Origin of the sequence: Acetobacter pasteurianus subsp. pasteurianus LMG 1262 = NBRC 106471 (assembly GCF_000285275.1) — a bacterium.
In the GTDB taxonomy this organism is placed as follows: domain Bacteria; phylum Pseudomonadota; class Alphaproteobacteria; order Acetobacterales; family Acetobacteraceae; genus Acetobacter; species Acetobacter pasteurianus.
On the sequence record NZ_CADO01000139.1, the window covers coordinates 57,317 to 114,445 of the forward strand.

Consider the following 57,129-nt stretch of genomic DNA (forward strand, 5'->3'; position numbering starts at 1 on the left):
GGTAATATCCTCACCCGTTTCCGGGTTCTGGCCCAAAAGGCGCATGCCGTCTTTAAGGGCTGCATCATCACCTTCTTCCGCGCTGTCAGACGTTAAGCGGCGGGTGTACTGGCATTCCGGGTAGTTGGAGCAGCCAATAAATGCGCCATAACGGCCCAGCTTCAGCCCAAGGCGGCCTGTGCCGCAGGAGGGGCAAACCCGAGGGTCTGATCCATCAGCCCGTTCGGGGAAGAAGAATGGCCCCAGATCCTTATCGAGTGCATTGAGCACATCGGTAATGGTGAGTTCCTTGGTGCCGGATACGGCCTTGGAAAAATCGTTCCAGAATGCGGCCAGAACCTGCTTCCACTGCGCACGACCGCCGGAAATATCATCCAGCAGTTCTTCAAGGCTGGCGGTAAAGCCCGTATCCACATACCGCTCAAAGAACGAGACAAGGAAGGCCGTGACCAGCCGCCCGCGTGCTTCGGGAATAAAGCGGCGGTTTTCTAGCCGCACATAGCTGCGATCCTGCAACACGGTTAGAATGGAAGCGTAGGTAGAGGGGCGACCAATGCCCAGTTCTTCCATTTTTTTCACCAGCGATGCTTCGGAATAACGCGGCGGCGGCTGGGTGAAGTGCTGTTCGGCATCCACCTTTTCGCGCTTGAGCGGATCTTTTTCCTGCATGCTTGGCAGCATGCGGGCATCATCATCCGCTGCTTTTTCCGTATCATCGCGCCCTTCACGGTAGAGCTTGAGAAAGCCCTCAAACGTGATGATGGAGCCATTGGCACGCAGCACGGTCTGGCCGGAGGGGCCTGCAATATCTACCGCTACCTGATCCAGCGATGCGGATTCCATCTGGCTGGCAACAGCACGCTTCCATACCAGTTCGTACAACCGGCGCTGGTCATTATTCAGGAACCGGGCAACGGATTCGGGCGTGCGGGACACATCGGTGGGGCGCACGGCCTCATGCGCTTCCTGCGCGTTCTTGACCTTGGAGGTATAGATACGCGGCTTGGCAGGCACGTATTCCGTGCCAATTTTCTGGCCGATATGCTGGCGAATGGCGTTGACGGCTTCCTGCGCCATCGTCACGCCATCGGTACGCATATAGGTGATCAAACCTACGGTTTCACCACCCAGATCCATCCCTTCATAAAGCTGCTGGGCGGTGCGCATGGTGGTTTGCGCGCTCATGCCCAACTTGCGGGAGGCTTCCTGCTGCAAGGTGGAGGTGGTGAACGGCGGTTGCGGGTTACGGCGAACCTTGCGGCGTTCGATAGATTTTACAGCAAGGTTTTCAGCTTCCACCGCCTTTTTGGCGGCCTCGGCCAGTTCCGCATTGTGCAGATCAAACTGATCCAGCTTTTTGCCGTTCAGATGAGTCAGCCGTGCGGTAAAGGCGGCACCTGCGGGGGTGAGCAGCGATGCAATAACGCTCCAGTATTCCCGCGGTTTGAAAACCTCAATCTCGGCTTCGCGCTCACAAATCAGGCGCAGCGCCACAGATTGCACACGTCCCGCACTGCGAGACCCCGGCAGCTTGCGCCACAACACGGGGGAAAGCGTAAAGCCCACCAGATAATCCAGCGCCCGGCGGGCCAGATAGGCCTCAATCAGCGGGAAATCCAGATCCCGCGGGTGCTCCATGGCGTAGCGGATGGCGGATTTGGTAATTTCGTTAAACGTAACGCGCTGAACATCCACCCCTTTCAGGGCTTTACGTTCTTCCAGCATGGCGCGCACATGCCACGAAATGGCTTCACCCTCACGGTCCGGGTCAGTGGCCAGATACAGTCGGTGGGCACCCTTAAGCGCTTTGGCAATGGCGGCAACCTGCTTCATGCCCCGTTCATCAGACTGCCACTTCATGGCAAAGTCTTCATCCGGCAGCACGGAGCCATCCTTGGGTGGCAGATCGCGCACATGCCCGAAGGAGGCCAGCACCGTGTAGCCATCACCCAGATATTTGTTGATCGTTTTTGCCTTTGCGGGCGATTCGACCACAACAACGTCAGTCATACTCTCTCCGACCTGCCTGCAAGCAGCACTTACCCTGCCGTTTCTGCCTGATTATCCGCCAGACCGACCATGCCTCCAGAATAAGTGGAGACGCAGCCCGAAAGCTCAAGTTCCGTGAGCGCGACAAGCACGGCAGAAGCCGAGAACTGGCAGCGCCTAATCAGATCGTCAACCGCTATAGGCGTAAAGGAGAGGAGCGAAAGCAGGTTTTCACGCACATCTTGCGCGGTGGAAGCCGCTGAAAAATGCGGTTTTAGAGCAATTGGCTCTTTTTCATCCACATTTTGGGGAGAAGCAAAAAATGCGCGTTCAGGAGGCTCTGAAACAAAAGGCAGACCGGTTTGAGCAGGGGATACAGATTTTTTCTGGCGTGGAGCAGAAACGCTGGGGAGGGATACTGTAGAGCCAGCGGGTTGAGGGGTGACTGGGGGCAAATGCGGCAAAATATCTGCCACACTTTCTGTAAGAATAGCGCCGTTACGCAAAAGATTGTTACTGCCCCTGCAACGCGGGTCTAGCGGTGATCCGGGAACGGCAAATAATTCCCGCCCGTAATCCACCACCATGCGCGCAGTAATAAGTGTGCCGGAATGGGGTGCCGCTTCCACCACCACACACCCAAGGCCCAAGCCAGCAATAAGCCGGTTGCGGCGAGGGAAGTGGCGGGCCAAAGGGGCCGTGCCCAGTGGTGCTTCTGTGACCACCGCACCTTTTTGGGCAATTTCTGCCTGAAGGCTGGCGTTTTCTGGCGGGTAGGGGCAATCCAGCCCGCCTGCAATGGCGGCAATGGTGCAGCCTTGGCGATGCAGCGCACCTTTATGGGCAGCTTTATCAATACCGCGCGCCAAGCCAGAAATAACAGTTAGCCCGGCTTCCACCAGTTCTGTCGCAAGGCTTTCTGCCAGCCGCATACCCTGTGCCGAGGCATTACGCGCCCCCACAATGCTAACCCCCGCACGGCTGAGGCATGAAACATCGCCCAGAACGCTCAGCACCGGAGGGGCATCTGGAATCTGGCGTAAAAAGGCAGGGTAATCTGCATCAAAAAGTGTGAGAAAACAGCCGCCCATCTGCAAGGTGGCGTCTATTTCGCGCATCACCACATCCATGGGCGGTATAACCGGCTGGTTACGCCCGCGCACTGGCAGATAGGGCAGGGCTTCCAGCGCTTCTGCGGCAGAGCCGTATTTATCTACCAGTTTCCGCCATGTGTGTGGGCCAACCTGTTCGGTACGTGCCAGACGAAGGCAGGCGGGCAGGGATGTCATGCTTGGGTAATCAGGCAGCCAAATTGCAGATCACGGCTTTTTTTCGCCAATCCGCGGCTCTTTCCCGCTGAAAATGCGGACAATGTTTTCATGATGCCGCGCAATTACCAACACGCTGATAAGCACCGCAGCCAAGGGTTTGGGGGAAGCCTGAAAGGAAAAGCCATAAAGTGCCAGCAACACCACCGGCATAACGATAAAGGCCGCCAAAGCCCCAGCAGAGGAAATACGCGTGAGCTTGGCCACACCCAGCCACGTGGCGCAGCCAGCCAGCCCAGTAAGGGGAGAAAGAGCCAGCATGGCACCCAGCCCGGTTGCAACACCTTTACCGCCCCTAAACCCCAGAAATATCGGGTAGCAATGCCCCACCACAGCGGCCAGAGCGGCCACAGTTACGGTGCGGTCTGAAAAATCAGGCGGGGTCATAATCCAGGCAATGGCAACCGCCAAAAAGCCCTTGGCAGCATCTAGCAGCAGCGTTGCGGCGGCCAGATCCTTACGGCCCGTGCGCAATACATTGGTAGCCCCGATATTGCCGGAACCAATTTTGCGCAAATCTCCCGCACCAGCCAGATTGGTAAGGAGCAGGCCAAAAGGCACGCTGCCCAGCGTGTACCCCATGAACGCCATGGCAGCCACAAGCTTTAAGGCATAGGGAGGCAGAGCTTCCATTATGCCTGCCCTGCCTCATACACCCGGCGGCCAGCTTTCCATGTGCCCAGCACGCGGCCTTCCAGCGGGCGGCCATCAAAAGGTGTGTTTTGTGCACGGCCCGGCAGTTTGCCCGCTTCTACCAGCCAACTTTGTTCGGGGTCGAACAGGCACAGATCAGCCGCAGCGCCTACAGCCAGCGTGCCGCATTCTGCACCAAGCAACTGTGCAGGGCGATGGGTTAGCAGGGAAAGTGCCTGAGGCAGCGTGAGCGTACCATCATGTACGCGTGCCAGCGTAACACCCAGAAGTGTTACCAAGCCTGTGCCACCGGTTGCCGCCTGCGCAAAGGGCAGGCGCTTGTCATCCGCATCACGCGGGAGATGGTCCGAGCCAATGGCGTCTATCGTGCCATCAGCCAGCGCGGCGCAAATAGCCAGCCGATCATCCTCGCTCCGCAATGGGGGAGAGAACTTGGCGTAGGTGCGGAAATCACCAATCGTGTTTTCGTTCAGGTCAAAATACGGCGGAGCGGTATCACACGTTACGTTCAGCCCGCGTTCCTTGGCTTGCCGAATAAGGGCTACGCCTTCACCGGTGGAAACATGGGCGAAATGCAGACGTCCGCCCGTAAGTTCAGCCAGACGAATATCCCGTGCAATCATAATGGCTTCTGCCGCTGCCGGAATGCCGGGTAGGCCTAACCGTGTGGCCAAAGCCCCAGCCGTAGCGCAGCCAGACCCCGCCAGCGAGGGTTCTTCCGGGTGCTGCACAATCATGGCCCCAAAGCCGCTGGCGTAGGAAAGGGCCAGCCGCATCAGGCGTGCGGGGTCTAGCGCACGTGCGCCGTCTGTAAAGGCTACGGCACCGGCTTCGTGCAGCAGGCCAATTTCTGCCAGTTCCTTCCCTTCACACCCTTTGGTAAGGGCACCATAGGGCAGAATGGTAATGGCCCCGGTTTCTTCCCCACGGGTGCGCAGCATGCGCACAAGGGCCGGGTTATCTATGGCCGGTTTGCAGGTGGGTAGCACGGCAAGGGTGGTAATGCCCCCGGCAGAAGCGGCCCGCGCGGCGGAGGAAACGGTTTCACGGTATTCGTATCCCGGTTCACCAATTTCTACGCGCATGTCCACAAGGCCGGGGCACAGCACGGCATTTTTGCCATCAATAACGGTGGCGTTTTCTGGCGTGCCTTCGGCTCCGGCTTTATCTGTGCCTGCAATAACGCCATCGCGCACCAGCAGGCGGCCGGGTTGGTCCAGCCCGGATGCGGGGTCTATCAGGCGGACGTTTTCAAATAAAAGGGTATTCATGCGGCGGGCCTGCTGCGGGTAAGGCGGTCCAGAACGGCCATGCGCACGGCAACGCCCATTTCAACCTGTTCCTGAATGACGCTCTGGCTGGAATCAGCGACAAGACTGTCTATTTCCACCCCACGGTTCATGGGGCCGGGGTGCATGACCAGCGCATTCTTGCGGGCCAACTGCAACCGGCGCTGATCCAGCCCGAAAAAGCGGAAATATTCACGCGCGCTGGGGATAAGGCCGGAGGACATGCGCTCACGCTGCAAACGCAGCATCATTACCACGTCCACGTCCTGCAGGCCTTCTTCCATGTTGTGGAAGATTTCCACCCCGCGTTGCTTCATGGCGCCGGGCACCAGCGTTGGCGGGCCAACAAGCCGCACCGTGCTGCCCATGCCTGTCAGCAGGAAGATGTTGGAGCGCGCCACGCGGGAATGTGAAACATCCCCACAAATGGCCACTTTCAGCCCACCCAATGTGCCTAGGTGGCGGCGAATGGTCAGCGCATCCAGCAGGGCCTGTGTGGGGTGCTCGTGCATACCGTCACCCGCGTTGACTACGCTGGCTTCCACCTTTTGCGCCAGCAGGGCCGGTGCGCCGGATTGGGAATGACGCACCACCAGCAGGTCTGTCCGCATGGCGTTAAGCGTTGCGGCCGTATCCAGCAGGGTTTCACCCTTGTTCACCGAGGATTGGGCAACGGACATATTGATAACGTCCGCCCCCAAACGCTTACCCGCCAGCTCGAAAGATGTGCGGGTGCGCGTGCTGTCCTCAAAGAACAGGTTGATAAGGGTGCGCCCCCGCAGCACATCGCGCGGCACCTTGCGGGAGCGGTTAAGCAGGGCATAGCTTTCGGCCAGATCCAGCAAAGGCTCGATCTGGTCGGGCGTCATGCCTTCCAGCCCGAGCAGATGCCGGGTGTGGCGGCCGGGAAAGCTAGCCATGCAGAACGGCTCCCAAACGGGCGAGGGTTTCATCCTTGCCCAGTGCTTGCAGGGTGGCATCAATGCCGGGGGAGGTGTTGGAGCCTGTTACGGCAGCGCGCACAGGCTGGGCCACCTTGCCCAGCTTCAACTCATGCTTTTCAGCAAAGTTGCGCAGGGTGGTATCAATGGCTTCTGGCGTAAAGTCTGGCACAGCAGCCAGATCACGCGCCAGTTCACCCAGCATGGTGCGGGCTTCTGGTGTCAGCAGCTTCTGCGCTTTGTCATTGAACGCCAGCGGTACCTGACGGCCAAGGAAAGCCGCACTTTCTGCCAGCTCAACCAGCGTGCGTGCGCGTTCCTTCAGCCCCGGCATCAGGGCGGCCACGCGGGCGCGGGTGGTTTCATCCACACTTACGTCGTCCATTTTCTTGAAGCGTTCCATCACATCGTTGGTCAGGCGTTCATCATCCGCCTGCCGCAGCCATACGGCGTTGATGTGCAGCAGCTTGGCGTAATCCATGCGGGAAGGAGAGCGGCCAACGCCATCAATATCAAACAGCTTGATCTGCTCTTCACGCGAGAGGATTTCCGCATCCCCGTGGCCCCAACCCAGACGCAGCAGGTAGTTGCACAGGGCTTCGGGCAGGTAGCCCATTTCACGGAACTCAACCACAGATTGCGCACCGTGGCGTTTTGAAAGCTTTGCGCCATCCGGCCCGTGAATGAGCGGCAGATGCCCAAAGCGCGGAAGTTCCCACCCCATGGCGCGGTAGATCATGGCTTGGCGGAAGGTGTTGGTCAGATGGTCATCACCACGGATCACGTGGGTAATGGCCATATCGTGGTCATCCACCACAACGGCGTGCTGATAGGTGGGGGTGCCATCAGACCGCAGGATGATCATGTCATCCAGTTCGGCATTGGCAACGCGCACTTCACCCTGCACGAGGTCATTGATTGTGGCTTCCCCTTCACGCGGGGCTTTAATACGCACGGCAAAAGGTGCGCCAGCCGGGGCTTCGGATGGGTCACGGTCCCGCCACATGCCGTTATAGCGCGGGGGCAGGCCCTTGGCCTTGGCGTCCTCACGCATCTGGTGCAGCTCTTCAGGCGTACAGTAGCATTTATAGGCTAGGCCCTTTTCCAGCAGCTCAAGGGCGACTTCCCGGTGCCGATCCTCACGCGAGGACTGGAAAACGGGTTCTTCATCCGGTTCAATCCCCATCCAGGCCAGACCGTCAAAAATAACGTCTACAGCCTGTTGGGTGGAACGCTCACGGTCGGTATCCTCAATACGCAGGAGGAACTCGCCGCCGTGATGACGGGCAAAGAGGAAATTGAACAGGGCTGCGCGGGCGTTGCCAATATGCAGCAGGCCTGTAGGACTCGGAGCGAAGCGTGTACGGATGGTGGTCATGGGGTGGTTCCATACCATGCGCAAGCGCAAGGAGCCATATGCCACGCCTGATGTTACACCTGCATTCTTTGCTTGTTCAGGAACAAAGGCGGCTGGTGCTGTGGGCACCGGTGGGCTTGGCGCTGGGTGCGGTGCTGTATTTTGGCCTGTTGCGTACAGAACCCAGCCTGCTGGAAGGGTTTGTGCTGCCGTGCGGTATGGCTGTGCTGGCCAGCATTGCGGCGTGGCGTATGCGTTATTCGCTTTGGGGGCGTCTGCTCTGGGGCGGGTGCATAACTGTGGCCCTTGGGTTTGCCGCAGCTTGGGGTGGCACGCACAGGCATACGCCCATGCCCGATTTGCCCCGTTTTGCCACAGAAATATCGGGCACAGTGGAGGCCATAGCCCTATTACCACTAGCAGATGGCACTGATGCACTCTTTGAGCGCAGAGTAGATCTGGCGCAGGCCGTTTTTCACAACGCACTGGATGAGGGCATGCCGCCCTTAAGGCGCGTGCTTCCTATATATCTCCAACCCAATGATTCTGTTTCGTTGCAGGCGGGCGACCATCTGAATGTAAAGGCTCTTTTGCAGCCACCTCCATTTCCAGCACTTCCTGGCGCGCGAGACAGGCAGTTTGAGGCATGGTTTGCCAATCAGGCGGGGAGTGGGCGGGCCTTGGGGCATGTGCAGCTTGTTGCAATGGGGCAAACGGGGCACGGGCATAAACTGCAACTGTGGTTTGAAAACCTGCGCGAACGCATCAACACCCGTATCCATACCATTCTCCCCGGCCCGGAGGGTGGTGTGGCGGCCACTGTGCTGGTGGGAGCTTCCGAAACTGTAGAAAAACAGGTGCGGGAAGATTTTGCAGCCTCTGGCTTGGCACATCTTTTGGCCGTTGCAGGGCTGCATCTGGGCATTGTGATGGGCCTTGTTATGGCAGCAAGCCGCCTGCTTTTGGCTGCCACGGAATACACAGCCTTGCGTTGGCCCTGTAAGGCCTTGGCCGCCTTATGTGCTTGGAGTGTAGGGCTGGTTTATGTGCTGCTTACGGGGGCGCATCTGCCCGCCCAACGCAGCCTGTTCATGGGCGCAGTGGCAGTGCTGGGCATTGCAGCAGGGCGGCGCGTTGTTTCCATGCGTGGCTTGGCGGTGGCGGCCTGCGTGCTGGTGCTGTGTATGCCGCAGGTGGTGATGGGTGTTGCGTTTCAGATGTCCATGGCGGCGGTTATGGCGCTGGTGGCCGGGTATGAGGTGTTGCAGCCAAAACTTACGCGCTGGCGCGCCAGCACAACGGGGTTTGGGCACTGGCTGGCATGGCATGGTGCTGTTTTGGCATTAACCAGTGTGCTGGCAGGCTGTGCCACCTTGCCGGTGGCTATGGCGCATTTTGGCGTTATCCAGCCGTTTTTTGTGGTGGCCAACATGGTGGCCGTGCCGCTGATGGCTGTGTGGATTATGCCATTAGGCTTGCTGGCCGTGGGCTTCATGCCCTTACATATGGATGCCCCGTTTTTATGGTTGATGGGTGCAGGTATCCGCCCCGTTATATGGCTGGCGCACATAGTGGCGCACTGGCCTGCCGCGCGCGTGGCTGTGCCACACATGCCGGGGTGGGGGCTGCTGGCCGTTATGCTGGGCTTGAGCTGGATATGTTTATGGCGGCAGCATTGGCGTTGGGTAGGGTGCGCTGGTTTGGTGTTGGGCATGGCAAGCCCGTGGTTACTGGTGCAACCAGATGTGGTTATCAGCCCGGATGGCGGGCTGGTGGGGGTGCGGGATTCCGGTAAGGTTTATGTTATCGGCCAATCTCGTGCACAACGGCCTATTATGCAGGCATGGGGCCAATATTTTGCCCAACCCGTAGAGATGTTTCCGCCGGAGGGAGAAGCGCCCGATGGCGCGCTAACATGCGGGGCAGAAGATGCACCAGATACCTGCGTGGCTCTGCTGCGCGGGCAGGATGTAGTGGTACGCAGGCAGGATGCCTCGGATGGGCGCGTGCCATTGTCTGCCGATATCTGCACAGGGGCGGATGCGGTTATCAGCACAGCCCCCTTACGCGCTTCCTGCCTGAATGTGCCCATAAGGTTGGATCGGTTTTCAGCGTGGGAAAACGGGGCGGAAGCCGTGTTTGTGCATCAAAGCAAAAATGTGGTCAGAACAGATCGTGCATGGCGCGGGCAACGCCCGTGGGTGTTAAAGCCCGGTGGCCACGGTATGCCTGTTCTGCCACTGGCCCCTTCGGAATAAATAAGGGGGCTTTATTCCGGCGTATCTTCAAACGCTTCCATCACGCGGCTGGAATATACAAGTGCTGCCCCGGCATTTAGCGCCACGGCCACGCCAAGGGCTTCGGCAATTTCCTCCTTGCTGGCACCGGCTTTTTTGGCAGCGGCGGAGTGCACGGCAATGCACCCATCGCATCGGGTGGTTACGGCTACGGCCAGCGCAATCAGCTCGCGCGTTTTGTCATCCAGATGCTTTTTTTCTGGCAGGGGTGTTTCCAGCGTTTGCAGCCCTTTAAGAGTATTGGGTGTTAGGGACGCCAGCGTTTTGACATTCTGTGCCATGTTTGCACGGTAAGCATTCCAGTCTGTCATGATCGCCTCTCTGAATTATGTGGTCTAAACCGATCACAACTGCATCAGATGTGGCGCTTTTTGTCACGACACGGTTAGGAGAGGCTTGTACGCTTGCGGAATGTGCGGTGGAGCCGTTATCGGGCAGGATTATGACACAGACAGACATGAACGGGGCATCAGCCGCAACACGGCTGGGGCCATTGGCAGTTTACCAGCAGCGTATTGCCGCGGGGGAACTCAAGAGTGATCCAGACCAGCTGCGTGTAATAACGCGGCTGAACACCTTGTGGCAGGAACTGGCAAGCATGCCAGCTTTGGCTGCGCCATCACCCGCGCAGGGGATGGAAGGCAAGGCCAAAGGCTTGCTGGCCGGGCTGGCCCGCAGGTTGCGCCCGCAGGCAGATACATCTGCCACCCGCCCGGTGCGCCCGCGTGGGCTGTATATTGTGGGCCGTGTAGGGCGCGGCAAAACCATGGTGATGGATCTGTTCTACGCCTGCGCGCCCGTGCAGAAAAAGGAGCGCATCCACTTTTTGCGCTTCATGCAGGATGTGCACCGTGATCTGCATGATCTTAAAGCCGCCAACCCCAATATGGCAGACCCCATTCCGCCGCTAGCCAAAACCATTGCCAGCAAGGCGCAGCTTTTGTGCTTTGATGAGTTTCAGGTGAACGACATTGCCGATGCCATGATTCTGGGCCGGCTGTTTGAGGCCCTGTTTGCAAATGGGGTGGTGATTGTTGCCACCTCCAACACAGAACCTTCGCAGCTGTTCCAGAACCGCCCCGGCGCAGATGCGTTTAAACCGTTTATTGCCGTTATCCAGCGTGAACTGGATACGATTGAGCTGGATTCGCCGCGTGATTACCGCCGCGGGCGTGAGCAAGACCGTGAAACATGGCTTGTGCCTGCGGATTCTCAGGCCAAAAGCAGGCTGGACAGAATTTTTGCCCGCTATGCGGGGGATGAAAAGGCTGGCCCGGTGGACCTGAAGTTCAGCGGGCGGGTGTTTGAAGTGGATCAGGCGGCAGGTCCGGTGTGCCGGTTTGATTTCAACTCTTTGTGTGGCAAGCCGCGTGGGCCGAATGATTATCTGGCGCTGGCCAAACGCTTTCCGGTGGTCATTGTCGATAACATTCCAAGCATGGGGCAGGATGATGCCAATCTGGCCCGGCGCTTTATCACGCTCATAGATGCCTTGTACGACAACGGAAATCTGCTGTTTGCCTCGGCTGATGCGCAGCCCGACCAGCTGTTTACAGATGGGGATGGTGCAGATGCGTTTGCACGCACGGCATCACGTCTCGCTGAGATGGGAAGTGAAAGCTGGCTGGAGCATGGAGCGCAGGCTGCGCAACAGGCCCACAGCCTCTCTAGAGCGTGACATCCCACGCCCTTGTTCCCGCCACATACGCGGTCTAGCTCTTTGATACAGAACAAGCCGGAAGCGGGATGGCTTTCCGGCAAAAAGGACACAGGGGACGCTCCGCGCTATGGGGCGGAGTGAAGAAAAAATGGTCCGGTTTACGGTGGAGAACGACGCAATATCTGGCCAACGGCGCGTATGTGCCCCGTGGCAAGGAGGAATGTGAGATGGCGGTTTCGGACGTACTGGCAACCGCTCTTAACGGTGCCAATATCGCTTACCTTGCGGATCTGTATGCCCAGTGGGCGAAGGATCCCAAAAGTGTGGATCCGTCCTTCGATATTCTGTTCAGCTCACTGGGCGATGATGAAGCCGCAGTGCTGAAGGATGCCGTTGGAGCCTCTTGGGCACCACGCCCTTCCATTATCACGGGGGATGAACCCGCACCTGCTCCGAAAGGAAAAGGTGGCCCGGCTGGTGGGTTGGCCGCGCAGGATAGTCTGGCTATTGCCCGGCTGATCCGTGCGTATCGTGAATACGGCCATCTGGAAGCCTCACTTGATCCGCTGGGCCTGAAGGTGCCTCATAAAACCGAGGAACTGGACCCCGCCACATACGGTTTTGGTGAAAAAGACCTGAACCGCGAAGTGTTCATTGGGTCACTGCTTGATCCGCTGCTCAAGGGCAAGAACACGGCCAAGGTTTCCGAGGTTATTGCGGCACTCCGCTCTGTGTATTGCGAAAGCATTGGCGCGGAATACATGTATGCCCGTAACCACGAACAGCGCGAATGGCTGCGCAAGCGGCTGGAAGGCGATAACTGGCGCGCCCACGTAACGGTGGAAGAGCAGAAGGTTATCTTGGCCAACCTGACAGAAGCCGAAGGTTTTGAGGCTTTCTGCCAGAAGCGCTACGTGGGCGCGAAGCGTTTTGGTCTGGAAGGGGGCGAAATCTCCATTCCTTCCCTGCACGCCATTATTGATTCCTGTGCCAGCCAGGGGGTGACATCTGTTGCCATCGGCATGGCGCATCGTGGCCGCTTGAACACGCTGGTTAACGTGGTGCGCAAGCCTTACGTGGCCATCTTTAACGAATTTGCTGGTGGTTCCTTCAAACCAGACAATGTTGAAGGTTCTGGCGACGTTAAATACCACCTTGGCTCCTCCACAGATGTGGATGTGGCAGGCAAGGCGGTGCATATCTCGCTCCAGCCCAACCCTTCTCATCTGGAAGCGGTGGATCCGGTTGTGTGCGGCAAGGTGCGCGCCATTCAGGATGATGCGGGCGATACGGAAAAACGCCTGTCCAGCCTTGGCGTTATCATCCACGGTGATGCCGCGTTTGCCGGGCAGGGCATTGTTTACGAAACCTTCGCCATGTCCCAACTGCCGGGCTACCGCACGGGTGGCACCATCCATATGGTGGTGAACAACCAGATTGGCTTTACCACCAATCCGGAATGTGGGCATTCGGGCATTTATGGCACCGATGTTGCAAAATCCATTGAAGCCCCTGTGCTGCATGTAAACGGTGATGACGCCGAGGCGGTGATTTACGTCTCTCGCCTTGCTGCGGATTACCGTCAGGCTTTTGCAAGTGACATTGTGCTGGATATCGTTTGCTACCGTCGCCACGGGCATAACGAAACGGATGAGCCAGTTTTCACTCAGCCCGTCATGTATAAAGCCATTGCCGCGCATGATACGCCGCACACGCTTTATGCAAAACGCCTTGTAAAAGCAGGCGTTGTGACGGATGACGAAGTGAAGGCCCAGTGGGATGCCTTCCACGCCAAGCTGGATGAAGATTACAAGGCTGCCCAGTCTTACAAGGTGAACAAGGCAGACTGGCTGGAAGGTGGCTGGAAAGGCCTGGTGGCTGCCGGGCATGATCCGGAACGCGCCTTCCCCGAAACCGGTGTTGCACTGGATGCGCTGCGCAAGATTGGCGAAGCTATTACAAAAGTTCCAGAAGGCTTCAACCTGAATTCCAAAATTGCCCGCCAGCTCAAGGCCAAGGCAAACATGTTCAGCACGGGGGAAGGGTTTGACTGGGCAACCGGTGAGGCTCTGGGCTTTGGCTCCCTGTTGCTGGATGGCCACCGTGTGCGTCTTTCCGGCGAAGATTGCCAGCGTGGCACGTTCAGCCAGCGTCATGCCGTATGGACGGATCAGGTTAACCAGACACCGTTTACGCCGCTGAACCATATTCAGGACAAGCAGGCGAAAATCGAAATCTGGAACTCGCTTCTTTCAGAATACGGCGTGGTTGGGTTTGAATACGGATATTCCGTGCGCAACCCGCAAACGCTGGTGCTGTGGGAAGCCCAGTTTGGTGATTTTGCCAACTGTGCGCAGGTAATTATCGATCAGTTCATTGCCTCGGGTGAAACCAAGTGGCTGCGTATGTCCGGTTTGGTCATGCTGCTGCCGCATGGTTACGAAGGGCAGGGGCCGGAACATTCTTCTGCCCGTCTGGAACGTTATCTTCAGCTTTGTGCTGAAAATAACATGTTTGTTTGCAACATCACCACGCCCGCAAACTACTTCCACGCCCTGCGCCGCCAGCTCAAGCTGGATTACCGCAAGCCTATGATCCTGATGGAGCCTAAGTCTCTGCTGCGGCACAAACTTGCGGTTTCCGCTCTGGCAGATTTTGGTCCGGGCACACGATTCAAACCCGTGATTGGCGAAATTGATGATCTGGGCGCCGATAACAAGGTGCGCCGCGTGGTGATCTGCTCTGGTAAGGTCTATTACGATCTGCTGGCCGAACGCCGGGAAAAAGGCATCAAGGATGTTGCCATCCTGCGTCTGGAACAACTCTACCCCTTCCCGGAAGCAGCCCTTGCCGCCGAACTTAAGCGCTATCCTGAAGCAGACATTGTCTGGTGTCAGGAAGAAACGGAAAACGGCGGTGCATGGCATTTTGCAGACAGGCGGATTGAAGCAGCCCTTGCTGCCGCAGGCCATAAGGCAGGCCGCCCGCAATATGTGGGCCGCGCCGCAGCAGCCAGCCCGGCCACCGGCCTTGCCCGTATTCATGCGGCAGAGCAGGCGGATCTGGTTGAACGCGCATTGGGGCTGAAAAAGTCTGGCTGAACCGGATTAGGCTGAATTGAAGAAAATAGCCCGCAAATACGGGCGCACCCCGGTGCCACTGCCAAAAGTTTAAAGTGGCACCGGGGATTTAAAAGAAGATGGGGAACAGGATGTCTGTCGAGATCAAGGTGCCGACACTGGGTGAAAGCGTAACCACAGCAACCGTGGCCAAGTGGCTGAAGCAGCCGGGCGAAGCGGTGCAGGCAGATGAACCGATTGTTGAGCTGGAAACCGATAAGGTGAGCGTAGAAGTTTCTGCGCCGCAGGCTGGTATTCTGGGCCCACAGGCTGCCAAGGAAGACCAGGAAGTAGAAGTTGGCGCACTGCTGACCACGCTGGAACCTGCCAAGGCTGGCGCTGCACCAGCCGCCAAAGCCGCTGTCCCGGAAAAGAAAGCAGAACCCGTAGCGGCTGCTGCTCCGGCAAAAGCAGCTGCACCAGCACCTAAGGCCGCAGCCCCTGCTCCGGCAGTAGATGCCGGTGCTGCTCTGCCCGCAGCCCGCAAGATGATGGCTGAAAACGGCCTGAGCGCACAGCAGCTTGCAGGCACCGGCCTTGGTGGCCGTATTACCAAAGGGGATGTGCTGGGCTTTTTGGCCAACCCGCAGGCTGCAACACCAGCCGCAGCCCCTAAGCCGCCGCGTAATGATGACCCGCGTGAAGAACGCGTGAAGATGACGCGCCTGCGCCGCACCATTGCCCGCCGCCTGAAGGAAGCACAGAACACGGCGGCCATGCTGACAACGTTTAATGAAATCGACATGTCCGGCGCCATGGCGCTGCGTGCCGAATATCAGGACTCGTTTGTTAAAAAGCACGGTGTCAAGCTGGGCTATATGTCCATCTTCTCCCGCGCTGTTGTGGCAGCCCTGAAAGAATTCCCGGCCATTAACGCAGAAATTGACGGTGATGATGTCATCTACCGTGATTTCGTAAACCTCGGCATTGCCGTGGGTGGGCCAAACGGGCTGGTGGTGCCGGTTATCCGTGATGCCGACAAGATGAGCTATGCCGAAATTGAAAAAACCATTGCAGGTTTTGGCAAGGCAGCGCGTGAAGGCACGTTGAAGCTGGATCAGCTTTCTGGCGGCACCTTCTCCATCACCAATGGCGGTATTTACGGCTCTCTGCTGTCCACCCCCATCCTGAATGCACCGCAGTCCGGTATTCTGGGCATGCACTCCATTCAGGAACGCCCGGTGGCAGTGAACGGGCAGGTGGTGATCCGCCCGATGATGTATATTGCCCTTTCTTATGATCACCGCATTGTAGATGGCAAGGAAGCCGTCAGCTTCCTTGTGCGGGTGAAGCAGAACGTAGAAGACCCGCGCCGCCTTCTGATTGAAGTCTGATAGCGCGGTTGCCGAAGGGGTGAATACGTGCCCCTTCGGCCAATTTTTCTGCATATCCCTACGTGAGCGAGACGAGACCCATGCCTATTGAAATTAAAGTTCCCACACTTGGAGAAAGCGTTACGACCGCCACGGTGGGGAAGTGGCTGAAGCAGCCGGGTGAAGCTGTAAAAGTAGATGAACCAGTTGTTGAGCTGGAAACAGATAAAGTCAGCGTGGAAGTGCCTGCTCCGGCATCTGGCCGGCTTGAAAATCATGCCGTTAAAGAAGGTGATGAAGTAGAAGTTGGCGCTGTGCTGGCTACGCTGGAAGCCGGTGCTGCTGGTTCTGCCCCCGCTGCAAAAGCTGCACCTGCTGCCAAGGCAGAAGAAGCCAAACCAGCCGCCGCACCAGCACAGCAGGCTCCGGCAGAAACAGATTACGATGTGGTGGTGATTGGTGCTGGCCCCGGTGGGTATGTGTGCGCCATTCGTGCTGCACAGCTTGGCTTTAAAGTGGCATGTGTTGAACAGCGTGCAACGCTTGGTGGCACCTGCCTGAATGTGGGTTGTATTCCGTCCAAGGCGCTGCTTCAGTCTTCCGAAAACTATCATGCAGCCGGGCACGATTTTGCCGCGCATGGTGTGGTGATTGATAGCGTAAAGCTGGATCTGGCCCGTATGCAGGCCCGTAAGGCAGATATTGTGGGCGCCAACGTGAAGGGCGTGGAATATCTGTTCAAGAAGAATGGCATCACCTGGCTGAAAGGCCACGGTAAGGTGGAAGGCACAGGCCGCCTGAGCGTGGATGGCAAGCCGGTAACTGCCAAGCACATTGTTATTGCCAGCGGCAGCAACAGTGCCAACCTGCCGGGCATTGAAATAGATGAAAAAGTTATTGTCACCTCTACCGGTGCGCTGGAACTTTCCGAAGTGCCCAAGCGCCTTGTGGTGATTGGTGGCGGCGTAATTGGTCTGGAACTTGGCAGCGTATGGGGCCGTCTGGGTGCCGACGTAACCGTTGTTGAATTCCTCGATCGTCTGGTGCCGGGTACGGATAACGAAGTGGCCTCGCAGTTCCAGAAACTGCTGGTGAAGCAGGGCTTCAAGATGAAGCTGGGCCATAAGGTCACCAAAGCCGAAAAAACCAAAAAAGGCGTGGTGCTGACGGTTGAACCTTCAGCCGGTGGTGCTGCCGAAACGCTTGAGGCCGATGTGGTTCTGGTTGCTGTAGGCCGCACGGCTGCCAGCAAGAACATGGGTCTGGAAGAAGCCGGTATTGCGCTGGATAAGCGTGGCCGTGTTGAGGTGGATGCCCATTACACCACCAGCGTGCCGGGCATTTACGCCATTGGCGATGTGATTGCAGGCCCCATGCTGGCCCACAAGGCAGAAGAAGAAGGCGTGGCCTTGGCAGAACTGCTGGCTGGTCAGGCTGGGCATGTGAATTACGATGCCATTCCGGGTGTGATTTACACATGGCCGGAAGTTGCTTCCGTTGGCTTTACGGAAGAGCAGCTTAAAGACAAGGGCGTGGCTTACAAAATCGGCAAGTTCCCCTTCATGGCCAATGGTCGTGCCCGCGCTTTGGGCATGACGGATGGCTTTGTAAAGGTGCTGGCAGATAAGCAGACAGACCGCGTTCTGGGTGTGCACATTATTGGTCCATGTGCTGGCGAACTGATTGCTGAAGCCACAATGGCCATTGAATTTGGGGCCTCTGCCGAAGATATCGGCCGCGTGTGCCACGCACATCCAACCCTGAGTGAAGCCGTGAAGGAAGCCGCGCTGGGTGCTGACAACCGCGCGATCAACATCTGAAAGTTTCCTTCTAACTGAAAGTGGTGCCATACTCTCTCCTATTCAGAAGATGGGAGAGAGGTGGCATGTTCGTGCCAAGGCATCCAACTGTATGGGCAATGGCTGGTAGCCTGCTTTTGGCACCGGGCGGGCTTGCTGCGGCCCAAACGCCTGCGCCAGATGCGGCCTCTCAAACCGAAGAATCCCGGCCAGAAAAATCATCCATACAGGGTGATGGCGCGCAAACACCGGCCCCCACGCAGGAAGCGCCGGATGGCCATGTGCCTTACACACCACCGCCAGAGGAAGCCGCGCAGCTTCCCCCAATGCCTGTGGTGGATAATGAAGAAGCCCGTAAGGAAGCTGATGGCCTTACGCGGGATTTCCGGCATGAAGTGCCCGTAGCCCTTAAAGTTTCAACCGCACGTAAAACCGCATGGATTGCACTGGCCCGCCAGCAGTTGGAGCAGGCCGGATACGTTATTGATCGACCTCAAGTGCTAGTGGTGGTGGATCGTAACCCTTCGGTGCAGCGCCTGTGTCTGATTCTGGCCTTGCCGAATGATCCAGACTGGCAGGTTATTGGCAGTACCAAGGTTTCTACAGGCACTACGGGGCGCAAGTATTATTACATTACGCCCACCGGGGTGTTCACCAACACGGCTGATCGGCTTGGCTACCGCGCACTTGGTACCAAAAATGAAAATGGTATTCGCGGTAACGGTATCAAGGGCATGCGGGTGTGGGATTTTGGCTGGCAGTGGGCTGAAAAAGGCTGGCTACCCAGCCGGGAAAAAGGCCAGATCCGGCTGGAAATGCATGCAACAGATCCCGTTTATCTGGAACAACGGCTCGGCCATACGGCATCTGAAGGCTGCATTCGTATTCCGGCATCGTTAAACGTGTTTATTGATAAGCACGGCCTGATAGATGCGGAATATGAGCAATGGGCTGCCGTGGATATGCGCTTTAAAGCCCTGTTGCGGCCAGATAGAAAACCCACAGCTATTTCTGGCGTCGCCGTAGTGGTGGTGGATTCGGCAGATTATCACCCGGATTCAGATAAAACCGCAGCACTTAAGGAAAATGCAGGCCCATCCAAATTAGCTGCGCGTGGGTAATTAAAGGGCGGGCAGGGCGTAATGTTTAGCGGCTGAAACCAAACGCCGCCTGTGCCTGCCTTATGCCGCAACAAAAAGGCGTGCCGCCCGTAAGCAGCACGCCTTTTGTTTTAACCGGTAAAACTGGTTTTTCTTACCAGATATTACAGGCCAGCAGGCACTTTGCCGCCGTTTTCGGCCAGTTTCTGGCGCACTTCTTTAATCAGCCATACGTTCATGGTGGCGCTGTCGTTCGTGTCACCCGTATAGCCCAGTTCGCCAGCCAGTTTCTTGCGGGCATCCAGGGAGCTGTCGAGGCCCAGAAGCTTCAGCAGATCCACAATGGATTCCTGCCAGTTCAGGTTCTGGCCATTTTTTGCAGCCATATCGGCCAGCACGGCATCAACATTTACCGGTGTGCCAGCAGGCGGAATGGTACCCGGAGCAGCAGCGGCAGCAGCAGAAGGCTGTGCACCAGCATTAGCAGGGGATGTGGTGTCTGGCGTGGCAGCCTTGGCATGATGGAAAATGGCGGAGAGAATGGAGCCAAAAATGCTCATGTTCAGAAATCCTTTCGCAAGAGCCAGCATGACTTTTACAATACAAGAAGCAGAATGCTTAAAGGCAAGCCATGCAATACCCCTAAGCATACAGCAGCATTGCTTGTTGCATAGAGCGCTTAATGCTTTCTGAATATTAAGTTTTTTTACAAGACATGGCCGGAAAAAGGCAGCCTTTGCCGCACAGGCAAAGCAGGCAGAACATAAAAAAAGGGGTATGGGCCAACTGGCAGCCCATACCCCTTTTTGTGCACCGATTTAAAAAATCAGTAGCGGTAGTCGTGGTGCTTGAACGGGCCGTTAACGTGCACGCCAATATATTCAGCCTGCTCTTTGTTCAGCTTGCTCAGATGTGCGCCAACCTTGGCCAGATGCAGGGCAGCAACCTTTTCATCCAGTTTTTTGGGCAGGGTGTACACTTTGGCTTCGTATTTACCTTCCGGAGCTGTCCACAGTTCAATCTGGGCCAGTGTCTGGTTGGTGAAGGAAGCGGACATCACAAAGGAGGGGTGGCCCGTGGCGTTGCCAAGGTTCACCAAACGGCCTTCGGACAGAACAATCAGGCGCTTGCCATCGGGGAACACAACTTCGTCCACCTGCGGCTTGATGTTGTCCCACGTGAAGTTACGCAGCGCGTTGATCTGGATTTCAGAATCAAAGTGCCCGATGTTGCACACAATGGCGCGGTTTTTCATGGCGCGCATGTGGTCAAGTGTAATCACGTCCACGTTGCCGGTGGCGGTTACAAAAATGTCACCACGGGGTGCACCTTCTTCCATCGTCACCACTTCGTAGCCTTCCATGGCGGCCTGAAGGGCGCAGATGGGGTCTACTTCCGTAACCAGAACGCGGCAGCCTGCATTGCGCAGGGAAGCAGCAGAACCTTTACCCACATCACCATAACCGGCAACAACGGCAACCTTGCCAGCCATCATCACGTCTGTGCCACGGCGGATTGCGTCCACCAGGCTTTCACGGCAGCCATACAGGTTATCGAATTTGGATTTGGTAACGCTGTCGTTCACGTTAATGGCCGGAACCTTCAGCGTGCCTTTTTTCTGCATTTCCCACAGGCGGTGTACACCTGTTGTGGTTTCTTCAGAAAGGCCTTTCACGTTGGCCAGCAGTTCGGGGTATTTGTCGTGCATCAGCACGGTCAGATCACCGCCGTCATCCAGAATCATGTTCGGGGTCCAGCCATCGGGGCCCTTCACTGTCTGTTCAATGCACCACCAGAATTCTTCTTCCGACAGGCCTTTCCATGCAAATACGGGAATGCCCGCAGCCGCAATGGCGGCCGCAGCGTGGTCCTGCGTAGAGAAGATGTTGCAAGATGACCAACGCACCGTGGCGCCAAGGGCCACCAGTGTTTCAATCAGCACGGCGGTCTGGATGGTCATGTGCAGGCAGCCGGCAATGCGTGCGCCTTTCAGCGGCTTGCTCTGGCCGTATTCCTCGCGCAGGGCCATCAGGCCGGGCATTTCGCCTTCGGCAATGGAAATTTCCTTGCGGCCCCACTCAGCGAGAGAGAGATCCTTAACCTTGTAATCGCTCATGTTATCCTGTCTTCCTGTGCAGATCGGGCTTTTCTATACAGCGTGGGGCAGGTGGATGCCAGCCGAAACCGGCATGGCAGATGCAGCCCCTGCATGCTTGCCGCTTGCATATGGGCTTTTTTTCTGGTGTCCAGATGCAACATGTCCTGAATGATCTTTGAGGCTACGCCGGGTTTTTTGAATGTCTGTGCTTCGTTCCGTTCTGTTTAATGTTCTGGCTTTTCTGCTTACGCTGCTTATGGGCGTTGGGGCTTTTCCCATCCGCTGGTTTGCGCATGGGCTGGCGCTGCCTTATGCAAAATTGTGGTCTCGGCTTGTTCTGGCGCTGTTTCGCAGTATTTGCGGCGTAAAGGTGGAAATTACGGGGCTGGAGCATCTGCCTGCCAATGGTCCGGCACTTATTGCCTCTCAACATCAATCCGCTTTTGATACGCTGGTATGGATGTTGCTGCTGCCGCGCCCTTGTTATGTCATGAAGGGTGAATTGCGGCGTATTCCCTTGCTTGGCCCCATGCTGGTTTTAACTGGTATGATGCCCATTGAGCGTGCAGCAGGGGCCAAGGCCATGCGTATGTTGTTGCAGGAAACAGACAGAGCGCTGAAGGCAAACCGGCAGATTATTATTTTTCCTGAAGGCACACGCACGGCACCGGGTGAGCACGTGGCGCTTAAGCCGGGCATTGCCGCTATGGCAAACCACGCCAAGCTGCCGGTTATTCCGGTTGCCACCAATTCTGGCCTGTTCTGGGGGCGCAATGCGTTTTTCAAGCGTTCTGGCGTTTTGCACATTGCCATTGGCCCAGCCGTAGGTCCAGCCAAGCGCGCCGCCCTGCTGGCGGATATTGAAGCAGGATGGCGCGAACAGGAAAAAACATTCCAGCCCATAGTCTGATGACGGGGGATAAACCCCCAAAGCATGTGGATAACTTTGTGGAATTTCTTTTGCCCATATGCGCGATCACATCAGTAATCGGGGCGGTTTTTCTGTAAACATCTGTTAAATGCAAAACGAATACTTTGTAAATTTTTTGTGAAAGACAAAACTGTCGTGTTTTTGTCTTTCATATCAAGGGTTTTTTAGGGGGAAGGTGTTTCCCCGTAAAAAACAGCATCAGGTTTTCCCTCCAAATTTGTGTGAATGTGACACAATAAGGGCGAAGCACCCTTGCCTGTGGATAAAAGGCGGGACTCTGTAGAAAACTGCCATGAATGTTCAGGAAAAGGGTGTGAATGAAAAAAAAGCTTCTTAGTGTTGCAGTGGGGGCTAGCGGCTGCTTTCTGGTTTTAAGTGGCTATTGGTGGGCAAGTGCGCAGTATCTGCAAAAGCAGGCAGATAACATGCCATCGGGGTGTCAGGCACATTACTCATCCCGCGCGGTAAATGGATGGCCTTGGTATGCGCAGTTGGATACGCAAAATATGCGCATGGTGTGCACGCCGTTATTAGCTGCGCGGTCTTCTGCTTTTCAGATCATTTATGCTGCGGCCCGCGTTGCGGCAGATACCGCGTTCTGGCGGCCCTTTTTCGTGCATGTGCGGCTGATTAGCCCAATGGTGATGGAAACCCTCCATAATGAGCAGGAAGGAGAAGATGCTCCCGTTGTGCTGCGTATGGAGGGAGACCCCATAGAGCTTGATCTTCCGTTAAGCAGAAAGGCGGCAGGCCATGCCGTTTTTCAGGCACCTTTCCTGCATGTGCTGTTTCCTGCCGGTGCCAGCCATATGGGCGATATGGTTTTGCAAAATGTGCGTGGCAAAGCCTTCTGGAACATGCGGGCTACGCAGGAACAAAGCACGGCTGCTGTTTTTGTTAAGGCTCAACGGTGGGGCATAACGGGGTGGCAAACAGTGCTGGAGCATGTGCAGGCTGCTATTGCCATACCGGGGCCAACCACCAATGTGCGCGAAAGCATTTTTCCATCCAGTGGTGCGGCCGCATGGCCTGATGTGTTGGTGCAGCGTTTTACAGCCCACTGGCGAGACCTTAACCTGAACATGACAGGACAGGTGCGCGGTGGAGAACTTTTACACCCTACGGGTGATTTCTGGCTGAGCGTTGCAAACTGGCAGCCCTTTTTAGAAAATTTGCGGCGTGAAGGCACACTCTCTGCGCAGGAGGCCACAGGCATGGCCACTATGTTGGCGCGTGTTACGCGGGAGCAGCCGGGCAACCTGCAAATGCCGCTTATGTTGCGTAACGGCACCATGCAGTTGGGAACGCTGCCTGTTTCTGCTTTGCAACCTGTTTTTCAGGCGGCGCGCCATGCCGCGCAGGAAACCGCAGCACAAGCTGGGCGCGCCCCTGCAAACTGAAGTGGTCAGAACGTATCTTTTTCGCGGCGCAGTTGGGCAAAGGCTTGCACGTTCTGCGCGCGTAAAAAGGGGTTGGTGGCGCGTTCCATTTCCAATGTGGAAGGCACGGTGGGTTTGTTTTCTGCCTGCAGGCGGCGCACTTCGGCCACACGTTCCTTCAGGGCCGCATTATGTGGCTCTGCATGCAGGGCAAAGGCGCTGTTGCCCAACGTATATTCGTGTCCGCAATATACACGCGTTGCATCTGGCAGCGTATCCAGCTTGTGCAGGCTTTCAAACATCTGTTCGGCAGTGCCCTCAAACAGTCGGCCACAGCCAAGGCTGAAAAGCGTATCTCCACAAAATAGAGAGGGCGGGTTGGGGAAGTCATAGCAAATATGCCCCAGCGTGTGGCCCGGCACAGCAATAACAGTGCCTATGCATGCCCCTACGGCAATGCTGTCTTGGTCATGCAGTGCAATATCCAGTGGTGGCATACGCTGTTGTTCGGCGGCTGGGCCAGCCACACGGGCATGATAGCGCTGGCGCAGCGCTTCTGCGCCGCCGGTGTGGTCATGGTGATGGTGTGTGAGCAAAATCAGATCCAGCCGCCCGCCTTCCTTTTCAATAAAGTCGGCAACGGGTGTGGCCTCTCCGGGGTCTACTACTGCGGTTGTGCCTGTTTCCGTATCACGCAGAAACCACGCGTAATTGTCGGATAGAACGGGAATGGCCTGAACATCCAAAGGCATGGGGAAAAACTCCTGCTGTGAAAGTTTGGGAATAGGGAAGGCAAATCATGACGGGGTCACAAGCCGTATGATAGACATGCAGAATGCTCGATGTCATGCCGCCGGAAAGCAGTTTTTACACAACAGCAAGAGGCCAGTGTTTTCTGGCTCTGGTTGGTGAACGCCTGCGCTGGTTCTGGCCAGATCTGGGGCAGCAGCACGCCGTGCTGGGTTTGGGGCATGCCGCTGCGTATCTGGAAAAGCTGGAGAGCGGTAAAAACACACCAGCCTGTTTGGTTGCAGCCAATGCGCCGCAATGGGGCGCGGCACCTCCTTTAGGCAGAAGCTGTGTGGTGGATATGCACAGCCTGCCGTTTCAGCCCGAGCAGTTTGACCGCGTGCTGATGGTGCACGCACTGGATGATCGCAAACAATCAGTGTCTGTTCTGCGGGCTGCCGGGCAGGTGATGAAGCCCGATGGCAGGTTGCTGTTAATTGTGCCTAGCCGTTTTGGTGGTCGGGCACGGTTGCAGGGCACGCCATTTAGGCACGATGCGGCTTTTTCGCGCCGATGTCTCAGGCAAATGCTGGCTGCGGCCATGCTCAAGCCAGAACAGTGGGATGAAGCCTTTTTTCTGCCCACGGGTGCCATGCGCTGGATGCGCCATAACGGGCGAAAAATGGATATTGCGGGCAAGGTGCTATGCCCCGGCGCCGGTAGCTTGATACTGGTGGAAGCGGTGCGGGATGAGTATTCAGCACTCTCTCTCCCAGTAAGGCTGCGGCAGCGTTGGCTTTCCCGTTCCCTGTTGCCGGTAAGGGGCACCGCAAAGGCGATACAGGACAGAAAATACGTTTCACGCATTTCGCGGCGCTGAATAGATTGTCATTAATCGGCTGTCATGGTGTTATCCGCCGGATTTCATAGCAGGTTGGGGCCGGGTTCCATTTTCACCTCCTTTGTTCTTTGCAGTTTGCTGGCAATATTTGCTGCGCTGGGCGTTTTTGCAGTGCTGCCAGACAGGCTTCTGCGCGGCGCTGCGGTTTGGCGGGCAGAAATTATGGGTGGCCTGTGGGCGCTTTCTGGCGTGCTGGCCATTGTGGGGGCTGCGTGCAAGCTGGAGGGGGAGCTTAGCTGGTTTCCGGTTTTTGGGCTGGATGGCCCGGCCTTGCCCATGCTTGTTTTGCTGGCGTTTGCCGGTGGCGTAGCCGGTAGTGGTGCTGCGGCACTGGCCTGCGTGTTTGTGGGTGTGGGCTTTCTGGCCCTTTCGCCTCTTGTTTTCGGGTTGCTTACTGGCACGGCATTGGTGCTTCTGGCCGCAGGTGGGTGGCGCAGTGTGTGCCTGCCATTTGCCGTGCTGCCAGCCTGTATTCCCGCAGATAGCCCGTTTTGTGTGCCGCTTTTGTGCCTGACAGTGCTGCTGATGGGCTGGGCGGTTTCTGTGCAAAAAGGGCCTACGGCTGTGCTGCCCGGCATGGTGGGGCTGTTTTTGCTGGGGCGTCTGTTGGCAGAGGTGGGTGAACTTTCCGTGCTGCCGCAGGTCATGCTGGTGGCAAGCGGCTGTTTGGTGGCGGCAACAGGCACTCTGCAAGCCATGCGGGATAAGGGGCTGGCACGTATTGCATCCGGCCTGTGTGCTGCGTGGTATGGCATATTGGTGGTGGCTGTTGCGCTGGCTCTGGTTTCCAGCTTTGGCGGTATGGAAACATTCCGTATGGCCATTATTCTGGGTATGGGCGCGCCCATGCTGGCCCTTATTGGTTTGCTATGGCTGGCCCAATGGCAGCAGGCAGAACCCAAGCGCCGCATTGCCTCTCTTTCCGGGCATGTGCTGGTTGCGGGTTTGTTAATGCTGTTTTCCATTATGCCGCCATTTGGCGGGTTTGCTGTTTTATGGAGCCTGCTTGTTGGCGCGTATGATGCCATTGCCGTGGCGCAACCCGTGGGCGCATTAACCATAATGCTGCTGCTTACGCTGCTGGGCAGCATTATGGTGCTTATGGGGGCAGGGTTGCTGCGGGCTGGTGCTGCACTGCTGTTTCCTTCCACCGTTTTTCAGCCGCATCAGGCCCCTGTGGCGGCTGAGTTTGTGTGGCCAAGCTGGATATGTGCCGGAGCGGCCCTGTTGCTTGTGTTGTTGCCGGGGGTATGGCTTTCGCTGGCAGATCATCTGGTGGTCGGGCCTGTTGTGCCGCCGCTCAAGTGGAACCGCATTGCCACAATCTGGCTGGAAGGCGGAGGAGCCAGCTTTACGCCTGTTTTTACACTGTTGGCATTGGGCGCGGCTTTGGCCGCTGCCGCCCTGTTGGTGCGGCTGCTGGGCTTTCTGCCTTTTGGGCGTGTTATCAAGCCAGTGCCAGTGTGGCGCCAAGGTGCTCCTATCATCCAGCCTGCTGAAGGCCATACGGTTTCTTACGAAGGTGCTGCCCCTTTATGGCCCGCCTGCATGGCGCTTTTTGGGCTTGCAACAGAAACCCGAAAGGACAGAAGGCTGGCCCGCCGTGGCCGCGTGACCCTGCGCTATGGCAGGCGCTGGTTGTTCCGAGGGGCCGAATGGTGTGAAACACAGGGCCTTGTGCTGATTCTGCTGCTTTTGGGTGGTGGCCTGCTTGTGGGGCTGTTTGTAGGAAAATGAAGCAGGATTTGACATGGGGCTGGGCGTTTGGCTGCGTTGCGGCTCTGGCTATTCAGGCGGCCCTTATGGTGCTGGTGGCGCCGTGGTTTGCTGGGTGGGTGCATCGTCTTGCCGGCCGATTGGTAGGTGAACCGCGCTTTCCCGCAGGGGGGAGATGGCAGGAAATCTGGCATCAGTTTCGCCGTCCTTCACTATACGGGCGGCAAGATGGGCTGAATGGCGTTTTTTGTGCCTTGGCGTTGGTGCTGGCGGTGTTAGCCTGTGGGCTGGTGCCTGTATTTACACTCACTATGCCGGGCTTTCCTGCGCCGGGTATGCTGCTTGTGTGCACCATTCTGGTGGCCGTAGGTGTTTTGCTGGATCTGCCTCAGGCTGTGCAGGAGGCCTCTGCCGCACAACAAGGGTGCGCGGCCATTGTAGCAGATGCGTTGCTATTGCCCGTATTAACCCCCGTGCTGTTGCTAACCGGAGCGCATGATCTGGTGGCCTTTCTGGGCAGGCTGCATGTGCTTTCTCCCATTACAGAAGGTGCGCCTTATGTTCTGGCAGGTGTGGCGCTGTTTTTGGCAACGGCCTTGGCAAGGCGGGATGAGCAAACAGCCTCTGCCACACTTTCTGGCCCGGATAGAGCCATGTGGCTTTTGGCCGCAGATTGCATGCAGATGTGCTGGGTTACGCTGGCGGCAGATGTGGCATGGGCAGGCAGCTTGGCCATGCCGGGAGAAAGCGGGGCGGAAAACTGGCTGACCCAATGTGTGGAAGGCTTGGGCCTGTGGATGTTCAAGCTGCTTGTGGCATCCCTTATGCTGGCGGTGTTGCGTATGGCGTTGCTGCCAGCCGGGCGCAGGGCACGGGTGCGGCTGGGAGCCATTTTTCTGCTGGGCGTTCTGGCATGGCAGGTCACGTCTTCTCACGTTGCTGCTCCACCCGCGGAGCCGGAAAACCACAACGTGGAGGATGAAAACACCCAAGGCTATTCCACAGAGCCAGCGCCAGAAGGAGAACCTTCATGACACTGGCTGCCATTCTTATGCCCTTGCTGGCACTGTGCGTTGTGGCGCGCGGTATCGGGTTTTTGCCTTTGTTGGGCTTGGTTGCAGCCGCCGCCATGTTGGTGGATGGGCATACGCCTTTGCAACAGGCCGGGGCAGCTATGGCCGTGGTGTTTGCCATCGGGCCGGTTTTGTTTTTGCTACGCTATCAGCATGATGCCGCGCGGGAACGTACGGGAAGTGCCATACCGTTTTTTGCACTGGGGCTGATGGTGTTGCTGCTTTTGGCCTGCACGCGCGCAGGTGTTGCGGTGTTTCCTGCCAGTTTATGCGTGGTTGTGGCAGGTCTGGTTTCTGTTATCTGCCGGCAAAGCATGGTGTGGCAGTGGGCCGGCTTGCTCACCTGCGTTGAAGGTGTGCTGCTGTGCGGCGTGCAGGCGTTTCAGCCCTCTGTGGTGGGTGTGGCTGGGCTGGCCGGTGCAGTTGTGGCCGTACTTGGGGGCATGTGTATTCACCGTATTATGCCGCGCGTGGTGCCGTTGCGCCCACCTTCTGCACGTAAAAAATCTTCTCCCGACTCTCCAGAAAAGAACGGAGATGCAGCATGACAGGCACAGCAGGGGCAGGCATGTTTCTGGCGGCACTGGCATTTGTGTGGCCCTTTTTGGGGGCAGCAGCCGTATGTGCGGTGCCTGTGGCGCGCAGCCGTGAGCTGGCAATATGGATGTCCGCCATAGGCTGCGTTCTGGCGCTGGCAGTTTTTGTGTTTCCCGCATCGGGCGCAGTGGCCGCTGGGTGGGATGATGACCCCGTACAGCGTGCCGGGCGTGTGATGCTGGCTTTTGGCCTGCTATTGATGGTGCTTGAAAACGGCATCCTGCATGACAGGCTGGTGCGTAGCCTGCCGCATGTTTCCACTGCTTTGGCGGGGCTTGCCTGTATTGCGCCAGACCCTGCTGTGGGTTTGGGTATTCTGGAAGCGGCTCTGGCGTGGGGTGTGTTTGTTTTTACCCGCCCAGCCGGGCAGGCCAGAATGGGGTGGGGGCTTATTCGCAATGGCTCGGTTGGCACATTTTTGGTGCTTTCCGGCCTGCTATTGCCAGCTAACACCGTTGTTTCTGGCTTGCTGATGGCCTGTGGTTTGGTTGTGCTTACCGGACTTTCTCCGTTTGGGCAGTTCTGGCAGGATGAAAACGATACCTTCCTGTTTCTGCCTTTTGCCGGGGCGGCTTTGCTGCTGGCCATGCGCCTGCGCACGCATGGGGGCGAGGCGTTTGAAACAGCTCTTGTGCTGTGTGGCCTGCTTTCTGTGTGGCTTACCGCCTGTGCTGGGCGCTTTCCAGACAGGCAAAGGCTGTTCCGCACCTTTCCATCCGCACTGGCGCTAATAGCCGTTGGTATTCAGGCCGATGTGGCGGCTTTGCTGTTTTTATGCGGCTGGTGCCTTGCTGGTGGTGGGCGTGCGGGCCGTGGCTGGGCTGTTAACACCTTGGCGTGTTTTCCACCCGGCGCACCGTTTGTGGGGTGCCTGCTTCTGCTTTCCATGATGAGCGATTGGTCATGGCCGTTGGCGCTGCTGACGGTTGCGGGCATTTTGGCAGCGGTTACGCGGGCTGTGCCTGCGCGGGATATTACGCATCACTTCTGGCCGCAGGATGCTGCCGGGCGTGTGGCCTGTTCCGTGCTGACAGCAACGGGCCTGCTGGTGCCACTGGCCATGATGCTGGGAGCTTTCTGATATGAATGCAGCTTCTCATATCTGGGCGGGTGAAGAAACGGAAACCCCGTGGCGCTTTAGGCTGCAGGAAATGGCATGGCGTGATCTGGTAGATGCGCTCAAGCATGATGATCTGCCATTTGTAGGCCTGTGGTGCGATGGCACAGATGTGCATGCGCTGTTTCTGCCTGATGGCCAGCCATTGGCGGCCACGTTGGCGCTGGAAGATGGCCGATACCCCGCACTGTCCCCCGCAAGAGATATTTCCTGCCTGTATGAACGCCGCATTTATGATCTGTATGGCGCAGAAGGCATGTGGGCGACCGATGTAAGGCCCTTGCTGGACCATGATGTATGGTCATCCTCAACACCTTTGGCGGAGCATCCGGGTGCAGGGGGGGGGCAAAAAGGACTTATCCATTTCCAGCCCGCCGAGCATATGCCCCAAGAGGGTGATATGGCAGATGGCTGGGGCCCAGCCACAGGCGGTATGGAACCCCCCTTGCATGTGGCGCTGGCCATGCAAGAAGGGCGTATTCGCGCAGCGGAAACCGTAACCGGTTATGCGCACAGAGGCATGGAACTGCGCTGGCGCAATAGCCGTGTGGAAGATGCCTGCAAACTTAGTGCACGTGTGGCGGCTGGGCAATCTGTAGCGCATCAGGTGGCGTTTTGCTTGGCTGTGGAAGATGCATGCAAGGAGCAGGTAGGCCCGGAAATCCGTCTGCTACGTGTTGCGTTGTTGGAACTGGAACGTATTTGCCATCATCTTTTTCTGCTGGCGGATATGGCGCGTCTGGCCGGGGCACGGTTGGTTGCTTCTGGCTGCATGGGGTTACGTGAAAAGCTGTTACAGGAAGCCGCACCTATTACCGGTTCACGCCTGTTGATGGATGTCTGCGTGCCCGGTGGCCTCTCCCTGCGTCATGCGACGCAAATGGGCGATATGTGCGGTCGCCTGTGTGAAGTGGCAGAGCGTGACTATCCGGCCTTGCTAGCCTTGTGGCAGGAATATCCGGGCCTTTCCATGCAGTTGGCAGGCATAGGTAAGGTTACAGCAGATTTGCTGGAGCGTGTGGGGCTGGATGGCCCCACAGCACGTGCCGCCGGGTGGGATTGTGATGGCCGCCGCATGATGCCGGGTTATGAAGGCATATGGCGCTTTACCTCTGGCAGGCAGGACGGCACGGCGGAAGACCGCGCCATGCTTTTGCTGGAAGAAGTGGGCGAAAGCCTGCGTATGCTGGATGAAGTGGCATCTCGCATCGGGCTGACAGCAGGCGGCAGTGTGCAGCTTTCCATGCAGGATAGTGAAGGCACAGGCATGGTGGAAGGCCCGTGGGGCGGTATTCTGTACTGGGTGCGTCTAAAAGAGGGGCGGGTGGAACAGGTGTTTGCCCGCAATCCATCTTCTGCTGCTTTGTTAACGTTTGAGGCCATATTGCCGGGGCATCAGCCAGATGATGTTGCCTTGCTTGCACGATCATTGGATATCAACGCAGCCGCGCTGGATCAGTAAGCAGTGCAGGCGGGCGGAATGAAAGGCAAAAACACATGGGGCTGATACGCGCGGTATTTGATGCAGCCTTCAAGCAGGACATGCGGCGCATGAAGCCCGTAGGCCCACGCTGGCCGCTGCTTCTGTTCCATGTTGATACAGGCGGCTGTGGCGGCTGCGGAATGGAACTTCAGGCCCTGCGATATGCGCCATACGATATGGAAGGCGCAGGTTTTGGCTTTGTAACATCGCCCCGCAATGCCGATGTGTTGCTGATAACGGGTGCGCTTACTCGTGCCATGGCCCCGGTGCTGGAAGCCGCATGGCAGGCCATGCCAACCCCCAAAGGGCTGATTGCCGTAGGAAGCTGCGCCTTGGATGGCGGCATGTTTCCTGAAAATTATACGGTATTGGGTGGGCTGGAGCGCCGGGTTTCCATAGATTTGAAAATACCCGGCTGCCCGCCTGCGCCTCAGGATGTTTTAAACGGCCTGTGTTCCCTGTTTGGCAAACAGGCCGTTCCCCCAAAGGAAGCTGAAACCTCAGCCGTGTGAAGGTGCTGGGGTTTCTTCTATGTCGTCTTCATCGGTTTGTAGGTCTTCTGCCGCTTTTTTAAGCCGTAGAAAGCTCAGGCGGCTAAGGGGCAGAAGAAAAACGTAAATCACGCCCGCAGCGGCCAAAGCGGCCCACGGGTCTGCCACCAGCACTACAGCATACAGCCCCGTGCCCAGCATAAGGGGCAGAACATACTGGGCAGGCACCTTGAAGTTTTTGAACGACCAGACCGGCAAAGTAGAAACCAGCAGCAGCCCTGTACTTGCCAAGGTGAGCGTGGGAATCCACGGTAGGCGTGTTAGCCGATAAAGCCAGTCTATCCCCAGCTTTTGTGCTTCCAGCCCCAAAAAGAGAGGGAAAAGAGCCAGCCCGGCACCTGCAGGTGCGGGCACACCGGTAAAGAAGTTGCTGGCATATTTGGGCTGATGATGTTCACCATCCAGATTGGCGTTAAAGCGTGCCAGCCGGAGCGCCATGCACACGGTAAACATAATGCACGGCAAAAAGGCATACCGCCCGCCATCCTTCAATGCCCAGAAATACAGCAGAAAGGAAGGCGCTACCCCAAAGCACAAAAAGTCCGACAGGCTGTCAAACTCAGCGCCAAAGCGGGTGGAACCGCGTAGCAGCCGGGCGATACGGCCATCCAGCCCATCAATAAAAGCGGAAATCAGCAAGGCCACGGCAGCGGCCTGAAAACGCCCGTCCACCGCAAAACGCATGCCCATAAGGCCACCGCAAAGCCCCAACATGGTGAGAATATTGGGAATGAGCCGGTTAAAGGATGGCCCACGTATTTTGCTGCGGACCCGCCGCCGCAAACGGCGACGACGGCGCGGTGTTTCGGAAGTCTGCTGCGCAGGAGCAGAAGGAGATGAGGAAGGTTGTGTCACGATTGCTCTGTTTTACAACCGCGCCATGACGGTTTCACCGCCTACCATTGTCTGCCCGACAGAAACCAGAGGTTCCACACCCGGCGGCAGATACAGATCAGTGCGGGAGCCAAAGCGGATAATGCCAAAGCGTTCACCAGCTTCCACCTTGTCGCCTTCCTTTACGGAGCAGACAATGCGGCGTGCCACCAGCCCGGCAATCTGCACCACAGCCATCATGCGGCCATCGGGCAGGGTAAGGCTGAGGGCATTGCGTTCATTCTGTTCGGAAGCCTTGTCCAAGCTGGCGTTCAGGAACAGGCCGGGGTGATAGGCCACCCGCGTAACTGTGCCAGCGGCAGGCATGCGGTTAACATGCACATCCAGCACGGAAAGGAAGGTGGCAATGCGCCATACCGGTGCTGTGCCCATATCCAGTTCTGCTGGCGGGGCTACCTTTTCGATAGAAACAATGTGTCCATCAGCCGGGGCCACAGCCACATCGTTACGGGCGGGGGTGACGCGTTCCGGATCACGGAAGAAATACAGGCAGAAGCCAAAAAAGCCTGCGCTGGCATGGCCCACATTGCGCAATACCGGGCAGCGCAGTTTACGGCCAGCCCAGTAGGCCAAAGCAGCCGTGGCACCAGATGCCAGAAGGAAAGGGCGCGCTTCCCGGTGCGGGCGCGCAACAACAAGTTTTAGCGAAGCAAGTAGCGACATGGAGTAATCCTTACGCGAAAGCCAACATGAAGGAAAGAAAACGGGAAGGCACCAAGGAGTTCCTTCCCGTCTGGCCGATGTTTCAGGCCATGGTCTTCAGGGCTTCACGCACGGCGGCAAAAGCGGCATCGGCCGCCTGAGCATCCGGGCCGCCAGCCTGGGCCATATCGCGCCGCCCGCCACCACCTTTGCCACCCATGGCAGCACTGGCAGCACGCACAAGGGCTACGGCATCTACTTTTTCCACCATTTCCGGGCCAACGGCGGCCACAACGCTGCCTTTGCCATCTGCGGTGGAAATCAGCACCACCACATCGGCATTGCCCTGCTTGAGAATGGTTTCGGCCAGCCCTTTGAGTTCACGCGGGGGCGTTTCACCCACATTGCGGGTGGCCAGACGCGCTGCACCAATTTTGTCCACACCAGCAGCAGCCACGTTGCCGGTGGCCAGTTGGCGCTGCAGATGGGCAATCTGTTTTTCCATCTGGCGGCGTTCTTCCAGCACGGCGGCCAGACGTTCTGGGGCATCGGCCACAGAAACCTTCATCATGGCGGCCATCTGGGTCAGGCGCTGTTCGTTAGAAACAGTCAGATCCTGCGCAGCTTTACCAGCCACGGCCTCAATACGCCGCACGCCAGCGGAAACACCACTTTCTGAAACAATGCGGAACTGCCCGATATCCCCCGTGCGGTTTACATGCGTGCCGCCACAAAGCTCCATAGACCACGGGCTTTTGTTGTCGGCCCCAGCACCCATGGAAACCACGCGCACTTCATCACCGTATTTTTCACCAAACAGGGCGGTAGCCCCTTCGGCAATGGCTTCATCCGGTGTCATGGAACGTGTGACAACCTGCGAGTTATCGCGGATACGGTTGTTTACTTCGGCTTCAATGGCTGCCAGTTCCTCATCCGTAATCGGGCGGGGCTGGCTTACGTCAAAGCGCAGGCGTTCGGCGGTGTTCAGGCTACCTTTCTGGGCCACGTGCGCACCCAAGTGGCGGCGCAGGGCTTCGTGCAGCAGGTGGGTAGCGGAGTGATGGGCACGAATGGCGCTGCGGCGGTCATGGTCCACCGTGGCAGTTACAGCCATGCCGGGGCGCAATGTGCCTTCCGTAACCGTGCCGTAATGCACGATCAGATCCCCAGCTTTTTTCTGCGTATCCGTAATGGCAACTTTAACGCCAGAGGCCGTCAGGAAGCCGGTATCACCAGCCTGACCACCGCTTTCACCATAGAACGGTGTCTGGTTCAGCAGCACGGCCACTTCAGAACCCACCGGGGCTTCTTTCAGGAATTCATTGCCAGCAATAACGGCCTGAACTTCACCATCCGCCTGTTCCGTGCTGTAGCCCAGAAATTCGGAAGCCCCGAACTTGTCACGCGCTTCAAACCAGATGGTTTCCACGGCTGTATCACCAGAGCCTGTCCATGCTGCGCGGGCGCGTTGGCGCTGCACAGCCATGGCTTCTTCAAAGCCCTTAACGTCCACATCGTGGCCGGAACCACGCAGGGCATCCTGCGTTAGATCAAGCGGGAAGCCGAACGTATCATACAGGCGGAAGGCCACATCACCCGGCAGGGATGCGCCACTGGCCAGATGAGATTTTTCTTCTTCTAGCAGGTGCAGGCCACGATCCAGCATGGCTTTAAAGCGTTCTTCCTCACCGCGCATGGTTTCACGGATCAGGGCTTCACCGTGCACCAGTTCAGGATACGCACCGCCCATCTGCTGGATAAGAGCAGGCAGGAGCTTATAGAACGTGGGTTCTGTGGTGCCCATCATGTGCAGATGGCGCATGGCGCGGCGCATGATACGGCGCAGCACATAGCCTCGGCCATCCTTTGAAGGCAGCACGCCATCGGCAATCAGGAAGGCAGTAGAACGCAGATGGTCGGCCACAACGCGGTGGCTGGCCTTGAATGGGCCATCAACTGCCTGATGTGTGAGATCTGCCGAAGCCTGAATAAGGGCTACAAACGTATCTGTATCGTAGTTATCGCGCTTGCCCTGCATGATGGCGGCAAAGCGTTCCAGCCCCAGCCCTGTATCAATAGAGGGACGCGGCAGCGGAGAGCGTGTGCCCGGTGGGTCTTCGAAATACTGCATGAACACGAGGTTCCAGATTTCGACAAACCGATCCCCGTCTTCATCGGGGGAGCCGGGTGGGCCACCGGGAACATCCGGGCCGTGATCGAAAAAGATTTCCGAGCAAGGGCCGCAAGGGCCGGTATCGCCCATACGCCAGAAGTTATCTGATGTGGGAATGCGGATAATGCGGCTGTCATCCAGCCCGGCAATGGAGCGCCACAGGCCTGCGGCGTCTTCATCTTCTGCAAATACAGTGACCAGAAGCTTGTCTTTGGGCAGGTTGAAGCCCTTGGTGACCAGATTCCACGCAAATTCAATCGCTTCGGGTTTGAAGTAATCACCGAAGGAGAAATTGCCCATCATTTCAAAAAACGTGTGGTGCCGTGCTGTATAGCCCACATTGTCCAGATCGTTATGCTTGCCGCCGGCGCGCACAACCTTCTGCGCAGTGGTTGCGCGAGAATAGGGGCGCGTTTCCTGGCCGGTAAACACGTTCTTGAACTGCACCATACCCGCGTTGGTAAACAGCAGGGTGGGGTCGTTCTTGGGAACCAGAGACGATGAAGGTACAATCTGGTGACCGTTGCTGGCAAAATACTCCAGAAAAGCGGTGCGAATTTCGTTTGTTGTCAGCATGGCGTGAGGCAGACGATCCTGAAACTGGTTGGGCACGTGATGCTTCCACACTTGCGGAAAGGGGCCTCACGGCCAGATGAAAACGGCAAGGTTCTCTTAACCTGTGTTCCTGATGTAGCGCACACTGCGCTGATCTGAAAGAGGGCAGAGAATGGCCGGTGATATGGCCAAATTATGTATCGGATGTTTGATGTGGGGTTGGGGGTGAAATTTCAACTGACATTTCAGCCAATTCCAGCGCAGAAGCTGGCGGTTTTTCCCGAAAGACAATTTTCTGGCTCATACTGAAATTGGCCAGCATACCGGCCCCGGCCCCTGCGGCTAGCGCAATAATGGGATGCTGCATGCAAAACGGGAAAATATAGAAAAGCAGGTAAACAGTGCCGCGGTTGAGGAAAAAACCAAGGCTGTTGGCGCTTAGGAATCTGAGCCACTGCAACACAGGGTGCTCATGATGGCCTGCGCCTTTGAACGTCCAGATTCGGTTAAAAACCCAGTTAAGCGTGGCTGCCACAAAATAGGCTACCAACGTTGCAGCCGTAAGCCCAATGAGCGGACGCAATGCGTAAACGGTGCCGGAATCCCACAAAAAACCAAGGCTGCCCACCATGCCAAACTTTATCAGGCGGATAAGCTTGGTTGTGGCGGCAGAAGGAGAGGGGGATGCATTGCTCATGGCATAAAGCTTTAAACTGGAATGCAGAAAAAGCAGACATAAAAAAAAGAGGTGCCCGAAGGCACCCCTTTCTTTTTTCCGAAAACCGGAAGCAGGCCGATTAGTGGAGGATGATTTCCACGCGACGGTTCTGCGGTTCGCGAGTGTTCGGGCCGGTCGGAACCAGCGGGTGAGCTTCACCGTAACCGTGCACGTCAATGGCGGAAGCCGGAACGCCGTCACGGATCAGTTCTGCCTTCACGCTGTCAGCACGACGCAGGGACAGACCCAGGTTGTACTTTTCACCGCGCGGGCCGGGGTGAGCAGCGGAGTTATCGGTGTAACCGTTAACTTCGATGCGGGTTGTCTGAACGTGGGTGGAAGCCTGAGCAGCTTCTGCCACGATCTGGCGAGCGCGAGCGGTCAGGACAGACTTATCCCAATCGAAGAACACCAGGTAGGAGCGAGCCGGCAGCGGAGCCGGAGCAGCAACAACCGGAGCCGGCGGCGGCGGCGGCGGAGCCGTATCGAACGCATAACGCAGGCCCAGAATGAACTGGTGGTTGAAGCGGTGATCGAAGTTCACGTTACCGCCGGTGCCCTTGGAACCGGAGTAGTGGAACGCACCGTCCATGAAGGAGCCCGGCTGACCGATCATGCGGTATTCCGTGGTCACCTGGAAGCCCGGGATGCCCGTGTCATAAGCGGCACCGACGATACCCTGGTAAGCGAAGCCACCGTTCGTGCCACCGATGCGGGTGTGGGAACCGTTAGCATAGTGGGTGTCGATCGGGTTGTAGTGCTGCCACAGGTAACCGGCACCAACACCAACAAACGGGGTTACAGGTGCATCAATACCGAACTGCTTCAGGTCGATATCATACAGCACGTTCACGAAACCGCCGTAGGACTGGTCGGAACCACGGGTATGGCCAGGAACGGATGTGCCCGGACGGTGGTCAATGTTGGAGTAGTTGTAAACGCCTTCAACTTCAGCGCGCAGGCCGTTGCCGAAGCCCCAACCGAACGCACCAAAACCGGTGAAGCCGGTGTTGTGGCGCAGCTGAGAGGAGGTCCCACCCGGAGGGGCACCAGCAGCGTTTGCACCGTTGAGGTGAGCGTGCTGATTCTGAACCAGGTTATAACCACCGGCCACGTTTACATACGGGCCTGTAATCGTGGTGGCAGATGCGGCCGCCGGAGCCGCTGCCATCAGTGTCGTTGCAAGTAACGCCGTGCGGAGACGCATTTTTTGGTCCTCAATATTTCATCTGTTCGACTAACCCACCAACCATTTCAGCGGGCAGGTCCAGCTAGATGCCTAAAGCTGTATAAAACGATCAGTTCCAAAATAGGAACCCGAAGCTTCATACTCTTAGTGATTACAAGCCATAACCGTGTTGTATTTGCAACAGTTCATTTCGTGGGACGAATATGTTTCTGACGCAAAAGTATTTCCACGGTTTCTGGCCCTTTCCATAACATGTTGCAAAAGCATGTATCTCGCCCTCATTCTCGTCTGATTAAGGCGGAATTGCGGCAAGGTGACACATTTACAACCCGATAACTTACAGCGGTGTGGTGTAGCTGCTTTTAAGCCACGCTTCCGTCTGCTTCCAGCACCTCTTTTACGGCTGTTGCAGGCACATCCCGCGTGGTGAATGCCTGACCGATTCCGTGCGCCAGCACAAAGGATAGGCGCCCATCCTGCATCTTCTTGTCACGCTGCATATGGGCCATCAGATCCTGCGTGCGGAAGGTGTGGGGCAGGTCCCGGATATGTGCGGGCATACCCAAGGCTTCCAGATGGCGATTCACACGCTCCATGTCTGCACGTGGGCACAGGCCCAGACGGACGGAAAGCGCAAAGGCCAGATTCAGGCCGATAGAAACAGCCTCGCCATGCAAAAGGCGGCCATCATAACCCAGTTCGGCTTCCAGAGCATGGCCAAATGTGTGGCCCAGATTGAGCAGGGCGCGGCCATTGCTTTTCTGCTGCTCGCGTTCATCGGCTGCCACAACGCGGGCCTTGAAGGCACAAGCCTGCTGTACAGCCATTGCCAGCGCTTCCGGGTCCTGATCCAGCACGGCTGCGCCGTTTTCTTCACACCATGTAAACAGGGCTTCATCGCCAATTAAGCCGGACTTCACGATTTCGGCATAACCGGCTACCAGCTCACGGCGCGGCAAGGTAGCAAGGGTGGAAACATCTGCCAGCACGCAAAGTGGCTGATGGAATGCCCCTAACAGATTCTTGCCCCAACGGGTGTTGATGCCCGTTTTGCCGCCCACGGAAGAATCGACCTGAGAAAGCAATGTGGTGGGAATCTGCACAAAGGGCAGCCCACGCAATGTGGTGGCGGCCACGAATCCGGCCAGATCCCCCACCACGCCGCCGCCCAGTGCAATAATGCTGGTGCGGCGTTCTATGCCGTGCTCCAGAATGTTGTCTGTCAGCTTCTGGTACATCTCCAGACACTTGGTCTGTTCCCCCGGCGGCACGCGCAGGCTGCGAGATGTAATACCGGTTTCCGCCAAAGCGGTTTCAAGCTGATGCAGGTAGCGCGGGGCCACGTTTTCATCCGTAATGATGACCACGTTTTTCTGGGGCAGCACCGGGGCCAGCAAGGCACCTGCGCGGCTGATCAGATTCGTGCCGATCACGACATCATAAGATGTATGCGCCAAGGTGACAGGTAACCTTAGCGGACGGCGCGAAAGGGCAAGGGCTTCCATAACGCGCGTGGTTGTGTGCTCCACGTTGTTGTCTCCACAATCAACAATAATATCCGCTTCGGCATAAACCGGATGGCGGATGGCCATAAGGTTTTCCAGCACTTCACGCGGGGATGTCGTGTTCAGCAGCGGGCGGTGCGTGCGCCCGCTTACGCGGCGCACCAGCACGGGTAGGGGGCAACGCAGCCAGATGGAAACTGCACGCTCACGCACCAGGGCGCGGGTGGTGGAATCCATAAACGCACCGCCGCCAGTGGCCAGCACCATAGGTGGGCCTTCCAGCAACCTGCGAATCACCCGCCGCTCTCCATCACGAAAGGCGGCTTCACCATACAGGCGAAAAACATCTGCAATGGAACAGCCCGCTGCGCGTTCTATTTCTACATCGGCATCAACAAATGGCAGCCCCAGCCGGGTGGCAAGGGGGCGGCCAATGGTGGTTTTTCCTGCCCCCATAAGGCCCACAAGCACAATGCTGCGGCCAAAGGGAATGATGCCAGAGCCGTGGCTACGGCTGACCCGTTCCAGATCAAGCGGAATGGGTGGTGGGTCCGTTGTTTCGGAGTGGGGAGAAGAGATACGTGATGACATGGAACACAGCTTAACATACAGCAGACAGAACACACCTATATCAGTTAAGGGAGCCAAGCTGCATGAACCGCACGGTTCTGATTGTTGCCGCCGCAGTGTTTGCGGTTGTTCTGGGCGGTTTTGCCGCGCTGGGCCTAAGCGCACATCCACCCGTCCCCCAGCCAGTGCATCGTGATCTGCCACTGGCTGCCCCGGCTACATCTGCCGCTGCGCCAAGCGTGGCGGTGCCGGCTGCCCCTCCGGCTCCGGTGGTTTCTACGGTTGTGCCTGCGGCTCCGGCACAGCCCACCATTACGCCTGCCGCGCCTCCGGCCCCGCCAGCGGCTGTTGCGCCACCAGCACCCGTGGCCCCTCCGCCGCCGGTTGCAGCTCCGGCTCCGGCAGCACCTGCGCATCCGTAAGCCATGCTAAGCGGGGGTGTTGATCTTTTTCTGGAGATGCTGGCTGCCGAGCGCGCAGCCGCCCCCAATACGCTGGCTGCGTATGAAGCAGACCTGACCTCCTGCGCTGAAAGTCTGGCGCGGGAGGGGCAAACCCTGCAAACGGCCACAACCGAGGGTTTGCAAAACTGGATGGCTGCCTTGGTAGGCAGCGGGCAGGCGCGGCGCACGGTGGCGCGGCGCTTGTCCTGCATCCGGCAGTTTTACCTGTTCTTGCTACGTGAAGGGATGCGTGCGGATAACCCGGCAGCGCATCTGGATAGCCCCAAACCCCGCACACCCTTGCCGCGTTTTTTATCCGAATCGGAAGTGCTTGCGCTGCTGAATGCCTGTGCAGAACCCGCAGGAGCATCCTTGGCCAAAAAACGACGCGGCATTTTGGCCAAGGCAGCGTTGGAACTGCTGTATGCCTCTGGCCTGCGTATTTCCGAATTATTGGCGCTCCCACGCAAAGCCATAGCCGGTGACCAACGCATGATTATGGTGCGTGGCAAAGGCGGGCGGGAACGTTTGGTGCCACTTTCAGACAGTGCGCGGGAAGCGGCGCAGGCTTTGCTGGAAGTGGATGCGCATTTGGAAAGTCCATTCCTTTTTCCCGGCCGTGACCCAGCAAAACCCATGACACGGCAGGCGTTTGACCGGATTCTGCACACAGTGGCCATACGGGCGGAAATTGATCCGGCGCGTCTTTCCCCCCACGTGCTGCGCCATTCCTTTGCTACGCATTTGCTGGCGCATGGGGCAGATTTGCGGGCCTTGCAGATGTTGCTGGGGCATGCAGACATCGCCACCACCCAGATTTACACCCATGTACAGACAGAACGCCTGCAAAAGGCCGTGCAGGCGCATCACCCTCTGGCGGCGGATTCTGCCCACACCAAGTGAAAAATCGACATTCAGATATGTTTGGTTGCATGAAGTGACTTGGTTTTACACGTCATTGTGCTATCGGCTTCTGCATGCGTCAGTTCCTGGATTTCGAAAAGCCCGTCGCCGAACTTGAAAACAAGATCGACGAGCTGCGGCAAATGACTGACCCCAACGGGGTCAACATAGAAGAAGAAACGGCCCGTCTTTCTGAAAAGGCGGAAAAGCACCTGCGTGCCATCTATGCCAAGCTTACGCCGTGGCAGAAGGTGCAGGTAGCCCGCCATGCGCAGCGTCCGCACACGCAGGACTATGTGAATGCGCTGATAACAGATTTTACGCCGCTGGCGGGGGATCGTCTGTTTGCAGATGATAAAGCTGTTATTGGTGGCATGGGCCGTTTTGACGGTACACCGGTTATGGTGATCGGGACTGAACGCGGTTCAGACCTTGAAACCCGGCTCCAGCATAATTTTGGCATGGCGCGGCCAGAAGGCTACCGCAAGGCGCAACGGCTGATGCGCATGGCCGGGCACTTTAACATGCCGATTCTGACATTTATTGATACCGCAGGCGCATGGCCCGGTATTGATGCCGAACAGCGCGGGCAGGCCGAAGCCATTGCCCGTTCTATTGCCACCTGTTTTGAAGTGCCTGTGCCGCTTGTTGCCACTGTAATTGGTGAAGGTGGTTCTGGTGGCGCTGTAGCGCTGGGTGCTGGTGACCGGGTGATGATGCTGGAAAACGCCATCTACTCCGTTATCTCGCCCGAAGCCTGCGCCTCTATTTTGTGGCGTGATCCCAAGCAGGCCAGCACGACAGCAGAAACGCTGCGGCTGACGGCGCAGGATTTGCAGAAGCTGGGCCTGATTGATCGGATTATTCCCGAACCCGTAGGCGGCGCACAGCGTGAGCCAACTGTGGCGATCGAATCTGTCCGCACTGCGTTGACAGAAGAACTTAAAACACTTCTGCCAATTGCTCCGGCACGCCTGAAAGAACTGCGGCGTGAAAAGTTTCTGGCAATGGGGCGCGAAGCCCTAAGCTAACATACGCAGTGTTACCTCCCCGCTGGCGCAAAACCGACGGGGAGGTGCGTAAAGCGTTAGACAGGCGGCTCTCCTTCTATGGGGATGCCGCCTTTTGTTTTGATAAGATCATGGATAGCGCTGGCCGCTTCTTCTACCTCGGCCCGGTTCTGCCCTTTGGCAACAAGGGCTACGCCACGGCGGCCATCTTCACGATGGAAAGGGTAGGAGCCGATATCCAGATCCGGAAAGCGATTCTGAATATCCTCCAATCCGTCAGCCAATGTGCCTTCAAAAAGCGATGTGGTGTGCCATGTGCGAGAAAAAACAGGCGCGCCCTTTTGCAGGCTGGGGGCAAGGCTATCAAACATGCCGCGCATAATGCGGGGCACACCGGCCATAACGTGCACATTGCCAATGCTAAAGCCCGGAGCCAGTGAAACCGGGTTTACAATAGGTGTGGCACCTTGCGGCAGCTTGGCCATGCGCTGGCGGGCGGCGTTAAATTCTTCCGGCCCAAAATAGGTTTCCAGCAGTTTGAAGGTGGGTGGATGAATCTCCCACGGTACACCAAAAGCTTCGGCAACACAGGGGGCTGTGATGTCATCATGCGTGGGGCCAATGCCGCCGGTGGTAAAGACCTCATCATACTTCGCGCGCATTTCTGTCACGGTGTTGATGATGGTTTCCCGAATGTCCGGAATCACACGGATTTCGCGCAGAGGAATCCCCAGTTCACCTAAGCGGAGGGCTAGAAACTGGATGTTTTCATCTTTTGTGCGGCCGGAAAGGATTTCGTTGCCAATAAGAATAAGGGCGGAGGTGCGGCGCATGGGTTGGGCCTGTCCTTTGCTGAAGCCTTCTTGATTTAAGTATAAAGCATGAAACGCAGGGGTGCTAACGTCAATGATTGGTAAAATTTGCCTCTATCCATCCTGTGCTGCGCGTTTTTGGATTGACCGCAGCGTGTCCAGTTCATAGCTTCCCGCCATGTCAGAAAGCCGATCCGCTCCCGTTTCCGATCTTCCACGTGCCTGGCCTTTTGAGGAGGCGCGTAAACTAGCCGATCATGTTGGTGTGCGCAGCACCGCCAACGGTGAGGGCGATGCACGCCCGGCGCTGCTGGAAACGGGCTATGGTCCTTCCGGCCTGCCGCATATTGGCACGTTTGGTGAGGTTGCCCGCACATCTTGGGTGCGGCAGGCCTATACAGCCCTGACAGGCCGCCCCTCGCGCCTGCTGGCTTTTTCCGATGATATGGATGCCCTGCGCAAGGTGCCCGATAATGTGCCCCAGCGCGACATGCTGGAAAAATATATCGGTCAGCCTCTTTCTCGCGTGCCAGACCCGTTCGGCACGCACGAATCGTTTGCCGCACATAACAACGCCCGCCTGTGCGCATTTCTGGACAGCTTCGGTTTTGAATACGAATTTGCGTCTTCCACCCAGTATTACACCTCTGGCCGGTTTGATGCCGCACTCCGCCGCGTGCTGGAAGTGCATGATGAGATTCTAAAGGTTATCCTGCCCACCTTAGGGGCAGACCGGCGCGCCACTTATTCCCCCGTTCTGCCGCTCCACCCCCGTACGGGTGAGGTGATGCAGGTCAAGATGGACGCCATAGATGCTGCAGCCGGCACTGTGCGCTGGACAGACCCTTCCAACGGTGAGGTGTTTGAAACACCCGTAACCGGTGGTCACGCCAAAATGCAGTGGAAGGCCGACTGGGCCATGCGCTGGTATGCGCTGGGCGTTGATTATGAAATGTCTGGTAAGGACCTGATAGACAGCGTGCGGCTTTCTGGCCGTATCTGCAAGATTTTGGGCGGTACCCCGCCAGCCGGGCTGACATATGAGCTGTTTCTGGATGAAAAAGGCCAGAAGATTTCCAAATCCAAGGGCAACGGGCTTTCTGTTGAAGAATGGCTGCGTTACGCCCCGCCGGAAAGCCTTGGGCAGTTTATGTTCAACCAGCCGCAGCGCGCTAAGCGGTTGTATTTTGATGTCATCCCCAAAACGGCGGATGAATATCTGACACATGTTGATAAAGCCAAGGTGTTGCAGGCCGAAAACCCTAAGGGGAATGACCTGCGCGCCAACCCGGCATGGTTTATCCATAAGGGCCATATCCCCGAAGATGCAGGCAGCCCGGTGCCGTTTAGCATGCTGCTGAACCTTGCCAGCGTGGCCAATGCAGAAACGCCAGAAGTGCTGTGGGGCTTTATCCGCCGGTATGATGCCGCCGTTTCACCCGAAACGCACCCCATGCTGGCATGCTTGGTGAAACATGCTGTGGCGTATTACGCAGATTTTGTGCGCCCGGCCAAAACCTTCCGCGCGCCAACCGAGCAGGAACGCGCTGCGCTGAGTGATCTGGCAGAATGCCTGCGAGGGTATGAAGGTGAAGCCGCAGATGCCGCCACCTTGCAGAATCTGGTGTTCGAAGTAGGCAAGCGCCACGCGTTTGAACCGCTGCGTAGCTGGTTTACCTGTTTGTATGAAGTTCTGCTGGGCCAGAAGGAAGGGCCGCGCTTTGGTGGCTTTGTTGCGCTGTATGGCGTGGCAGAAACTGTGGCCCTGATAGATACCGCCCTCCTGCGTGAGACGCAGGTTTAAAACATAGCGCCGCAAGTTACATGACGCAGACCCCACCCCCACCAGCTCCCCCTTCTTCGCTTCCGGGCGGAGGGGGATGGAAAAAGTGGCTCAAGCATTTGCCGCATATTCTTGGCCTGCTGCTTATGGTGGCCGCCATTGTGGTGGTGCAGCATGAACTGCGGCACCTGCGTATTTCAGACATCCGCCACGCCATGGAGGCCATTCCGGCCCGGCAGATGTGGATGGCGGTTGGCTGCACGCTGCTGTCTTACTTTATCCTGTCCTTTTATGATCGGCTGGCCGTCATTCAGGTGGGGTATAGTAAGCTGCCTTTTCGACGGGCGGCTTTTGCGGCATTCTGTTCCTACGTGCTTTCGCATAATCTGGGGTTTTCTGCCGTGTCTGGCGCGGCGGTGCGGTATCGGCTTTACCGCAACTGGGGCGTTAATTCCTTTGCCATAGCCCAGATTATTGCCTTCTGTTCTGCCACCTATCTGTTGGGTGCTGCGGTGCTGATAGGTGCCGTGCTGATCTGGGAACCCACGGTGTTGCCGGGCATTGGCCACCGTGTGCCTGCATCTGTACTGGCGGTTATTGGCGCATTGATGTGGTGCGGTGTGGCCGCTTACATCGGGCTGGCGTTTAAGGTGCGGGAATTCCGTTTCCGCAAATGGGTGGTGGAACTGCCATCCCCCCGTATGGCCATTATGCAGACACTGGTGGCCACGGCAGAAGTTGCGGCTACGGCCAGTATTGCTTTTGTGCTGCTTCCCCCCAGTGCCGGGGTAGATTTTGGCTCGTTTCTGGCCATTTACATTGCGTCTTATACAGCCGGGTTGGTGGCCAGTGTGCCGGGTGGCCTTGGTGTGTTTGATGGCGCCATGCTGCTGGCTTTAGGCCCCTATATGCCAGCACCGCAGATTTTGGGCATGGTGCTGATTTTCCGGCTTTTCTATTACATCATTCCGCTGTTTCTGGCGGGGATCATGTTTGCCGGGCACGAGCTGTTTTTGCGTGGTGATGCCGCTCTGGCAGAAAAGAAAAACCGCAAGATACAAAATAACCCGGATGCCGCCACAGCCCCTGCACCCGCGCAGCGCAGGCCCAGCCAAGTGGTACGGGAAAGTGAAGCTGCTTTTTCTGTGGCCGTGGCAACGGGCACGGTTTCACTGTGCGGGGTTATGCTGATCTGTCTGGTGATGCTGGACCCTGTGCCCAAATTTGCCATGGTGCCAGAAAGCCTTCTGACAATGGCGCGTGTGGGCGGCAACTATGTGCTTTCCCTTATGGGTGTGGTGCTTATCAGCTTGGCTATTGGGCTTTCCCAGCGGGTTACGCTGGCATGGCGTGGCGCGCTGTATCTGCTGCTTACCGCTACCGTGCTGACGTTTTTGCGTGGCAATACGTTTTTTGTGCCGGTTATGCTGGGGCTTTCTGCGCTGTTTATTGCGCCGTTCCGCTCCTGCTATTACCGGCATGCGCGGCTTTTGAGCGAACCCCTTTCTACCGGAACCCTCCTTTCTTTGCTGCTGCTGTTTGGCTGTGTGATCGCACTGGCCACACGGCATGATACGTCTGGCAGTTGGTGGCAGATGATGCTGGCCACGCACGCTCGTGGCTCGGTGCGGTGGACAATCGCGCTTTCTGTGGGCTTGGCGCTGTTTGTGGTGGCGCGGCTGATGTGGCCAGGGCGTATTGCCGTGCGGGAGTGGGATGAAGATGCCTACACCCACTACAAAAATCTGGATCACGCCCTGCCAGATATTCAGGCATTTCAGCCCTATGGCTATGTGACAGGTGAAGCCGGTGAGGCCATGTTGCCGCTGCATCGGCGTGATGCCTATCTGGTGGCATTTGGAGACCCGGCAGGGGAGGAAGCAGATAGTATTTCTGCCATCTGGAAAATGCGGGATCTGGCCTTGCAGGAAGGGCTAAAACCCGTGTTTTGGCATGTGGGGGATGACTTCGTGCGTATTTACGATGATATCGGGCTGAGTGTATGGGCACTTAATGATGGCAGTGGATTTAATTTCTGCTATCCAGCGGACGATATTGCGCAGGCCTCACGCTTTGTTAAAACGTACAAGGGTGGTGTGGGCAATTTGGTGCCATCAGATTTTTCGTGATTAAACGGTGTTTCCTCGGGTAGAGGGCGGATGCCTCGGACAGAACGGTGAGGGGTTATGTCAGCTCATTTTCCCGCAATGCTGTTAACGGCAACAGCATTTACATCTTCCATTTCCTCGTTTCTGCTGGCGTTTCCTGCGCTGTTTTCCATTGTAAACCCGTTTGGGGCTGCGCTTATTTTTGCGCAGGCAACAGCAGGCCGCTCGCAAACTGAAATTATGGCACTGGCGCGGCTGGTGTCTTTTTACTCTCTCTGCCTCATCATGGCCTCGCTTTGGCTGGGCAGTATGGTGCTGGCGTTTTTCGGTATCACCGTAAATGCGCTGCGCGTTGCTGGTGGGCTGGTTGTGGCTGTGCGTGCGTGGGATTTGCTGCAAAGCCCGGAAACGGTTGAAGCGCAGAAGGAAAAGCAGGCTCTGCAAGGTGGCCGTACGGTTATGGCTCCTAACTGGGCCGATGCCGCGTTTTTCCCGCTTGCCATGCCGTTTACAGTGGGGCCGGGCACAATTGCCGTGGCTATTGCTCTTGGTTCTGGCTGCCCGGCAGATGAACCTTTCTGGGCGTACACCATTGGCACCACGCTGGCTGGTGTGTGCGTTGTGGCTATTGTATGGGCGGCCTATTCCGGCGCAGATAAGCTGGTATCCATGCTGGGTGTTACCGGCACGCGTATCGTCAGCCGTATGGCAGCGCTGGTGCTGCTGTGCATTGGCGTGCAGATTTTGGCCGCAGGCGTGCAGGGCTTTGCCACGGATATGTGGCGGCACTTGCTTGCCATAAAACTACACGCATAACGCCGGTAAGGGCGTTATTCCTCTACAAGCTGGGTGACGCAGCTTTCATGCGCGCCCAGCACGTGTTGCAGCCGTTCAAGCTGTGCGCATGCCTTTTCTGCAAAGCCAAAGGGCGGGCGGATAACAAGCAAACCTGCGCCGTTAAGCTGATCTGGGTTGTGTGGCGGGCGCATGAGTAGTTCTGCCACGCAGATATTGCGGATACCGGTGCCCATAAGCGTTTCATGAAAAATCCGAACCGGCGTGCGGTGCTTGATGGGGTACCAAATGGCAATAATTGCATTGGCAAAGCGGGCCTGAATGGTTTGCACCGCTTGCGCAAGCCGGTCGAATTCTCCCGGTTCTTCAAATGGCGGATCAATCAGAATCAGCCCGCGCTTGGCGGTTTTGGGGGGCAGCAGGGCACGCAGGGCCTCGTAAGCATCGCGCTCATGCACCGTGACATTGGGAGTGTTGGTAAAGAGCCGGTAGAGGCTGCGTTTATCTTCGGGGTGTTTTTCGCAGCAGATTAACGCATCCTGCGCCCGCAGCATCTGCGCAATAATCAGTGGAGAACCGGGGTAAAATTCCGGACCGCCTGCTTTTTTGACTTGTTCCAGCCAATCTGCCAGCGGGCTGGCGGCATCTTCATTCCACAGTTTGCCAATGCCATCTCGCCATTCCTGCGTTTTTTCGGCTTCAGGGCTGTGCAGATCATACCGGCCGATACCGGCATGTGTGTCCAGCACCATAAAAGGCGCGGGTTTGCGCAAAAAACTTTGCAGCAGGGTAACAAGCAGGGCGTGCTTCATGCAGTCGGCAAAGTTGCCGGCGTGGTAGGCGTGGCGATAGTTCATGCGGAGGGTATTTCTGCTTCAAAACGGCTGGCCATATCTTCCAGTGGCCAGCGTGGGCGAGGGCGTAAGGCGTTATCGTTTATGGGGGGCAGATTGCGCTCTGCGGCTTCCCGCCATGTTTCCAAGGCTGCCCACCCCACCATAACGGCGTTATCCGTGCACAGGCGCAAAGGGGGGGCTGCAAAGCGCAGGCCACGTTGTGCGGCTGTTTTTTCTAACGCGGCGCGCAAAACCGTATTTGCAGCCACGCCACCAGCGGCCACCAGAAGTTTGGCTTCGGGCATCATATCCAGTGCGTGTTCAATACGGTTAGTGACCACATCGGCCACAGCCTGCTGGAAGGAGGCAGCCAGATCTGCCGCAAACTGGCGGGGCAGAGGTTCTTTGCCAAAAGGTACAAGCTTTTGGGAGATGGCGGTTTTTAGCCCGGAAAACGAAAAATCGCAGCCTTCACGTCGCCAAAGTGGGCGGGGCAGAGAGATGGCCTTGGGGTTGCCCTCACGCGCCAGTTTTTCCAGCTCCGGCCCACCAGGCCAGCCAAGGCCCAGCATTTTGGCAACCTTATCAAAGGCTTCACCTGCGGCATCATCAATTGTGCCACCCAGTTTGCGGTAATGGCCTACGCCTTCTACGGCAATGCACTGGCAATGGCCGCCAGAAACCAGCAGCAGCAGATAGGGGAAGGGCGCGCCATTGGGCACAATGCCGGGCAGGCGAGCCGTGAGGGCATGGGCCTCTACGTGGTTGACCGCCACAAACGGAATGCCCAGTGCCAATGCCAACCCCTTGGCAAAACCACTGCCCACAATCAGCCCGCCAATCAGCCCCGGCCCGGTGCTGGCAGCAATGAAAGATAGAGTCGCCGGGGCGATGTTGGCATCCTGCAAAGTGGCCTTAACCAGATTCGGCAGCAGGGCCAAATGGGCGCGGGCGGCAATTTCGGGCACCACGCCACCAAAATCTGCATGCCCGTCCTGAGAAATAACACGCTGTGCCAGCACGGTGCCATTGGGGGCCAGAATGGCGCATGCGGTTTCATCGCAGGAAGATTCAATGGCCAGTATTGGGCCATCTGGCCTGCGGTTTTGTGCGGTTTCGTTCATGGACGCATCATGCAAAACGGCGTATCCTTACGGCAACGCAATAGATGGACGGGGGCGGAATGTTTTTTCGGTCGCGCAAGTTTTTCAGACCAGCCGGGCATCATCACTTCTTGTCCTTTCTCTACTCCCGGTAATAGACACTCTTATGGATTCAGCCTACCCTTCCTCATCCGCCCCTTCTCCTGCGTTGCAGGAACTTGCGGCGGAAGCGGCGGCCCGCCAGAAAAAGGCAAGTGGCCATTCTGGGCGCCGCACCCTGCCTTTGCGTGTTGGCACGCGGGGTTCGCCCCTCGCGCTGGTGCAGACGCGCGCCTTCCTTACCACACTGACACGCTTCTGCCCCGTTTTGCGGGATATGGGCGCGTTTCAGGAACACCAGATTAACACCACGGGTGATCAGGTGCAAAATCGGCGTCTGGCCGAAATTGGTGGTAAAGGCCTGTTTGCAAAGGAAATTCATGAAGCCCTTGCCGATGGGCGGATTGATTTTGCCGTGCACAGCCTCAAGGATCTGGAAACCACGCTGCCCCCCGGCCTTGTGCTGGCCTGCACGCTCAAGCGGGAAGACGCGCGTGATGCCCTGATCCTCAGTCCCGGCCTTGCGCAGTCCGACCCGGATGATCCGTATTCTGCGCTGCCAGAAGGTGCGCTTATTGGCTGCGCATCCGTACGCCGTCAGGCGCAGATGCTGCATGTGCGCCCAGACCTGAAATTTGGCCTGCTGCGCGGCAACGTACAGACCCGACTCGATAAACTCGCGGCCCATCAGTGTCAGGCCACGCTGTTGGCTCTTGCCGGGCTTAAGCGCCTTGGCATGGCAGAACGTGCCAGCATTGTGCTGGACCCCACAGTTATGGTGCCAGCAGCAGGGCAGGGCATTGTGGGCGTAACCGTGCGCGAAGATGATATTGAACTGCGCGAACTGCTCTCTGCGATTGAAGATTATGAGGCCCGTGCCGTCGCCACGGCAGAACGCTCTCTGTTGGCAGAGCTGGATGGCTCCTGCCGCACGCCTATTGGTGGCTACGCACAGCTTATTCCCATCGTGGCGGGGGAAGACCCCAAACTGCACCTTACGGGCCTTGTTGCGCGTGAAGATGGGTCCTTCCTGTTAAAGCGCAGCATTACTGGCTTGCCAGAAGATGCAGCAAGGCTGGGTAAGGAGCTTGGTGAAAGCCTGCGTAAAGACAGCCCGTCTGATATTTTTGAGGAAAACTGAGGTAAGGCCATGCATCCGCGCGGCGTGATTGTCACGCGCCCGGAACCGGGGCTGAGTGAAACAATGGCAGCCGTTGCAGATGCAGGCTGGCTGCCATTGGCCTCACCCGCACTGGTTGTGCAGCGGCGTATGCTGCGCTTACCGCAAAAATTACCCGCAGCTATACTACTTACTAGTGGGCAGGCTGTTTCTGCTGCGGTTGCAGCGGCACAGCAGGTCAAATCGCTGGATATACCGGTTTATGCGGTAGGGGATCGCACAGCCCAACGGGCGCGAGATGCCGGGTTTACGCACGTTAAAAGTGCGGATGGTGATGCCCGTGCGCTTGTTGCGCTTTTACAAACTCACCAACAGCCAGAATGTGGCAGCCTGTTGCTATGCTCTGGGGCAGGGCAGGGCGTAGAGCTTGCGGCTTGGTGCAGGCAGGCGGGGTTTAAGGTTGTGCGCCGGGTTGTTTATGCAGCCAAACCGATCCAGCATATAAACGCTCAAACATGTACAGCCATTCAGGCTGCCAAGGTGGCGGTGGTTCTGTTTTTTTCAGCAGAGAGTGCGGCTGGCTGGTTGGCTGCTTTGCCTGAGGCAAAACAGAAGCTGTTAGCCGCGCAGGCAAGTGCGGTGGTGATATCTGGCCGTGTAGCCGGTGTGCTGCGTGCCGCCGGTTGGCAGAACATACGTGTTGCAGACCATGTATCCGCCGCAGCGGTTATGGATGCTTTGGGGACGTATCCCGCATAAAAAAACCTCCGCACCCGTAAGTGCGAAGGCTTTTTGTAACCCTTACAACAAGGACAACGCGATTATGCGTGGCCTGCTGCTTCGGGGAATTCTGCGCGGCGTGCCTGCCACAGAGCCACAAAGTCGATCGGCTGCAGCACGATGGGCGGGAAGCCACCATCACGTGTCACATCGCTGATGATGTTACGTGCGTAGGGGAAGATCAGACGCGGCACTTCAACCAGCAGGATCGGTTCGATCAGTTCCTGCGGCGGGTTGGTCAGGGTGACCACAGCGGCATAAACCAGCTCGGTCAGGAATACGGTGCGGCCAGCAGGGCCACCTTCCTTTTCCGGGGCTTCCTTGGCTTCTGCCTTAATGGACAGAACAACCTCGTAAACCATCTGGTCGTCCTGCAGGCGGTTGGCCTGCACATCAATGTTCACGCCAATCTGGGGCTGGCTGCGCAGGGTGGCAAAAATTTCTGCACCAACCGGCACTTCAAACGACAGATCGCGGGTGTACTGCAGGTTAACGGCAAGCGGCAGTGCGGGTGGGGCACTCTGTTCTGTTTCAGACATCGGTTCTGCTTTCGTCAGCTTCAACTTTGGATACCCTTCGCGGTAGCATGCCCGCAGGCATCCGCCAACCGCAAGCGGCACGTTTGGCAGGGTATCTGGGCTGTGCGCACGCCTTTTTATGCGTGCTCAGGGTGAAAAGTGCTGCCAGTCTCCATTTTCAAAACTCTCTCCGGTCAGGCTCAGCAAAAACCACCAGTGGGAAACCACAAGCGTTTCGGATGCTCTGGCATCCTGCGCCATGATCTGGCGGAACTGTTGTGCCCGGCTTTCCAGGCTTGCACTGCTTTCTGGCAACGGAGACCACCAGTGCTCATCTATGTGGGCAAAATCCAGATGCGGCCATGCAGATGCCAGAACAGAGGCAGGTGTACCTTTATCGCATGAATACATGCCGCGTTCGCGCACAAGAGGCATAATTTGCGGGGTAATGCCCAAGCGTTGCGCCAGAGGTGTGGCGGTTTGCAGCGCACGGGTGAACGGAGAAACCAGTATGCGCCGGATTCCCCTATCTGCCAGTTTCAGGGCCAGATCCTGCGCGTGGGCCTTGCCCTCAGCAGAAAGATGCGGGTCTTCCAACCCGGGGTCTCCCCCATGAAGGTTGTAATGGCGGTTGAATTCGCTTTCGCAGTGTCGCAGGATGATCATGATACCCGCAAGGTAGGAAGCATAATGCCCCTTTAGCAAGAGGGCAGGTGATTGTATCCCCCCATGCGCGTGACTATGTGATAAGTAACACGCGATTCTCCGGTTCTGTTTCATGTGCTGTGGCAGAACAGGCGCAAGGTTTTTGGTGGACGTAAGACAGATGGATTTTTCTCTCGGCCATTTCCCGGTCGATCTGGTGCTTCTGGCTCTGGTTGCAGCATTTCTGGTGCTGCGGTTGCGTAGCGTGCTGGGCAAGCGCGTGGGTATTCAGCCGGTACAGGTAAAGCTTCAGGTTCGGCCGGATGCAGCGCCCAGAGTAGTGGAAGGCAAGCCAGAGCAGGCTGAAACCGCGGCGGAATTTGATATTCCTGCTCCGGGCACGCGCGTGGGCTCATTGCTGGCAGATATTCGGCAGAAAGATCCTTCCTTTACACCCCAGCAGTTTTTGAACGGTGCGCAAATTGCATTCGCGCAGGTGGTGGTTGCCTATGCGCAAGGCAATGTGGATGTATTAAAAACGTATCTGACCCCCGCAGTGCTGGCTGCGTTTGAGGCCGGTATTACGGCCCGTGCCAATGCGGAAGAAACACAGCGCACAGATGTAAAAGCCATTCGGTCTCTGGCCATTGAGGACGTGCGCATTTCCCCTATGGAAGCAGGCACGGCAGCAGCCATTGATGTGCGCATTGTTTCTGACCAGATCAGCCTTGTGCTGAACAAGGAAGGTCAGCCGGTAACAGGCACGGATGCCGTTACAGAGTTTTCTGATCTGTGGACTTTTGAGCGCCTGCTGGATGTTAACGGCAGCACATGGCGCCTTGCGGCGGCGCGTAGTGCGTGAAAGCTGCCAAAGGTAACGGGGCATCCCGCGCCAACACCACATCCGCCAAAGCGCCTCGCGCCCGCCGTTATAAAATTGGGCAGCAGGAAATTGTGATGGGTGACTGCCTGCGTGCGCTTAAGCGCGTGCCGGCAGAATCGGTTGATGTGGTTGTTACGTCTCCCCCCTATAATATCGGCCTGTCTTACCGCAGTTATCCAGACAGGCGGGAGGAAGAGGATTATCTGGACTGGATGCTGGAGGTTGCGCAGCAGTTGCAGCGCATCCTTAAGGATGATGGTTCGTTCTTCCTGAATATTTCCGGTTCATCCGCACAGCCTTGGCTACCGTTTGAACTAGCGGTGCGGCTGCGTGATCTGTTTGTGCTGCAAAATCATATCTCGTGGGTAAAATCCATTTCTGTGGGGGAAGACAGCTTCGGGCACTTCAAACCCATGAACAGCCAGCGGTTTTTGCACCGCGGGCACGAGCATGTTTTCCACTTCACACTGCATGGAGATGTGCGGCTTGATCGGCTACGTGCCGGGGTACCGTATAAGGATAAATCCAATATCGCCCGCCGTGGCCACAGGCAGGATAGGCGCTGCCGGGGTGATACATGGTTTATTCCGTATGAAACCGTGCGGGGGCGAGCGGAAAAGTTTGATCACCCCGGCACATTTCCCGTAGCGCTGCCTGAACAGTGCATTCTGCTGCATGGGCGTGAGGGCGCACGCGTGCTTGACCCATTTATGGGTACGGGTACCACACTGCTGGCTGCCCAAAGGCTCGGCTGTTACGGGCTGGGGATGGAACTGGACCCCGAATACGTGGCCATTGCCCGCGCCCGTTTGAAAGATGATCTGGCGTCCTGAACGCCTGATCATCGAAAATTTCAATTATTAAAATAAAAACAATCGTTTGGACATATTGATATGTATCAAACACAATGCAGGTAACAGCGCATAAAAGCTATTCAATCAAGGCGTAGAAATCAGGAGACCGGGTTTTGAAACGATTAATCGTGTCAGCAGTGGGTGCAGCTCTGCTGGCTTATGGTGGAACAGTCGCTTACCTGCAGCATTTTGACCATATTACAGCACCAGAATTACCAGCATCTTCCCCCACGCTGAAAGATCCTGTGGCACTGGCAGCGTTTAATGCCCTGCGTGAGGCACGGTGTGATTACTGCCATGCCGAACAGCGTGATCTGCCGTTTTACTTCCGCGTGCCGGTTGCAAAAACGCTTATGGAAAAAGACCGCGCCAACGGGCTGCGTCATTTCCGTGTAGAGCCGGTGCTGGATGCGTTTGAACAGGGCACAGCCCCTACGGAAGAGCAGCTTTCCCGCATTGAGGAAGTGATTACGCAAAACCGTATGCCGCCAAACCTGTATCTGATGATGCACTGGCACGCCCATCTGTCTAACGCAGAGCGCGAAGCCGTGTTGAAATGGGTGCAGGATACGCGCCGCAAAAACTACAATAACACCGGTGCGGCAGAGCAGTTTGCAGCAGAGCCTATTCGCCCTGTGCCAGAAAGCGTGGAAGCCGATCCGGCTAAATGGACGCTGGGGCGCAAGCTGTTCTTTGACAAGAGCCTGTCGGGCGATAACACGCTCAACTGCGCAAGCTGTCACGGGCTGGATACCGGCGGGGTGGATAATCTGGTTACAGCCACTGGTATTGGTGGGCAGAAAGGCCCCATCAACACGCCTACAGTGTATGATGCCTACTTCAAGATGGCGCAGTTTTGGAACGCCCGTGCCACCACGCTGGCAGAACAGGCCGCTGGCCCTGTGATGAACCCGGTGGAAATGGGTTCTCATAACTGGGAGGAAGTGGCCAACAAGCTGAATGCAACCCGGAATACGCACCGCTGTTCCAGGCTGCATTTGGCCCAGATGCCAAGGTTGATGAAAAAACCATCACCACGGCTATTGGCGAGTTTGAAAAAACGCTGGCTACGCCAAATGGCGCTTTTGATGAATACCTCAAAGGCAAGCCGGATGCCATTAGTGAGCAGGCCAAACGCGGGTATGAACGCTTTAAGGCCATTGGTTGCTCAGGTTGCCATACCGGCATTGGTGTGGGTGGACGCGGCATGGAAATCATGGGTCTTGAAGGTGATTACTTCAAAGACCGTGGTGGCAAGCTGACGGACGCTGATGAAGGCCGTTATGCGGTAACGCATGAAGCGAGTGACATGAACCGCTTTGTGGTGCCCAACCTGCGTAATATTGAGCTGACAGGCCCATACTTCCATGATGGCAGCGTAAAAACGCTGGATGAGGCTGTGCGCAAAATGGCCCGTTACCAAACCCCGGATCAGAACATCTCTGATCAGGATGTGGCGGACATTGTGGCCTTCCTGAAAACGCTGACAGGGCGTTACGATGGCAAGTTGCTAACCAACAGCAATCCGGCCGCCAAATAGTAAATCTGGTGTGAGAAAAGCAGCCTTCCAAATGGGGGCTGTTTTTTTCTTTTCTTGAAAGATGGCCCGCAGGCAGGTGATAACCAAGCCTGACGGGCCATTTTTGGTTTTAGGGCATGAAACGTAGAGGGTGATGTGAACAGGCGTCGGCGGCACTTGCAGGAGGGGGAAAAGGCGCTATGGGCGCTGGTTGTGCGGGATGTTGCCCCCCTGCATGTGGCCGAACTGGTGCCCCCCGCAGCGCAGAATGAGCCAGAGCCACAGGCTATTCCACGCGCGCAGGCCAAGGCAGGCAAAAAGTCTCAGGCCAGTGGGCTTATGGCGTCTTCATCCGGTGGTGAAAGCGGTATGGCCGCAGCCAATTATGGTTTTATGGCCCCGCGTGCCCCTGCTGCGGGCCTGCGTGTGCAGCAGGCACCGCGCCCGATAGAAACCATAGGCAAACGCCAACCCGGTGTGGATGATTACAGCTGGCGGCGCTTTACCCAAGGCAGCTTTAAGGTAGAGCGGCGGTTGGATCTGCACGGTATGGTGGCGCAGGAAGCCTTCCATCGGCTGATGGAGTTTATGGATGTGGCTACCCATCGGGGCCTACGCTGTGTGGAAATTATTACCGGCCTGGGCACAGGTGAGGAAGGCGGCATTTTGCGGCGCGAACTGCCCCATTGGCTGGAAAGGCCAGAAATTCGCCGCCGTATTCTGGGGCTTACGTACCCTCATGCAGGGAACAGAGGGTCCGTTCGCGTATTACTCCGTCGGCGGCGTTGAAAGCAGAGCCGGGGGCGTGGCATCGCGCCAGCGGGGCAGGCTTTGGGCAAACCAGCGGCGCAGTGCCATCAACACATGCGGTTCAGGCATGAGCGTTTCATAAAACGGAGTGCCTGCCGTGCCTGCCAGAATGGTCTGATTTTCTGCCGCAGCAGCCTGTTGAATGGCCGGACGGTTTGCGCATATTTCAGCCGCGTGGCGCCAGCGGGCAATGCTATCGGGCTGCGTAAGGGCAGGCAGCACAAGCCCTGCATGCAAGCTGCATGCTGCGGCAATAGCGCCCCAAGCTGGTAGCAGAAACGCAGGTTGGGAATATTTGTGTTCCTGCTGCAGTACAGCCAGCAGATCGGGTGGCAGGTTGGGTTGATGAACCTGCATATCCGGCCGCGCATTATTGACAAACAAGGGTGCAAAACCCGCAGCCTGTAATGTGGCAATGCGGCTGGGGTAGCTGGCATCCAG

48 protein-coding genes and 1 pseudogene (2 of these 49 only partly in view) are annotated in these 57,129 nt (G+C 57.2%); 27 read left to right on the forward strand and 22 right to left on the reverse strand.

All coding sequences use genetic code 11. The features are described from left to right. The 6 genes in view from topA to gltX are tightly spaced (at most 30 nt apart) and all read right to left on the reverse strand, a layout consistent with a single transcriptional unit that may run on beyond the window. Positions 1 to 2,010: the 5' portion of a type I DNA topoisomerase gene (topA, locus tag APA10_RS12210; protein ID WP_003628391.1), read on the reverse strand. It extends 684 nt beyond the left edge of the window; the window shows 2,010 of its 2,694 coding nt (coding positions 1-2,010); it begins with the start codon at positions 2,008 to 2,010; the stop codon falls past the left edge of the window. 29 nt (positions 2,011 to 2,039) lie between these two features. After that, a complete protein-coding gene (gene dprA, locus APA10_RS12215) occupies positions 2,040 to 3,278 on the reverse strand; it encodes a DNA-processing protein DprA (RefSeq protein ID WP_003628390.1) in 1,239 nt (412 codons plus the stop codon). 30 nt (positions 3,279 to 3,308) lie between these two features. Beyond that, positions 3,309 to 3,950: a glycerol-3-phosphate 1-O-acyltransferase PlsY gene (gene plsY, locus APA10_RS12220; protein ID WP_003628389.1), complete on the reverse strand. Its 642-nt coding sequence runs from the start codon at positions 3,948 to 3,950 to the stop codon at positions 3,309 to 3,311. Continuing rightward, entirely contained in the window at positions 3,950 to 5,242 is a 1,293-nt protein-coding gene (locus tag APA10_RS12225; protein ID WP_003628387.1) for a dihydroorotase, read from the reverse strand. Before APA10_RS12225 ends, plsY begins: the two co-directional genes overlap by 1 nt. Then, positions 5,239 to 6,180, reverse strand: coding sequence for an aspartate carbamoyltransferase catalytic subunit (locus tag APA10_RS12230; protein WP_003628385.1), 942 nt, complete (start codon positions 6,178 to 6,180; stop codon positions 5,239 to 5,241). The genes APA10_RS12225 and APA10_RS12230 overlap by 4 nt, the downstream gene beginning before the upstream one ends. After that, positions 6,173 to 7,579 carry a glutamate--tRNA ligase gene (gene gltX, locus APA10_RS12235; RefSeq protein ID WP_035365479.1) on the reverse strand — a complete coding sequence of 469 codons (1,407 nt, stop codon included), beginning with the start codon at positions 7,577 to 7,579 and terminating at the stop codon, positions 6,173 to 6,175. Before gltX ends, APA10_RS12230 begins: the two co-directional genes overlap by 8 nt. 38 nt (positions 7,580 to 7,617) lie before the next feature. Between gltX and APA10_RS12240 the strand changes: the two genes are divergently transcribed. Then, positions 7,618 to 9,816: a ComEC/Rec2 family competence protein gene (locus tag APA10_RS12240; RefSeq protein WP_035365464.1), complete on the forward strand. Its 2,199-nt coding sequence runs from the start codon at positions 7,618 to 7,620 to the stop codon at positions 9,814 to 9,816. Between the two features lie 11 nt (positions 9,817 to 9,827). Here the strand turns inward: APA10_RS12240 and APA10_RS12245 are convergent, their stop codons facing one another. After that, positions 9,828 to 10,166 carry a carboxymuconolactone decarboxylase family protein gene (locus tag APA10_RS12245; RefSeq protein WP_003628378.1) on the reverse strand — a complete coding sequence of 113 codons (339 nt, stop codon included), beginning with the start codon at positions 10,164 to 10,166 and terminating at the stop codon, positions 9,828 to 9,830. Positions 10,167 to 10,183: 17 nt separating this feature from the next. On the opposite strand from APA10_RS12245, the gene zapE reads away from it, so the two are divergent. The 5 genes from zapE (at position 10,184) to APA10_RS12270 (ending at position 18,867) form a co-directional block, all read left to right on the forward strand. Further along, entirely contained in the window at positions 10,184 to 11,533 is a 1,350-nt protein-coding gene (gene zapE, locus APA10_RS12250) for a cell division protein ZapE (RefSeq protein ID WP_012812673.1), read from the forward strand. A 209-nt stretch (positions 11,534 to 11,742) separates the two neighbouring features. After that, on the forward strand, positions 11,743 to 14,616 hold the full coding sequence (locus APA10_RS12255; protein ID WP_003628374.1) for a 2-oxoglutarate dehydrogenase E1 component: 2,874 nt from the start codon (positions 11,743 to 11,745) through the stop codon (positions 14,614 to 14,616). Positions 14,617 to 14,726: 110 nt separating this feature from the next. Further along, positions 14,727 to 15,968, forward strand: a complete 1,242-nt coding sequence (gene odhB / locus APA10_RS12260) for a 2-oxoglutarate dehydrogenase complex dihydrolipoyllysine-residue succinyltransferase (RefSeq protein WP_003628372.1) — start codon at positions 14,727 to 14,729, stop codon at positions 15,966 to 15,968. Between the two features lie 80 nt (positions 15,969 to 16,048). Then, entirely contained in the window at positions 16,049 to 17,767 is a 1,719-nt protein-coding gene (gene lpdA / locus APA10_RS12265; protein ID WP_003628371.1) for a dihydrolipoyl dehydrogenase, read from the forward strand. A gap of 65 nt (positions 17,768 to 17,832) precedes the next feature. Then, a complete protein-coding gene (locus tag APA10_RS12270; RefSeq protein WP_020944630.1) occupies positions 17,833 to 18,867 on the forward strand; it encodes a L,D-transpeptidase in 1,035 nt (344 codons plus the stop codon). Between the two features lie 143 nt (positions 18,868 to 19,010). Here APA10_RS12270 and APA10_RS12275 read toward each other — a convergent pair whose 3' ends face one another. Then, positions 19,011 to 19,496 carry a DUF3597 domain-containing protein gene (locus APA10_RS12275; protein WP_003628367.1) on the reverse strand — a complete coding sequence of 162 codons (486 nt, stop codon included), beginning with the start codon at positions 19,494 to 19,496 and terminating at the stop codon, positions 19,011 to 19,013. A 176-nt stretch (positions 19,497 to 19,672) separates the two neighbouring features. Next, positions 19,673 to 20,962, reverse strand: coding sequence for an adenosylhomocysteinase (gene ahcY / locus APA10_RS12280; RefSeq protein ID WP_003628366.1), 1,290 nt, complete (start codon positions 20,960 to 20,962; stop codon positions 19,673 to 19,675). A gap of 181 nt (positions 20,963 to 21,143) precedes the next feature. Here ahcY and APA10_RS12285 point away from each other — a divergent pair, with 181 nt between their 5' ends. Continuing rightward, entirely contained in the window at positions 21,144 to 21,854 is a 711-nt protein-coding gene (locus APA10_RS12285) for a lysophospholipid acyltransferase family protein (RefSeq protein WP_003628361.1), read from the forward strand. 338 nt (positions 21,855 to 22,192) lie between these two features. Then, complete coding sequence (locus APA10_RS12290; protein WP_003628359.1) at positions 22,193 to 23,275, forward strand: DUF2125 domain-containing protein; 1,083 nt, start codon at positions 22,193 to 22,195, stop codon at positions 23,273 to 23,275. A 5-nt stretch (positions 23,276 to 23,280) separates the two neighbouring features. Here APA10_RS12290 and gloB read toward each other — a convergent pair whose 3' ends face one another. Next, complete coding sequence (gloB, locus tag APA10_RS12295) at positions 23,281 to 24,006, reverse strand: hydroxyacylglutathione hydrolase (RefSeq protein ID WP_003628358.1); 726 nt, start codon at positions 24,004 to 24,006, stop codon at positions 23,281 to 23,283. Positions 24,007 to 24,089: 83 nt separating this feature from the next. Here gloB and APA10_RS12300 point away from each other — a divergent pair, with 83 nt between their 5' ends. From APA10_RS12300 to APA10_RS12330, 7 genes are read left to right on the forward strand one after another with little or no spacing between them, the layout of a single operon-like run. Then, positions 24,090 to 24,863, forward strand: a complete 774-nt coding sequence (locus tag APA10_RS12300; RefSeq protein WP_003628357.1) for a methyltransferase domain-containing protein — start codon at positions 24,090 to 24,092, stop codon at positions 24,861 to 24,863. Positions 24,864 to 24,887: 24 nt separating this feature from the next. Continuing rightward, entirely contained in the window at positions 24,888 to 26,621 is a 1,734-nt protein-coding gene (locus tag APA10_RS12305; protein WP_003628356.1) for a hypothetical protein, read from the forward strand. Then, positions 26,618 to 27,634: a hypothetical protein gene (locus APA10_RS12310; RefSeq protein ID WP_003628355.1), complete on the forward strand. Its 1,017-nt coding sequence runs from the start codon at positions 26,618 to 26,620 to the stop codon at positions 27,632 to 27,634. The genes APA10_RS12305 and APA10_RS12310 overlap by 4 nt, the downstream gene beginning before the upstream one ends. Continuing rightward, positions 27,631 to 28,221 (forward strand): hypothetical protein, encoded by a 591-nt coding sequence (locus APA10_RS12315; protein WP_003628354.1) that lies wholly within the window; start codon positions 27,631 to 27,633, stop codon positions 28,219 to 28,221. The genes APA10_RS12310 and APA10_RS12315 overlap by 4 nt, the downstream gene beginning before the upstream one ends. Continuing rightward, positions 28,218 to 29,351 (forward strand): hypothetical protein, encoded by a 1,134-nt coding sequence (locus tag APA10_RS12320; RefSeq protein WP_003628353.1) that lies wholly within the window; start codon positions 28,218 to 28,220, stop codon positions 29,349 to 29,351. The genes APA10_RS12315 and APA10_RS12320 overlap by 4 nt, the downstream gene beginning before the upstream one ends. A gap of 1 nt (position 29,352) precedes the next feature. Continuing rightward, positions 29,353 to 30,849, forward strand: coding sequence for an NADH-quinone oxidoreductase subunit D (locus tag APA10_RS12325; RefSeq protein ID WP_003628352.1), 1,497 nt, complete (start codon positions 29,353 to 29,355; stop codon positions 30,847 to 30,849). A gap of 35 nt (positions 30,850 to 30,884) precedes the next feature. Beyond that, entirely contained in the window at positions 30,885 to 31,382 is a 498-nt protein-coding gene (locus tag APA10_RS12330) for an NADH-quinone oxidoreductase subunit B family protein (protein ID WP_003628350.1), read from the forward strand. On the opposite strand, the gene APA10_RS12335 is transcribed toward APA10_RS12330, so the two are convergent. The 6 genes from APA10_RS12335 to aroB all read right to left on the reverse strand — a co-directional run bounded on the left by APA10_RS12335 (position 31,371) and on the right by aroB (position 39,688). Beyond that, complete coding sequence (locus tag APA10_RS12335; protein ID WP_003628349.1) at positions 31,371 to 32,276, reverse strand: CDP-alcohol phosphatidyltransferase family protein; 906 nt, start codon at positions 32,274 to 32,276, stop codon at positions 31,371 to 31,373. The genes APA10_RS12330 and APA10_RS12335 overlap by 12 nt on opposite strands. Positions 32,277 to 32,288: 12 nt before the next feature. After that, positions 32,289 to 32,978 carry a phosphatidylserine decarboxylase gene (locus tag APA10_RS12340; RefSeq protein WP_003628347.1) on the reverse strand — a complete coding sequence of 230 codons (690 nt, stop codon included), beginning with the start codon at positions 32,976 to 32,978 and terminating at the stop codon, positions 32,289 to 32,291. Between the two features lie 82 nt (positions 32,979 to 33,060). Further along, the gene (gene alaS / locus APA10_RS12345) at positions 33,061 to 35,706 is read right to left on the reverse strand and encodes an alanine--tRNA ligase (protein WP_035365463.1); all 2,646 of its coding nucleotides are present in this window, start codon (positions 35,704 to 35,706) and stop codon (positions 33,061 to 33,063) included. 172 nt (positions 35,707 to 35,878) lie between these two features. Beyond that, a complete protein-coding gene (locus APA10_RS12350; RefSeq protein WP_003628343.1) occupies positions 35,879 to 36,382 on the reverse strand; it encodes a GtrA family protein in 504 nt (167 codons plus the stop codon). Between the two features lie 100 nt (positions 36,383 to 36,482). Next, positions 36,483 to 37,610: an OmpA family protein gene (locus APA10_RS12355; protein ID WP_012812684.1), complete on the reverse strand. Its 1,128-nt coding sequence runs from the start codon at positions 37,608 to 37,610 to the stop codon at positions 36,483 to 36,485. A gap of 344 nt (positions 37,611 to 37,954) precedes the next feature. Continuing rightward, entirely contained in the window at positions 37,955 to 39,688 is a 1,734-nt protein-coding gene (gene aroB, locus APA10_RS12360) for a 3-dehydroquinate synthase (protein WP_012812685.1), read from the reverse strand. 62 nt (positions 39,689 to 39,750) lie between these two features. Here aroB and APA10_RS12365 point away from each other — a divergent pair, with 62 nt between their 5' ends. The 3 genes from APA10_RS12365 to APA10_RS12375 all read left to right on the forward strand — a co-directional run bounded on the left by APA10_RS12365 (position 39,751) and on the right by APA10_RS12375 (position 42,044). Continuing rightward, a complete protein-coding gene (locus tag APA10_RS12365) occupies positions 39,751 to 40,089 on the forward strand; it encodes a hypothetical protein (RefSeq protein ID WP_003628335.1) in 339 nt (112 codons plus the stop codon). A gap of 3 nt (positions 40,090 to 40,092) precedes the next feature. Beyond that, on the forward strand, positions 40,093 to 41,013 hold the full coding sequence (locus APA10_RS12370) for a site-specific tyrosine recombinase XerD (RefSeq protein WP_003628333.1): 921 nt from the start codon (positions 40,093 to 40,095) through the stop codon (positions 41,011 to 41,013). 74 nt (positions 41,014 to 41,087) lie between these two features. Next, on the forward strand, positions 41,088 to 42,044 hold the full coding sequence (locus APA10_RS12375; protein ID WP_035367809.1) for an acetyl-CoA carboxylase carboxyltransferase subunit alpha: 957 nt from the start codon (positions 41,088 to 41,090) through the stop codon (positions 42,042 to 42,044). A gap of 56 nt (positions 42,045 to 42,100) precedes the next feature. On the opposite strand, the gene APA10_RS12380 is transcribed toward APA10_RS12375, so the two are convergent. Further along, on the reverse strand, positions 42,101 to 42,856 hold the full coding sequence (locus APA10_RS12380; RefSeq protein ID WP_003628330.1) for a competence/damage-inducible protein A: 756 nt from the start codon (positions 42,854 to 42,856) through the stop codon (positions 42,101 to 42,103). Positions 42,857 to 43,013: 157 nt separating this feature from the next. Between APA10_RS12380 and APA10_RS12385 the strand changes: the two genes are divergently transcribed. Genes APA10_RS12385 through APA10_RS12395 form a run of 3 tightly spaced genes read left to right on the forward strand, consistent with a single transcriptional unit; the run spans position 43,014 to position 47,542 of the window. Further along, positions 43,014 to 44,639, forward strand: a complete 1,626-nt coding sequence (locus APA10_RS12385; RefSeq protein ID WP_003628327.1) for a lysine--tRNA ligase — start codon at positions 43,014 to 43,016, stop codon at positions 44,637 to 44,639. A 20-nt stretch (positions 44,640 to 44,659) separates the two neighbouring features. Next, positions 44,660 to 46,747, forward strand: coding sequence for a lysylphosphatidylglycerol synthase domain-containing protein (locus tag APA10_RS12390; RefSeq protein ID WP_003628326.1), 2,088 nt, complete (start codon positions 44,660 to 44,662; stop codon positions 46,745 to 46,747). Positions 46,748 to 46,804: 57 nt separating this feature from the next. Beyond that, positions 46,805 to 47,542, forward strand: coding sequence for a MarC family protein (locus APA10_RS12395; protein ID WP_003628324.1), 738 nt, complete (start codon positions 46,805 to 46,807; stop codon positions 47,540 to 47,542). A 14-nt stretch (positions 47,543 to 47,556) separates the two neighbouring features. Here APA10_RS12395 and APA10_RS12400 read toward each other — a convergent pair whose 3' ends face one another. Together APA10_RS12400 and tsaD are read right to left on the reverse strand one after the other, a co-directional pair. After that, positions 47,557 to 48,378, reverse strand: coding sequence for a 23S rRNA (adenine(2030)-N(6))-methyltransferase RlmJ (locus APA10_RS12400; protein ID WP_003628322.1), 822 nt, complete (start codon positions 48,376 to 48,378; stop codon positions 47,557 to 47,559). Continuing rightward, positions 48,375 to 49,481 carry a tRNA (adenosine(37)-N6)-threonylcarbamoyltransferase complex transferase subunit TsaD gene (gene tsaD, locus APA10_RS12405; protein WP_003628320.1) on the reverse strand — a complete coding sequence of 369 codons (1,107 nt, stop codon included), beginning with the start codon at positions 49,479 to 49,481 and terminating at the stop codon, positions 48,375 to 48,377. Before tsaD ends, APA10_RS12400 begins: the two co-directional genes overlap by 4 nt. A 145-nt stretch (positions 49,482 to 49,626) precedes the next feature. Between tsaD and hemC the strand changes: the two genes are divergently transcribed. Both hemC and APA10_RS12415 read left to right on the forward strand, forming a co-directional pair. Beyond that, positions 49,627 to 50,700: a hydroxymethylbilane synthase gene (gene hemC / locus APA10_RS12410; protein WP_003628319.1), complete on the forward strand. Its 1,074-nt coding sequence runs from the start codon at positions 49,627 to 49,629 to the stop codon at positions 50,698 to 50,700. Between the two features lie 9 nt (positions 50,701 to 50,709). Next, positions 50,710 to 51,438, forward strand: coding sequence for a uroporphyrinogen-III synthase (locus APA10_RS12415; RefSeq protein WP_003628318.1), 729 nt, complete (start codon positions 50,710 to 50,712; stop codon positions 51,436 to 51,438). Positions 51,439 to 51,500: 62 nt separating this feature from the next. Here the strand turns inward: APA10_RS12415 and secB are convergent, their stop codons facing one another. Next, positions 51,501 to 51,998: a protein-export chaperone SecB gene (gene secB, locus APA10_RS12420; RefSeq protein ID WP_003628317.1), complete on the reverse strand. Its 498-nt coding sequence runs from the start codon at positions 51,996 to 51,998 to the stop codon at positions 51,501 to 51,503. Between the two features lie 126 nt (positions 51,999 to 52,124). Next, positions 52,125 to 52,757 (reverse strand): histidine phosphatase family protein, encoded by a 633-nt coding sequence (locus tag APA10_RS12425; protein ID WP_080587180.1) that lies wholly within the window; start codon positions 52,755 to 52,757, stop codon positions 52,125 to 52,127. A gap of 46 nt (positions 52,758 to 52,803) precedes the next feature. Here APA10_RS12425 and APA10_RS12430 point away from each other — a divergent pair, with 46 nt between their 5' ends. The 4 genes and pseudogenes from APA10_RS12430 (at position 52,804) to APA10_RS12445 (ending at position 56,667) form a co-directional block, all read left to right on the forward strand. Next, positions 52,804 to 53,484 carry a Tim44/TimA family putative adaptor protein gene (locus tag APA10_RS12430; protein ID WP_003628315.1) on the forward strand — a complete coding sequence of 227 codons (681 nt, stop codon included), beginning with the start codon at positions 52,804 to 52,806 and terminating at the stop codon, positions 53,482 to 53,484. Continuing rightward, on the forward strand, positions 53,481 to 54,338 hold the full coding sequence (locus tag APA10_RS12435; RefSeq protein WP_003628313.1) for a DNA-methyltransferase: 858 nt from the start codon (positions 53,481 to 53,483) through the stop codon (positions 54,336 to 54,338). Before APA10_RS12430 ends, APA10_RS12435 begins: the two co-directional genes overlap by 4 nt. A 134-nt stretch (positions 54,339 to 54,472) precedes the next feature. After that, positions 54,473 to 55,899: pseudogene (locus APA10_RS12440) on the forward strand (cytochrome-c peroxidase). Between the two features lie 135 nt (positions 55,900 to 56,034). After that, entirely contained in the window at positions 56,035 to 56,667 is a 633-nt protein-coding gene (locus APA10_RS12445; RefSeq protein WP_012812692.1) for a Smr/MutS family protein, read from the forward strand. Here the strand turns inward: APA10_RS12445 and APA10_RS12450 are convergent. Further along, positions 56,647 to 57,129: the end of a hypothetical protein gene (locus APA10_RS12450; protein ID WP_003628306.1), read on the reverse strand. Its footprint extends 732 nt past the window's final position; the window shows 483 of its 1,215 coding nt (coding positions 733-1,215); its start codon lies beyond the right edge, outside the window — the gene reads right to left on this strand; the stop codon is at positions 56,647 to 56,649. The two genes, APA10_RS12445 and APA10_RS12450, sit on opposite strands and share 21 nt — an antisense overlap.

Excerpts from the sequence above, each read along its gene's own strand:
- dprA (WP_003628390.1), bottom strand. The coding sequence starts at position 3,278 with ATGACATCCCTGCCCGCCTGCCTTCGTCTGGCACGTACCGAACAGGTT.
- plsY (WP_003628389.1), bottom strand. The coding sequence starts at position 3,950 with ATGGAAGCTCTGCCTCCCTATGCCTTAAAGCTTGTGGCTGCCATGGCG.
- APA10_RS12225 (WP_003628387.1), bottom strand. The coding sequence starts at position 5,242 with ATGAATACCCTTTTATTTGAAAACGTCCGCCTGATAGACCCCGCATCC.
- APA10_RS12230 (WP_003628385.1), bottom strand. The coding sequence starts at position 6,180 with ATGGCTAGCTTTCCCGGCCGCCACACCCGGCATCTGCTCGGGCTGGAA.
- gltX (WP_035365479.1), bottom strand. The coding sequence starts at position 7,579 with ATGACCACCATCCGTACACGCTTCGCTCCGAGTCCTACAGGCCTGCTG.
- APA10_RS12240 (WP_035365464.1), top strand. The coding sequence starts at position 7,618 with ATGCCACGCCTGATGTTACACCTGCATTCTTTGCTTGTTCAGGAACAA.
- APA10_RS12245 (WP_003628378.1), bottom strand. The coding sequence starts at position 10,166 with ATGACAGACTGGAATGCTTACCGTGCAAACATGGCACAGAATGTCAAA.
- zapE (WP_012812673.1), top strand. The coding sequence starts at position 10,184 with ATGTGGTCTAAACCGATCACAACTGCATCAGATGTGGCGCTTTTTGTC.
- APA10_RS12255 (WP_003628374.1), top strand. The coding sequence starts at position 11,743 with ATGGCGGTTTCGGACGTACTGGCAACCGCTCTTAACGGTGCCAATATC.
- odhB (WP_003628372.1), top strand. The coding sequence starts at position 14,727 with ATGTCTGTCGAGATCAAGGTGCCGACACTGGGTGAAAGCGTAACCACA.
- lpdA (WP_003628371.1), top strand. The coding sequence starts at position 16,049 with ATGCCTATTGAAATTAAAGTTCCCACACTTGGAGAAAGCGTTACGACC.
- APA10_RS12270 (WP_020944630.1), top strand. The coding sequence starts at position 17,833 with ATGTTCGTGCCAAGGCATCCAACTGTATGGGCAATGGCTGGTAGCCTG.
- APA10_RS12275 (WP_003628367.1), bottom strand. The coding sequence starts at position 19,496 with ATGCTTAGGGGTATTGCATGGCTTGCCTTTAAGCATTCTGCTTCTTGT.
- ahcY (WP_003628366.1), bottom strand. The coding sequence starts at position 20,962 with ATGAGCGATTACAAGGTTAAGGATCTCTCTCTCGCTGAGTGGGGCCGC.
- APA10_RS12285 (WP_003628361.1), top strand. The coding sequence starts at position 21,144 with ATGTCTGTGCTTCGTTCCGTTCTGTTTAATGTTCTGGCTTTTCTGCTT.
- APA10_RS12290 (WP_003628359.1), top strand. The coding sequence starts at position 22,193 with ATGAAAAAAAAGCTTCTTAGTGTTGCAGTGGGGGCTAGCGGCTGCTTT.
- gloB (WP_003628358.1), bottom strand. The coding sequence starts at position 24,006 with ATGCCTTTGGATGTTCAGGCCATTCCCGTTCTATCCGACAATTACGCG.
- APA10_RS12300 (WP_003628357.1), top strand. The coding sequence starts at position 24,090 with ATGCTCGATGTCATGCCGCCGGAAAGCAGTTTTTACACAACAGCAAGA.
- APA10_RS12305 (WP_003628356.1), top strand. The coding sequence starts at position 24,888 with ATGGTGTTATCCGCCGGATTTCATAGCAGGTTGGGGCCGGGTTCCATT.
- APA10_RS12310 (WP_003628355.1), top strand. The coding sequence starts at position 26,618 with ATGAAGCAGGATTTGACATGGGGCTGGGCGTTTGGCTGCGTTGCGGCT.
- APA10_RS12315 (WP_003628354.1), top strand. The coding sequence starts at position 27,631 with ATGACACTGGCTGCCATTCTTATGCCCTTGCTGGCACTGTGCGTTGTG.
- APA10_RS12320 (WP_003628353.1), top strand. The coding sequence starts at position 28,218 with ATGACAGGCACAGCAGGGGCAGGCATGTTTCTGGCGGCACTGGCATTT.
- APA10_RS12325 (WP_003628352.1), top strand. The coding sequence starts at position 29,353 with ATGAATGCAGCTTCTCATATCTGGGCGGGTGAAGAAACGGAAACCCCG.
- APA10_RS12330 (WP_003628350.1), top strand. The coding sequence starts at position 30,885 with ATGGGGCTGATACGCGCGGTATTTGATGCAGCCTTCAAGCAGGACATG.
- APA10_RS12340 (WP_003628347.1), bottom strand. The coding sequence starts at position 32,978 with ATGTCGCTACTTGCTTCGCTAAAACTTGTTGTTGCGCGCCCGCACCGG.
- alaS (WP_035365463.1), bottom strand. The coding sequence starts at position 35,706 with ATGCTGACAACAAACGAAATTCGCACCGCTTTTCTGGAGTATTTTGCC.
- APA10_RS12350 (WP_003628343.1), bottom strand. The coding sequence starts at position 36,382 with ATGAGCAATGCATCCCCCTCTCCTTCTGCCGCCACAACCAAGCTTATC.
- APA10_RS12355 (WP_012812684.1), bottom strand. The coding sequence starts at position 37,610 with ATGCGTCTCCGCACGGCGTTACTTGCAACGACACTGATGGCAGCGGCT.
- aroB (WP_012812685.1), bottom strand. The coding sequence starts at position 39,688 with ATGTCATCACGTATCTCTTCTCCCCACTCCGAAACAACGGACCCACCA.
- APA10_RS12365 (WP_003628335.1), top strand. The coding sequence starts at position 39,751 with ATGAACCGCACGGTTCTGATTGTTGCCGCCGCAGTGTTTGCGGTTGTT.
- APA10_RS12370 (WP_003628333.1), top strand. The coding sequence starts at position 40,093 with ATGCTAAGCGGGGGTGTTGATCTTTTTCTGGAGATGCTGGCTGCCGAG.
- APA10_RS12375 (WP_035367809.1), top strand. The coding sequence starts at position 41,088 with ATGCGTCAGTTCCTGGATTTCGAAAAGCCCGTCGCCGAACTTGAAAAC.
- APA10_RS12380 (WP_003628330.1), bottom strand. The coding sequence starts at position 42,856 with ATGCGCCGCACCTCCGCCCTTATTCTTATTGGCAACGAAATCCTTTCC.
- APA10_RS12385 (WP_003628327.1), top strand. The coding sequence starts at position 43,014 with ATGTCAGAAAGCCGATCCGCTCCCGTTTCCGATCTTCCACGTGCCTGG.
- APA10_RS12390 (WP_003628326.1), top strand. The coding sequence starts at position 44,660 with ATGACGCAGACCCCACCCCCACCAGCTCCCCCTTCTTCGCTTCCGGGC.
- APA10_RS12395 (WP_003628324.1), top strand. The coding sequence starts at position 46,805 with ATGTCAGCTCATTTTCCCGCAATGCTGTTAACGGCAACAGCATTTACA.
- APA10_RS12400 (WP_003628322.1), bottom strand. The coding sequence starts at position 48,378 with ATGAACTATCGCCACGCCTACCACGCCGGCAACTTTGCCGACTGCATG.
- tsaD (WP_003628320.1), bottom strand. The coding sequence starts at position 49,481 with ATGAACGAAACCGCACAAAACCGCAGGCCAGATGGCCCAATACTGGCC.
- hemC (WP_003628319.1), top strand. The coding sequence starts at position 49,627 with ATGGATTCAGCCTACCCTTCCTCATCCGCCCCTTCTCCTGCGTTGCAG.
- APA10_RS12415 (WP_003628318.1), top strand. The coding sequence starts at position 50,710 with ATGCATCCGCGCGGCGTGATTGTCACGCGCCCGGAACCGGGGCTGAGT.
- secB (WP_003628317.1), bottom strand. The coding sequence starts at position 51,998 with ATGTCTGAAACAGAACAGAGTGCCCCACCCGCACTGCCGCTTGCCGTT.
- APA10_RS12425 (WP_080587180.1), bottom strand. The coding sequence starts at position 52,757 with ATGAAACAGAACCGGAGAATCGCGTGTTACTTATCACATAGTCACGCG.
- APA10_RS12430 (WP_003628315.1), top strand. The coding sequence starts at position 52,804 with ATGGATTTTTCTCTCGGCCATTTCCCGGTCGATCTGGTGCTTCTGGCT.